Annotated in this window: 49 protein-coding genes (2 of these 49 running past the window's edge); 30 read left to right on the top strand and 19 right to left on the bottom strand. The window is 31.9% G+C overall.

The features are described from left to right. The 6 genes in view from ABD939_RS00815 to ABD939_RS00790 are tightly spaced (at most 30 nt apart) and all read left to right on the top strand, a layout consistent with a single transcriptional unit that may run on beyond the window. Positions 1–2,292: the 3' portion of an alpha-L-rhamnosidase-related protein gene (locus tag ABD939_RS00815; RefSeq protein WP_345163298.1), read on the top strand. 96 nt of this gene lie to the left of the window's left edge; 2,292 of the gene's 2,388 nt are visible here — the last part of the coding sequence; its start codon lies off the left edge, out of view; its stop codon occupies positions 2,290–2,292. 30 nt (positions 2,293–2,322) lie between these two features. Then, positions 2,323–3,963: a sulfatase-like hydrolase/transferase gene (locus tag ABD939_RS00810; protein WP_345163295.1), complete on the top strand. Its 1,641-nt coding sequence runs from the start codon at positions 2,323–2,325 to the stop codon at positions 3,961–3,963. A gap of 12 nt (positions 3,964–3,975) precedes the next feature. After that, entirely contained in the window at positions 3,976–5,466 is a 1,491-nt protein-coding gene (locus tag ABD939_RS00805) for a sulfatase family protein (protein ID WP_345163292.1), read from the top strand. A gap of 3 nt (positions 5,467–5,469) precedes the next feature. Then, on the top strand, positions 5,470–6,906 hold the full coding sequence (locus ABD939_RS00800) for a sulfatase (protein ID WP_345163289.1): 1,437 nt from the start codon (positions 5,470–5,472) through the stop codon (positions 6,904–6,906). Positions 6,907–6,917: 11 nt separating this feature from the next. Continuing rightward, positions 6,918–7,697, top strand: coding sequence for a DUF1961 family protein (locus tag ABD939_RS00795; protein ID WP_345163286.1), 780 nt, complete (start codon positions 6,918–6,920; stop codon positions 7,695–7,697). Then, a complete protein-coding gene (locus ABD939_RS00790; RefSeq protein WP_345163282.1) occupies positions 7,694–10,180 on the top strand; it encodes an endo-acting ulvan lysase-like protein in 2,487 nt (828 codons plus the stop codon). The genes ABD939_RS00795 and ABD939_RS00790 overlap by 4 nt, the downstream gene beginning before the upstream one ends. Before the next feature lie 4 nt (positions 10,181–10,184). On the opposite strand, the gene ABD939_RS00785 is transcribed toward ABD939_RS00790, so the two are convergent. The 3 genes from ABD939_RS00785 to fbp form a co-directional block, all read right to left on the bottom strand. Next, a complete protein-coding gene (locus tag ABD939_RS00785; RefSeq protein WP_345163279.1) occupies positions 10,185–11,231 on the bottom strand; it encodes a GntR family transcriptional regulator in 1,047 nt (348 codons plus the stop codon). A 116-nt stretch (positions 11,232–11,347) separates the two neighbouring features. Next, positions 11,348–12,394, bottom strand: coding sequence for a GntR family transcriptional regulator (locus ABD939_RS00780; RefSeq protein ID WP_345163275.1), 1,047 nt, complete (start codon positions 12,392–12,394; stop codon positions 11,348–11,350). Positions 12,395–12,434: 40 nt separating this feature from the next. After that, positions 12,435–13,454, bottom strand: coding sequence for a class 1 fructose-bisphosphatase (fbp, locus tag ABD939_RS00775; RefSeq protein ID WP_345163272.1), 1,020 nt, complete (start codon positions 13,452–13,454; stop codon positions 12,435–12,437). Positions 13,455–13,862: 408 nt separating this feature from the next. Here fbp and ABD939_RS00770 point away from each other — a divergent pair, with 408 nt between their 5' ends. The 14 genes from ABD939_RS00770 to xylE all read left to right on the top strand — a co-directional run bounded on the left by ABD939_RS00770 (position 13,863) and on the right by xylE (position 33,615). Next, entirely contained in the window at positions 13,863–15,968 is a 2,106-nt protein-coding gene (locus ABD939_RS00770; protein ID WP_345163268.1) for a bifunctional aldolase/short-chain dehydrogenase, read from the top strand. Between the two features lie 93 nt (positions 15,969–16,061). After that, positions 16,062–17,342, top strand: a complete 1,281-nt coding sequence (locus ABD939_RS00765) for a sugar isomerase (protein ID WP_345163264.1) — start codon at positions 16,062–16,064, stop codon at positions 17,340–17,342. Positions 17,343–17,352: 10 nt separating this feature from the next. Further along, entirely contained in the window at positions 17,353–18,726 is a 1,374-nt protein-coding gene (locus tag ABD939_RS00760) for an FGGY-family carbohydrate kinase (RefSeq protein WP_345163262.1), read from the top strand. Positions 18,727–18,790: 64 nt separating this feature from the next. After that, complete coding sequence (locus ABD939_RS00755; RefSeq protein ID WP_345163259.1) at positions 18,791–20,080, top strand: class II aldolase/adducin family protein; 1,290 nt, start codon at positions 18,791–18,793, stop codon at positions 20,078–20,080. Between the two features lie 14 nt (positions 20,081–20,094). After that, positions 20,095–21,243 carry an alpha-hydroxy acid oxidase gene (locus ABD939_RS00750; RefSeq protein WP_345163255.1) on the top strand — a complete coding sequence of 383 codons (1,149 nt, stop codon included), beginning with the start codon at positions 20,095–20,097 and terminating at the stop codon, positions 21,241–21,243. 73 nt (positions 21,244–21,316) lie between these two features. Beyond that, the gene (gene aldA / locus ABD939_RS00745; protein ID WP_345163251.1) at positions 21,317–22,756 is read left to right on the top strand and encodes an aldehyde dehydrogenase; all 1,440 of its coding nucleotides are present in this window, start codon (positions 21,317–21,319) and stop codon (positions 22,754–22,756) included. A 340-nt stretch (positions 22,757–23,096) separates the two neighbouring features. Then, positions 23,097–24,464: a 3-keto-disaccharide hydrolase gene (locus ABD939_RS00740; protein ID WP_345163248.1), complete on the top strand. Its 1,368-nt coding sequence runs from the start codon at positions 23,097–23,099 to the stop codon at positions 24,462–24,464. Between the two features lie 5 nt (positions 24,465–24,469). After that, positions 24,470–25,810, top strand: a complete 1,341-nt coding sequence (locus ABD939_RS00735) for a Gfo/Idh/MocA family protein (protein ID WP_345163245.1) — start codon at positions 24,470–24,472, stop codon at positions 25,808–25,810. Positions 25,811–25,815: 5 nt separating this feature from the next. Beyond that, positions 25,816–27,024 (top strand): Gfo/Idh/MocA family protein, encoded by a 1,209-nt coding sequence (locus ABD939_RS00730; protein ID WP_345163242.1) that lies wholly within the window; start codon positions 25,816–25,818, stop codon positions 27,022–27,024. Further along, positions 27,024–28,022: a Kelch repeat-containing protein gene (locus ABD939_RS00725; RefSeq protein ID WP_345163240.1), complete on the top strand. Its 999-nt coding sequence runs from the start codon at positions 27,024–27,026 to the stop codon at positions 28,020–28,022. Before ABD939_RS00730 ends, ABD939_RS00725 begins: the two co-directional genes overlap by 1 nt. Before the next feature lie 154 nt (positions 28,023–28,176). After that, complete coding sequence (locus ABD939_RS00720; protein ID WP_345163238.1) at positions 28,177–29,169, top strand: GntR family transcriptional regulator; 993 nt, start codon at positions 28,177–28,179, stop codon at positions 29,167–29,169. A gap of 1 nt (position 29,170) precedes the next feature. Then, on the top strand, positions 29,171–30,661 hold the full coding sequence (locus tag ABD939_RS00715; RefSeq protein ID WP_345163236.1) for a xylulokinase: 1,491 nt from the start codon (positions 29,171–29,173) through the stop codon (positions 30,659–30,661). 144 nt (positions 30,662–30,805) lie between these two features. Beyond that, the gene (gene xylA, locus ABD939_RS00710) at positions 30,806–32,122 is read left to right on the top strand and encodes a xylose isomerase (RefSeq protein ID WP_425550270.1); all 1,317 of its coding nucleotides are present in this window, start codon (positions 30,806–30,808) and stop codon (positions 32,120–32,122) included. Between the two features lie 68 nt (positions 32,123–32,190). Next, entirely contained in the window at positions 32,191–33,615 is a 1,425-nt protein-coding gene (xylE, locus tag ABD939_RS00705) for a D-xylose transporter XylE (RefSeq protein WP_345163234.1), read from the top strand. A 148-nt stretch (positions 33,616–33,763) separates the two neighbouring features. Here xylE and ABD939_RS00700 read toward each other — a convergent pair whose 3' ends face one another. The 5 genes from ABD939_RS00700 to ABD939_RS00680 all read right to left on the bottom strand — a co-directional run bounded on the left by ABD939_RS00700 (position 33,764) and on the right by ABD939_RS00680 (position 38,252). Continuing rightward, the gene (locus tag ABD939_RS00700) at positions 33,764–34,600 is read right to left on the bottom strand and encodes a GIN domain-containing protein (protein WP_345163231.1); all 837 of its coding nucleotides are present in this window, start codon (positions 34,598–34,600) and stop codon (positions 33,764–33,766) included. Between the two features lie 149 nt (positions 34,601–34,749). Then, positions 34,750–35,478 carry a head GIN domain-containing protein gene (locus ABD939_RS00695; RefSeq protein ID WP_345163228.1) on the bottom strand — a complete coding sequence of 243 codons (729 nt, stop codon included), beginning with the start codon at positions 35,476–35,478 and terminating at the stop codon, positions 34,750–34,752. Between the two features lie 101 nt (positions 35,479–35,579). Next, positions 35,580–37,397: a PspC domain-containing protein gene (locus ABD939_RS00690; protein ID WP_345163225.1), complete on the bottom strand. Its 1,818-nt coding sequence runs from the start codon at positions 37,395–37,397 to the stop codon at positions 35,580–35,582. Then, complete coding sequence (locus ABD939_RS00685) at positions 37,394–37,735, bottom strand: PadR family transcriptional regulator (RefSeq protein WP_345163222.1); 342 nt, start codon at positions 37,733–37,735, stop codon at positions 37,394–37,396. Before ABD939_RS00685 ends, ABD939_RS00690 begins: the two co-directional genes overlap by 4 nt. Before the next feature lie 70 nt (positions 37,736–37,805). Continuing rightward, positions 37,806–38,252: a DUF4870 domain-containing protein gene (locus tag ABD939_RS00680; protein WP_345163219.1), complete on the bottom strand. Its 447-nt coding sequence runs from the start codon at positions 38,250–38,252 to the stop codon at positions 37,806–37,808. Between the two features lie 157 nt (positions 38,253–38,409). Between ABD939_RS00680 and ABD939_RS00675 the strand changes: the two genes are divergently transcribed. From ABD939_RS00675 to ABD939_RS00665, 3 genes are all read left to right on the top strand, one after another. Continuing rightward, positions 38,410–38,865: a DUF4442 domain-containing protein gene (locus ABD939_RS00675; RefSeq protein WP_345163217.1), complete on the top strand. Its 456-nt coding sequence runs from the start codon at positions 38,410–38,412 to the stop codon at positions 38,863–38,865. A gap of 62 nt (positions 38,866–38,927) precedes the next feature. Then, positions 38,928–39,728 (top strand): TIGR00266 family protein, encoded by an 801-nt coding sequence (locus tag ABD939_RS00670; protein ID WP_345163214.1) that lies wholly within the window; start codon positions 38,928–38,930, stop codon positions 39,726–39,728. A 120-nt stretch (positions 39,729–39,848) separates the two neighbouring features. Next, positions 39,849–40,046: a hypothetical protein gene (locus ABD939_RS00665; RefSeq protein WP_345163211.1), complete on the top strand. Its 198-nt coding sequence runs from the start codon at positions 39,849–39,851 to the stop codon at positions 40,044–40,046. A gap of 36 nt (positions 40,047–40,082) precedes the next feature. On the opposite strand, the gene ABD939_RS00660 is transcribed toward ABD939_RS00665, so the two are convergent. The 8 genes from ABD939_RS00660 to ABD939_RS00625 all read right to left on the bottom strand — a co-directional run bounded on the left by ABD939_RS00660 (position 40,083) and on the right by ABD939_RS00625 (position 48,041). Continuing rightward, positions 40,083–41,021 (bottom strand): LysR family transcriptional regulator, encoded by a 939-nt coding sequence (locus ABD939_RS00660; RefSeq protein WP_345163208.1) that lies wholly within the window; start codon positions 41,019–41,021, stop codon positions 40,083–40,085. Between the two features lie 149 nt (positions 41,022–41,170). Beyond that, positions 41,171–41,593 (bottom strand): DUF2141 domain-containing protein, encoded by a 423-nt coding sequence (locus tag ABD939_RS00655; protein WP_345163205.1) that lies wholly within the window; start codon positions 41,591–41,593, stop codon positions 41,171–41,173. 138 nt (positions 41,594–41,731) lie between these two features. Continuing rightward, entirely contained in the window at positions 41,732–43,003 is a 1,272-nt protein-coding gene (locus tag ABD939_RS00650; protein ID WP_345163203.1) for a DUF58 domain-containing protein, read from the bottom strand. Positions 43,004–43,106: 103 nt separating this feature from the next. Next, a complete protein-coding gene (locus tag ABD939_RS00645) occupies positions 43,107–44,183 on the bottom strand; it encodes an AAA family ATPase (protein WP_345163200.1) in 1,077 nt (358 codons plus the stop codon). 2 nt (positions 44,184–44,185) lie between these two features. Beyond that, positions 44,186–45,382 carry a DUF4350 domain-containing protein gene (locus ABD939_RS00640; protein WP_345163197.1) on the bottom strand — a complete coding sequence of 399 codons (1,197 nt, stop codon included), beginning with the start codon at positions 45,380–45,382 and terminating at the stop codon, positions 44,186–44,188. Beyond that, positions 45,379–46,146 carry a DUF4129 domain-containing protein gene (locus tag ABD939_RS00635; protein ID WP_345163194.1) on the bottom strand — a complete coding sequence of 256 codons (768 nt, stop codon included), beginning with the start codon at positions 46,144–46,146 and terminating at the stop codon, positions 45,379–45,381. Before ABD939_RS00635 ends, ABD939_RS00640 begins: the two co-directional genes overlap by 4 nt. Further along, positions 46,139–47,077: a hypothetical protein gene (locus tag ABD939_RS00630; protein ID WP_345163191.1), complete on the bottom strand. Its 939-nt coding sequence runs from the start codon at positions 47,075–47,077 to the stop codon at positions 46,139–46,141. The genes ABD939_RS00635 and ABD939_RS00630 overlap by 8 nt, the downstream gene beginning before the upstream one ends. Then, a complete protein-coding gene (locus ABD939_RS00625; protein ID WP_345163189.1) occupies positions 47,064–48,041 on the bottom strand; it encodes a stage II sporulation protein M in 978 nt (325 codons plus the stop codon). Before ABD939_RS00625 ends, ABD939_RS00630 begins: the two co-directional genes overlap by 14 nt. 23 nt (positions 48,042–48,064) lie before the next feature. On the opposite strand from ABD939_RS00625, the gene ABD939_RS00620 reads away from it, so the two are divergent. Together ABD939_RS00620 and ABD939_RS00615 are read left to right on the top strand one after the other, a co-directional pair. Then, the gene (locus ABD939_RS00620) at positions 48,065–48,811 is read left to right on the top strand and encodes an RDD family protein (protein WP_345163186.1); all 747 of its coding nucleotides are present in this window, start codon (positions 48,065–48,067) and stop codon (positions 48,809–48,811) included. Then, positions 48,811–49,422 carry a trimeric intracellular cation channel family protein gene (locus ABD939_RS00615; RefSeq protein WP_345163183.1) on the top strand — a complete coding sequence of 204 codons (612 nt, stop codon included), beginning with the start codon at positions 48,811–48,813 and terminating at the stop codon, positions 49,420–49,422. The genes ABD939_RS00620 and ABD939_RS00615 overlap by 1 nt, the downstream gene beginning before the upstream one ends. A 1-nt stretch (position 49,423) precedes the next feature. Here ABD939_RS00615 and ABD939_RS00610 read toward each other — a convergent pair whose 3' ends face one another. After that, entirely contained in the window at positions 49,424–50,128 is a 705-nt protein-coding gene (locus ABD939_RS00610; protein ID WP_345163180.1) for a peptidylprolyl isomerase, read from the bottom strand. A gap of 4 nt (positions 50,129–50,132) precedes the next feature. On the opposite strand from ABD939_RS00610, the gene ABD939_RS00605 reads away from it, so the two are divergent. The 4 genes from ABD939_RS00605 to ABD939_RS00590 all read left to right on the top strand — a co-directional run bounded on the left by ABD939_RS00605 (position 50,133) and on the right by ABD939_RS00590 (position 54,578). Further along, positions 50,133–50,771, top strand: a complete 639-nt coding sequence (locus tag ABD939_RS00605) for an NUDIX hydrolase (protein ID WP_345163177.1) — start codon at positions 50,133–50,135, stop codon at positions 50,769–50,771. 53 nt (positions 50,772–50,824) lie between these two features. After that, entirely contained in the window at positions 50,825–51,622 is a 798-nt protein-coding gene (locus tag ABD939_RS00600; protein ID WP_345163174.1) for a lysophospholipid acyltransferase family protein, read from the top strand. A gap of 84 nt (positions 51,623–51,706) precedes the next feature. Next, positions 51,707–54,004 (top strand): type IA DNA topoisomerase, encoded by a 2,298-nt coding sequence (locus tag ABD939_RS00595; RefSeq protein ID WP_345163171.1) that lies wholly within the window; start codon positions 51,707–51,709, stop codon positions 54,002–54,004. Next, a complete protein-coding gene (locus tag ABD939_RS00590) occupies positions 53,991–54,578 on the top strand; it encodes a pseudouridine synthase (protein WP_345163168.1) in 588 nt (195 codons plus the stop codon). Before ABD939_RS00595 ends, ABD939_RS00590 begins: the two co-directional genes overlap by 14 nt. Here the strand turns inward: ABD939_RS00590 and ABD939_RS00585 are convergent. Both ABD939_RS00585 and ABD939_RS00580 read right to left on the bottom strand, forming a co-directional pair. Further along, a complete protein-coding gene (locus tag ABD939_RS00585; protein WP_345163165.1) occupies positions 54,575–55,210 on the bottom strand; it encodes a hypothetical protein in 636 nt (211 codons plus the stop codon). The genes ABD939_RS00590 and ABD939_RS00585 overlap by 4 nt on opposite strands. A 4-nt stretch (positions 55,211–55,214) precedes the next feature. Further along, positions 55,215–55,709 (bottom strand): RNA polymerase sigma factor, encoded by a 495-nt coding sequence (locus ABD939_RS00580; RefSeq protein ID WP_345163162.1) that lies wholly within the window; start codon positions 55,707–55,709, stop codon positions 55,215–55,217. Positions 55,710–56,233: 524 nt separating this feature from the next. Here ABD939_RS00580 and ABD939_RS00575 point away from each other — a divergent pair. Further along, positions 56,234–57,671 carry the 5' portion of a TonB-dependent receptor gene (locus ABD939_RS00575; RefSeq protein WP_345163159.1) on the top strand. 716 nt of this gene lie beyond the right edge of the window, so only the first 1,438 of its 2,154 coding nucleotides appear in the window; the start codon lies at positions 56,234–56,236; its stop codon lies beyond the right edge, outside the window.

Raw genomic sequence — 57,671 nt, 5'->3', positions numbered from 1 at the left:
TTGTGGTCGGCAAAGTGGATAACACATCCTGATATAGCAGGTGATGAAACGGGGGTGTATTTGTTTAAAAAAGTCTTGCCTTTTAAAACGGTACCTCAAGATTATGTGATAAATATTTCAGCAGACAATCGTTATGTATTGTACATTAATGGAAAAGTGGTCACTCGTGGTCCAGCTCGTGGCGATTTAAACCGTTGGCTATTTGATACGGTAGATATTGCACCCTATCTTAAAGCTGGTGAAAACCATATAGCCACAAAAGTATGGAATATGGCACAGCTTAAACCAGTCGCTCAAATGTCGCTTGAAACAGGTTTAATCATTCAAGGAAACACAGAACAAGAACAGGAAATCAATACAAATAACACTTGGAGTGTAGTTATTGATGAGGCCTATTCATTTTATAAAATTAAGGATCTTAGACGCTTCTATGCTAGCGGACCAGGAGAAAAATTTAATGGCGATTTACATCCATGGCTATGGAAAACATCAGATAATTCAATAGCTTGGAAAAAAGTTAAAGAAGGTAATAATGGGACGCCGATGAATTATTATAATATTACAGGAAAAACAGATAAGCGCCTGTTGTGTCCGCGTTCCATTCCAATGATGGAAGCCAAAATGCAGAATTTCGCTGAGGTACGCAGAATGGAAGGCGTAAAAAATGCCAAGGATTTGATAACTGGCAACAAACCTGTTAAAATTCCTGCAAATAGTACAGCTGTTGTTTTATTAGATCAAGGGCATTTAACCAATGCATATCCGCAACTAAAATATAGCAAAGGCGCTAATAGTCATATTAAAATCACCTATGCTGAGAGCCTTTTTATACCAAAAGATGGTAAGCCTACTTTTGATAAAGGCAATCGTAACGACGTTGAAGGTAAAGTCATGTGGGGGAATTATGATACCATTGAAGTAGATGGCGGTGATGATAGACTTTTTGAACCGCTTTGGTGGCGCAGTTTCCGTTATGTAGAATTAGAAATTACAACAGGTGAAGAGCCTTTACTACTTGAAGGGTTTAATAGTGAGTTTACGGGATATCCATTCAAGCTAAAGTCTAGTTTTGAGAGTGAAGATGCTCGTATGAGCGATATTTTTGATGTGGCTTGGAGAACGCAACGTTTATGTGCAGGAGAACTGTTTTTTGATTGCCCGTACTACGAACAACTACAATATACGGGTGATACGCGCATACAAGGACTCAACACTGCCTATGCTTCTGGTGACACGCGATTGTGGAAAGATGCTATTCAAGATTATTATGATTCTCGATTGCCTTTCGGATTAACCCAGTCGCGCTATCCAAGTAGTACACAGCAAATAATTGCACCTTTTTCATTGGTTTGGATTACCATGGTAAATGACTATATGATGCATTGTGAAGATGATCAATTTATAGAGAAGATGGTTCCAGCCATCCTTGATATTCTTAATTGGTACGATGCACGCGTAGCGGATAATGGCATGCTTGGTAAATTGGAAAGTTGGCTTTTTGTAGATTGGGTAGATGAGTGGAAAACGGGATACCCACCATCAACTAAAGAGAAACAATACTCTGCTGTTATTGGGATGCAATATGTTTATACCATTCAAAAAGCGATGGAAATATTTGAAGCTTATGGCATGTCTGGACTCAGAGATAAATGGGCTCAAAAAGCAGAAGTTACTCAAAAATCCATACTAGAACATTGTTGGGATGAGGATAAACAATTGTTAGCCGATACCCCAGAGAAAACCACTTTTAGTCAACATGCTAATGTCTTAGCGATATTAAGTAACGCTTTTGATGGAACTCAAGAAAAGGATTTAATGCAACGTGTTTTTAATAATAAGGATATGGCGCAAACTTCATTTTACTTTGATTTTTACAAGATAGCAGCCTTGAAAAAGGTAGGTTTAGGCGATATGTATATATCAACCTTAGATACTTTAAGTGACTTAATTGATAAAGGACTTACTACATTTCCCGAGAAAGCGGATCCAACACGTTCTGATTGTCATGCTTGGAGTGCATCACCATTATATTATTATTTGTCTCTAGTATGCGGCATAGAGCCAGATGCTCCAGAGTTCAATTCAGTTAAAATAGAGCCTCATATGGGAGATTTAGAATGGGTTAAAGGTTCTATGCCTCATAGATTTGGTGAGATTAAAGTAAACCTAAAGAAAACCAAAAAGAAGGGGATTATAGGAAGTGTTTTTCTTCCAGAGGGACTTACAGGAACCTACATTCAAAATGGAAAAGAGATAATTTTGAAAAGCGGGGAAAATCAAATTAATAATTAAGTTTAATAACATTTTAGTAATTAAATTAATATGAGAATATTTTCTAAGGTTGCACTAATTCTATTTTTACTACTAGCTTTACAAGTTGTTTCGCAATCAAAAAAAGACTCAAACCAAAAACCAAACATAGTATTAATTTTTGCTGACGATTTGGGTTGGACAGATGTAAGTACTGGTAATACTAATGAAGGCAGAGGTTCTAAAATATACGAAACTCCAGAAATTGATAAATTGGCATCTCAAGGGATGTCATTTACACACGCTTATACTAATCAAAACTGTGCGCCGTCAAGAGCGTCGTTGATTAGCGGTCAATATCCAACAGGTGCAGATAATCAAGTGTATAATGTAAGCTCTTTAAGCAGGCAAGATAAAAGAACAAAAGGATTCCCAGATCTTCCTATAAAACCTTTTCAACAAAAAAAAGTAATTGCTGAGGATGGCATTAACATCTTTGACGTCCTTAAAACTCAAGGTTATAAAACGGCTTTTGTAGGTAAAAGTCATGGTACACCGCATCCTTTAGTGGGTGATTTTGGTATTGATTTGCCAGCCGATATTCACCATATTATCGCAGCACCTGTAGATGGGAAGCGTACAAAATCGTATTATATGGCCTTGCAATCCGATCGTAAAGGTTGGACTTTCAAGTCCAAATACGTCGATAAATATGCAACACCTTATAATCAAAATTATATCAATACCATTCTAAAGCCGTTTATCACAAGAAGTGAAGTATCACTTATAGACGGTACACCAAAACACCTCACCGATGCTATTGGCGATTTTTCAGTAGATTATATTAAAGACCATGCAAATGGCGATAAACCCTTCTTTTTATATGTGCCTTTTCATGCAGTACATTCTAAAGTTGTAGGTCGAAAAGATTTAACCGAAAAATATAGAAAGCGCGGTTTAAATGAGCGTTTGGCAGAATATGCGTCTATGATTGAGTTGTTGGATCAAAATATAGGCAAGATTAACCGTGCAATAAAAGACCCGAATGGCGATGGCGATGTCTCGGATGACATTACCAACAATACAATTTTTATCGTTTATTCAGATAATGGCGGTTTAAAAGACAATAAACCACTAACAGGAAAAAAAGGAACGTTAACAGAAGGCGGTATTAGAGTACCTTTAATTTTTCGATACCCAGGCGTTATCAAAGCAAACACGATAACAAATCAATCGGTACACTGTATTGATTTTTTACCCACACTAGCAGAATTAACAGGAGTAAACCTTTCAACATTAAAAAAATCCGATGGTAGTATACCACAATACGACGGGGTTTCTTTTGCCAAAATTCTTAAAGACGAAAAACAATGGTTGTCTAGAGAAAATTTATTTTGGCACTTACCAGGTTATATGGATGAACGATTTTCACCTTCAACACTTATTCAAACTCGAGTTGGAACGGATTATTACAAGTTATTTTATTTTTATGAAACACAAACGTTTACTATGTATCATTTAAATAGTGATATTTCCGAAAAAAATAATCTTTTAAAAAAACCAACAAAAAAGCAATTAAAAATAGCTTTACAAATGAATGCAGATATGTTGGCATGGTTAAAAACTAACAAAGCACCAACAGGAACCTGGGTGAAAAATGGAGAAAATGTCTCTTACCCATTAAAAAGAGATGTTAAAAAATATAAAAATTAAGAATAAAAAGAAATGAATAAAAAATATCTAGCAATAATTTTATTAGGTTTTTTAGTTTTTACATCGTGTGTTGGTAATAAGCATGCTGATTCAAAACAAATGGATTTGGCTCAAATTGAAAGCGAAACACAGCCCACAACGAAACCAAATCTAATTTTTTATTTAGCCGATGATCAAGATGTTTACGATTATGGTTGTTACGGCAATGACAAAGTGAATACAGCAGCAGTAGACCGTCTAGCAAAAGAAGGTTTGCTTTTTAACAATGCTTTTACAGCTCAAGCCATTTGTGCACCTAGTAGATCGCAACTTTTTACAGGAAATTATCCTGTTAAAAATGGTTGTTTTGCCAACCATACAGCTACAAGACCCAATATTGAAAGTGTTACTTCTAGAATGAAAAAATTAGGTTATGAGGTGGTTTTAGCTGGAAAAAGTCACGTAAAACCTGCAACTGTATATCAATGGGATAAAGAATGGGAACCTGTTCCTAAAAAAGATGTGCCAAGAGATTACATTCCTTTAGACAGTATTGAAAATTATATGAAAACTGCAAAAAAGCCTTTTTGTATGTTCATCACCTCAAAATATCCGCACGGAAAATATTTTGATGTTAAAAACCCAGTTGTTAACGACCTAAAGTTTTATCCTTTTAATGAAGATAAAAAGAATAATAAAGCATACATAAAAAGTAGATCAGGTTATTACAGAAGTATTGAAGAAGATAATACACAGATTGAAAAAGTATTGGAATTTGTTGATGCTCATTTAGATGAAAATACTTTGTTTATTTATAGTGCAGATCATGGAGTTTCAGGAAAGTTTACGGTAAAGGATATTGGTTTAAAAGTGCCTTTTGTAGTGCGTTGGCCTAAAGTGATTAAACCAGGAACAACATCAAATCAGTTGATACATTATACAGATGTGTTACCAACATTTATGAATATTGCAGGAGGTGAGTCTGCAGAAGATATGGATGGGAATAGTTTCTTACCAATATTACAAGGTAATAATGTAGAAGTAAACCAATATGTGTACGGTGTAAGAACAAATCAAAATATTTTGAATTCTGAAGTGTTTCCTTCAAGAATGATCAGAGATAAGCGTTATAAATACATCCGAAATTTTAATTCGTTGGAAGTGGTGGATCAAAATTTAACAGGGAAACCACATGTAGATTATTTCATCAAAAGAGGTGCGAATAAATATAAAAGCGAACCTTTTGAAGAGTTATATGATTTGTTGAATGACCCTTTTGAGGAACATAATTTAGCTCAAAATCCAGAATTACAATCTGTGAAAGAAAAATTGAAACAAGATTTATTTAGTTGGATGAAGTCTCAAGGAGATATTTTGGATGAAACTCCGGGTAATATGCCGATCATAACTCCTAAAGGAAAAAAAGGATTTAAGCTGGACCAAGACACTCCAACTCGAAAGATAGCAGATTCTCTAAAGAATACTTTAACTAAAGACGATTATACAGTCATAAAACACTGGTAGAAAATGAATATAAATAAGAAATCACTTTTAAGTTTTTTAATACTTATCCTTCTTTTTATATCCTGTAAAAAAGAAAAAAAAGAAGAGATAGTAGTTGAGGAAAAAAAGCCAATGAACATTCTGTTTATAGCTGTAGATGATTTACGGCCCGAACTTAATTTTTATGGCGCTCACCATATTCAGTCACCCAATCTCGATAAATTAGCTAAGGAAAGTTTAGTGTTTAATCGTGCTTATTGTAACATACCAGTTTGTGGTGCTTCAAGAGCTAGTTTGTTAACAGGAATAAGACCAACTAGACATAGATTTTTAAATTATTCTACAAGAGCAGATGTTGATGCTGCTCATGTAACATCCTTACCAAAACTTCTCAAAGAAAATGGTTACACGACAATTTCAAACGGTAAAATTTACCATAAAAATAATGATGATAGTTTAGCTTGGGATAATAGATGGTTTCCCAAAGGTAATATTCGAAATTACAAATTAGAAAAAAATATAATAGAAAATGGCAGCGCCAATTTAGCTATGGGTGGTGCCAGTTCACATGAAATGGCTGAGGTAGATGATTCCGCTTACTTTGATGGAGAAATTGCTCAAAAGGGAATAGAGGATTTAAAAATGCTGAAAAACAAAAATCAACCTTTCTTTTTAGCTTTAGGTTTTATGAAGCCACATTTACCATTTAATGCGCCAAAAAAATATTGGGATTTGTATAATAGAAATGATATTGAACTTCCAGAAAGTTATGTGAGACCAAAATCGACACCCAAGCAAGCATTTCATAACTACGGAGAATTACGTAACTATGGTAATATCCCAAAGAAAGGCGATTTACCAAAAGATTTAGCAAAAGAACTTATTCATGGTTATTATGCTTGTGTAAGTTATGTTGATGCACAAATTGGTTTGGTTTTAGATGAATTAAAACGTTTGGAATTAGAAGATGATACTATCGTAATTTTATGGGGAGATCATGGGTGGAATTTAGGTGACCATAAATTATGGTCGAAGCATGTTACTTTTGAAACGGCATTAAGAACGCCAATGATTATTAAAGTGCCTGGAAAAACAAAAGGACAAAAAACAGATGCTATTGTTGAGTATATAGATATTTATCCTAGTTTAACAGAACTTGTTGGTATTGTAACACCAAATAAAGTTGAAGGTCAAAGTTTTGTGCCGATTTTAGAAGGGTATAAGCCAGAAAAAGATTGGGCAGTAAGTAAATTTAAAGACGCTGTAACTTTAATTAAAGGTGATTTGTTTTATACAGAATGGACTAAAGATGATGGTATTGCTTACGCTCGAATGTTATTTGATCATAAAACAGATCCTTTAGAATTAGATAATTTAGCAGAGAAACCTGAGTACCAAGAAACTGTAAATCAACTAGCTAAAGATTTAAGAATAAAATGGGGTAAAGATTTCCTAAAATAAAAACGATAACAATGCATCGATTATGTCTTCTTATATTGGTTTGTTACATAACTTCATGTGCTCAAAGCAATAAGTCTGACTTTGATAATATTAAACACCAAGACGATTGGGATTTAGTTTTAGAAGACAGTTGTACAGAAAATTGGACAAATCAATGGACTTTAGATGGTTTAATTGCTAAGGTTAAGACTTCTGAAGAAGGGATGCATTTTATAGCTGGGTCAGAATATAAAAATGATGCACATCATGCCGTGCTTTGGACAAAAGAATCATTTTCTGGAGATATCAAGATTGAATATGATTATACTAGAACTGATAGTGCAACCAAATGTGTAAATATTTTATATATTCAAGCTACGGGAGATGAAGAAAGCGTTTATGAAAAAGATATTTCTAATTGGAAAAATCTTCGTGAAGTTCCTTCTATGAGAGCATATTTCGAAAATATGAATTTGTTTCATATTAGTTATTCAGCATTTGGTAATAGTGACAATTCCTTTCATTATGTTCGTGCAAGAAGATACCCGAAACCGGATGATAAACCTTTTAAAGTAACACAAATAGAACCATCTTATGATAGGCAAGGGTTTTTTAAAACAGGACAAACGTATCATATTACTGCCATAAAAACTAAGAATGATTTGTTTTTTAAGATGGAAAGTGAAGATGGTGTTGAGTTGTTCCATTGGGATATTTCAAATGTCAGTCCAATAAAAGAAGGCAGGGTAGGTTTACGCCAAATGTATACCCGTTCTTCTTTATACAAGAATTTTAAAATTTATACGAAATGAAAATAAAGAATCTCTTATTGTTTTTAATTCTACTTACTGTTACTCAAATATATAGTCAAGACAGAAAGCGTCCTTTCATTTTGGTGAAATCTAGTGAGCGAAACCAAATCCTTGAAAAAATAAATACCCAAGAATGGGCCAACGAAATCTATATAGATTTAAAGCTCAAGGCAAATTTACAAGTTAAACAATTTTACAAGAATCCAAAATCTTATATCAAACAATTACCCTTCAATTGGGATGAAAATAAGAATAATACCTTCCCACCTTTTTTTAAAACAACACATATGAGGAATGGTGTTCAAGAAAATCTGGATAATGCCACAGATGAAGAATGGAGACCTGCCGAACTTTTAATTACACATTTACAAGTTGCACTAGATTGTGGTACTATGTACTACCTAACCCAAGACGAGAAATATGCTCATGTTGCAAGTACCATTTTATATTCATTTTTAAAATCTGTACAAAAATCCGAAGTTTCTGATTGGCATGGTAGAGGCGGTTGGTTGTTTCCGTATGATGGTTTTCGTGAAGTACGTGTAATAGGCTATAGACTGCCATTAATTTATGATTTCATTCATCCTTATTTAAAAAAAGAGGGTAAGGCTTTTGATATCATTAAAAACAAAAAAGTGAATTTTCCTTTTGAAGAAGCTCAAAAGGTATTTAAAACCTATGGAAATATTACGGTAAATTATGGGCAAACAGGTTCTAACCATTGTGCATTAGAAGCGCCTAGTTTAGTGTTTAATGCCTTAGCTATGGATGATGAAAATGAGCGAGAAAAGTGGTTGTCCTATTTTTTAACAGAAAGCACAGATAATCAAGATGCGTTAAATATTATGGTTAAAAATTATAAAAATGAAGGTGATATCTGGCCAGAAACCTCTCAATATTTAAACCATACAACATCAATTTTAGCACGATTAATGTTAGTTGTTAATAAATACAATCCATCATTAAAATTAGGAGAAAAGTACCCTAATGTTCTACATGCCTTACCTCGGTTAGACTATTTCATATATCCTAATAACGAAATTGTGCGCTGGGGCGATGGACATAGGTCTGCTCATGCACCTTATGAAGCTTATGATAATGCGTATGCGTTGGCAAAAGCAGATGGGTTAACGGCAATTCAAAATAAATTTGCACCACTTATTAATAAGGCAATTAACAATGGTAAATATAAACGACAAGGAACTGAGGCTTTATTTTGGTATGATGATAGTTTTGATAACGAATCTACAACTGTTGACTTATCAAGGACTGATAGAGTGTATCACGCCGGCATAGTTTTACAACGTAATTTAAGTAGTACAGATAATCCAAAAGATGGTTTAATGTGTTTTGTTGGTGGTGCACACATGGTACATGGACATGCGGGTGGTATGGATATGGAGTTATACGGTGAAGGACAAGTTCTAGGTGTAGATAATGGCAGAAAACGCTATGGTGTAGACCTTCATGAAAACTATTCAAGAATTTTCGCAGCACACAATACGGTAATCGTAAACGGGAGTTCGCAAGGAGAAGGCGGATGGGTTAATTTAGGTATGAATAGTGTACAACTTATTGCTATGGAACCTCAGGTTGGTAAAGAAGGTGTGTCGCCATACCATTCCTTCAGTCAAACAAGTTTTGAAGATGATAGAGGTGATAAAGCTGAAGCAAATCAAGAGCGCACATTAGCATTAATTAGAACATCGCCAACTACAGGATATTATGTAGATGTATTTCGTTCAAAATCTAAACTTCCAAACGAGTATCATGATTATCTATATCATAATATTGGAGACAAACTGGTTTTTGAAAATTCTGATATGGATTTCAAAAAAACACCTGAAAGGTACATGGAAAATGCAAATGATACATGGAAGCGTAATAAACTATACAGAAATCCAGGGTGGCATTTTTTCAAAGATGTAAAAACTTCAAAAATTTACGATAAAGACGTTAAAGCTACATTTTATACCAAAAGATTACCTCAAGACGATGTTTTTATGCAGTTACATATTCCAAGTTTTCAAAATAGAGAATATACCAAAGTAAAAGCACCCACAACTTTTGAAGCACCAAAACCTTATGATAATTTGCCAACACCAACATTAGTAATACGTAATAAAGGTGAAGCATGGAAAAATCCTTTTGTGTTAGTATATGAACCATATAATGAAAAAGAAAAACCAAGTATTCAGTCAGTTACAAAAATTCTGCAGAATGGTGTTTATAAAGGCTTAAAAATAGTTAGTAAGACTCCAGAAACTAAAATGATTCAATATATCTTAACACAATCTAAAGGACAAGTATTTAAAAGCGAAGCTCTAAATATAACCTTCTCTGGTACTTTTGCAGTAATTACTTTAGATGAAGAAGAGAAGTTAAGCAGTATATATATTGGGGAAGGAGAAAAGTTACAGTTTAAAGAAATATTGGTAACAACAAATACTGAAAACTCTTTTTACAAAGACTTTAAAAACTGATTTATTAAAGGGAATCTCTCTCAATAAAATTAAAAGGTACTTTTATTTTTCCTTTTGATTTGTTCAATATCATTTGCGCAGCAGTTTCTCCCATAACTTTAAAATCAGTAGACATTACAGTAATTCCTAACAATTCTTTTAAAGGAGTATCATTATAAGATATTATGCCGATTTCTTCACCTAATTCAAATTCATCTTCTCTTACCTGCTTTACAAGGTTTACTAAATCGGCTTCTTCAATGGTAATAAACAAATCGCCTTTTTTTAAAATCATGTCATCATAAACCTTTTCTAGAATTTCAAAATCTAATTTAAACTCAACACAAAATTTTCTAAAACCATGTAAAATCCTTCTAGGGTATGGGTATACTGCTTTTTCAGGATATATCAACATGATTTTTTCGTATTTTTTTATTTTATCTAAACCTTCTTTAAGAGCAAAATAGATATCGTTTTCAAAATCTTGATAAATTTCTACTGTATGATTACCAAAAACAGGTTTACTATTATCCAAAAGAATAAGCTTTTCTTGAGGTATATTATTTATGGCATTAAGTACTTTATCACTAAAACTCTGATGTTTTAAGTCATCTGTTTTAAAATGTGGCATAACAATATAATAATCATAAGCTGATTTGTTTTTGTCTAATAAATTTAAAAACAAAGTTTCATCACAATGGTATATATGTAAATCAGTATGAGAATTAGCTCCAATTGCGTTTATAAAATGATTATAGGTCCTCAATTTATATGAACTCAATTTATTTATAAGAAATAATATATTAACCTTAGATATTAGTTGTGTTCTAGAAATGTAAAAGCCTTTTCCTCTAATAGATTTAATAATGTTTCGTTCTTTAAGGATACTGTATGCTTTTTCAACGGTATCTCTAGATAAATAAAACTCTTCACTAAACATGTTTATGGAAGGAATTTTTTGATCTATGGTTAAATTTCCTGAAGAAATATTATGAATAATAGAATCTATAATTTGTTGGTATTTGGGAACCCTAGAATTTTCGTCAATCTTAATATGTTTGATTAGATCCATTTTAATTTTTTTGAAAAGTATAACTTTTTCTTTTAAAAAGTGAAATAATACAATAAATCTAATAAAACACTTTTAAAACACAATACGGCTTAGTGTTTTTCTTAAAAAAATAAAATTTATAGAGATTCTCTGTCTATAAAATAGAATGGTACTTTAAACTTCCCCTTTTGATTATTTAAAATCATTTCAGATGTTTTCTTTCCCATTATTTTAAAATCTGTAGATATAACTGTTATACCAAGAAGTGCTTTTAGTGGAGTGTCATTATAAGAAATAATGCCTAAATCTTCTCCTAAAACTAACTCTTTCTCTATTATTTGTTCCATTAAGCTTATCAAATCGTCTTCTTCAATGGTAATAAATAAATCTCCTTTTAGAAGTACCATATCATTATAAACCTTATCCAATATTTCAAAGTCTAAGTTGTGCTTAGAACAAAATTTAATAAACCCTTTTTTAATGCGTTTAGGGTATGGGTAAATTGTTTTTTTAGGGTATATAAGAATTATTTTTTTGTACTTAGAAATTTTACTAATTCCTTCGTTTAGCGCACCAAAAATATCTTTTTCATAATCTTCATAAACTGTAATAATATTATTCCTTATTGGAATTTTCATATTATCCATAATGATAAGCTTGTTTTTTGGTATTTTATTTAAAGCTTGAGTTACTGCAGTAGTAGTGCTGGTGTGTTGGTTGTCTTTATTTTTAAAATGCGGCATAATAGCATAATAATCGTAAGCCTTTTTATGTTTATTTAAGATGTTTAAAAACAAAGATTCATCGCAATGATAAATATTAAGATCTATGTATGCGTTAGTTCCAATACTATTTATAAAGGCATGGTAGATTTCCATTTTATACCAGCTCAATTTATTTATAAGGAATAAAATATTTAATTTCTTAATAAGTTTAGTTCGCGAAATATAAAAACCTTTACCTCTTATAGAAATTATAATGTTACGTTCTTTAAGAATTTTATATGCTTTTTCAACCGTATCTCTGGATAGATTAACTTCTTCACTTAGGCGATTAATTGATGGAATTTTTTGATCTATTTTAAAATTTCCAATTGAAATATTATCAATAATAGAGTTGACAATTTGTTGGTATTTTGGGATTCTTGAATCTTCATCTATTTTTAAAAATTTATGTATTTCCATCAATTGAATTTTTTAAATGAGAAGAAGTCTTTTTATTGAATTATTTATTGCTAGTATATTTTTTCATAAAGGACTCTGCTTTTTCTACCATTTTAGTGCTTCCGCAAAAAATAGGAGATCTTTCATGTAGTTCTTTAGGTTTAATATCCATAATTCTTATATGTCCATCAGTTGCTTTACCTCCAGCCTGTTCTGTTAAAAAAGCCATAGGATTACATTCGTACAGTAATCGTAATTTTCCATTGGGTGCTTTAGAGCTTGTTGGGTAAATATAAATACCTCCTTTAACCATGTTTCTATGAAAATCTGAAACCATAGACCCTATATATCTATAGGTATAAGGCCTGTTATCTTTTTCTTCTTGACCATATTTTATGTAATCCTTAACACCTTGCGGAAAATGTGCATAATTACCTTGATTAATGGAGAAGATGTTTCCTTCTTCTGGAAACTTCATGTCTGGATGGGAGAGATAAAAGCTACCTATGGCTGGGTTAAGCGTAAAACCATTAACACCATGTCCAGTGGTGTAAACTAACATAGTTGATGTGCCATAAACAATATATCCCGCAGCTACTTGCTTATTGCCTTCTTGTAAAAAATCTTCTTTTCTTACAGGCATACCTGGTGGTGTTATTCTTCTGTAAACTGAGAAAATGGTACCTACAGATACATTCACGTCAACATTAGAAGAGCCATCTAGTGGGTCAATAAGTAATACATATTTATTGTCGTGGGCATTGTATTTCCCTTGTATGGTTATAAAATCGTCTTCTTCTTCACTTGTAATACCACAAACAATTTCTCTGTTAATTAAAGCAGACTTAAATATCTCATTGGCATAAACATCAAGTTTTTGTTGATCTTCGCCTTGAATATTAGTTTCGCCAACTGCTCCAAGAATATCAACTAATCCAGCTTTATTTACCTCATGATTAACAATTTTTGCAGCTAATTTAATTGAGGTAAGTAATCGCGAAAGTTCTCCTGAAGAATATTTAAAATCATGCTGATTATTAATGATAAACTCACCTAAGGTACTGTAATTTTTATCCCCCATAAAAATAGTATACTGTTATTAAGATTTTAAACTCGAGTAATCATTAAATTCTCATTGCTTAATATCAAAACTAACTTTTCAAAATGGGTAAAGTATCCTGCGTTATCCTGTAATTGTTTTTTTAAGTTAGATTATTATTTAATGTTGTTGGGGAATTGCTTATTCATTTTTAATATCTTAATACTTTTAAAATCATTAATAATTTAATGGTGCTACGATTTTATAAAGTGTAAAATTGACAATAATTAAATTATTAAATAAGCATAACACATCCTGTTATTTTACTTCTTGTAAACTATGAAACTATGTTTCTTATAGTAAATATTTATCCTTGCGGTACAGTACAGGATACAAAAGTTTATTTTGAAATATATTTTTGGTGTATTATTATTTATCTTAACAATTAACATGGAAGAAATTACTAAAAGTTTTAAATACGTTGATTATTTGTGGGACGAAGCAAAAGCGGCTTCATTTGGTGACAACCAAGTAGATTTGTTTTTGTACCGTTCTAATATTTTAGGAGCAGATTTAAGAATCACTAATTATGGTGGTGGAAATACAAGTTGCAGAACCATTGAAAAGGACCCACTTACTAACGAAGATGTAGAGGTGATGTGGATTAAAGGATCAGGTGGAGATATAGGTACTTTAAATAGAAGTGGTATTGCAGGTATTTATACCAAGAGACTAAGAGACTTAAAAAATGTTTACGGAGGTTTAGAGGATGAAGATAGAATGGTGGGCTTATTTAATCACTGTATTTATGATTTAGATAGTAAAGCTCCATCTATTGATACACCGCTTCATGGTTTATTACCATTTGCCCACATAGATCATTTACATCCAGACGCTTTAATTGCAGTAGCAGCTGCAAAAGATAGTCAGCAAGTAACCAAAGAGATTTGGGGAGATACAATGGGTTGGGTGCCTTGGCAACGACCAGGTTTTGATTTAGGACTACAAATAGAAAAATGTTTAGCAGACAACCCAGGTATTCGTGGAATTGTATTAGGAAGCCATGGTTTATTTACATGGGGAGATACCTCGTATGAATGTTATATGAATAGTTTAGAAGTTATTGAAATGGCTTCTGAATTTATTGCTAAGAAAATAAAAGAAAAAGGAAGTGTTTTTGGAGGGCAAAAAATACAAAGCTTACCAAAAGAAGAGCGTTTAGAAAAAGCAGCTCAAATCATGCCTTTATTAAGAGGTTTATGTTCTTCAGAAAATAGAATGATAGGTCATTTTTCTGACACTGATGTGGTAATGGAGTATATAAACAGTAATGATTTAGAACGATTGGCTCCTATGGGAACCTCTTGTCCAGATCACTTCTTGAGAACAAAAATTCAGCCTTTAGTTTTAACTTTAGATAAAAATGAAGATTTATCAGATGCTGATGCTATACTCAAAAAGTTAGAGCCAGCTTTTGAAGCATACAGGCAAGAATATGCAGATTACTATAATACTTGTAAAAAAGCTAATAGTCCTGCAATGCGTGATGCAAACCCAGTAATTATTATTTATCCGGGTGTTGGTATGTTCAGTTTTGCAAAAAACAAACAAACAACTCGTGTAGCAAATGAGTTTTACATCAATGCTATTAACGTAATGCGAGGCGCAGAAGCTATTACAGAGTACACATCTTTACCAAGACAAGAAGCTTTCGATATTGAGTACTGGTTATTAGAAGAAGCAAAGTTACAACGTATGCCAAAAGAGCAGCCGTTATCTCGTAAAGTAGCTTTAATTACCGGTGCTGGAGGTGGAATAGGTAAAGCCATAGCAGATAAATTAGCTGCAGAAGGAGCTAATGTAGTTTTAACAGATATAAATGAAGAAAGCTTAAAAGAAGCTCATGCAACATATAAAAGAGATGTTTCAACTTATGCGGTTTGTGATGTAACTAATACTGACTCTATAGCAAATGCTTACAAAAAAGCATGTATTGAATTTGGAGGAGTAGATATTATAGTTCACAGTGCAGGATTAGCTATTTCTAAGCCTCTATTGGAAACAACAGATAAAGATTGGAATATTTTACAAGGTATTTTAGTTAAAGGTCAGTTTGACTTAGCGAAGCAATTCTCTGCTATAACACGTAAGCAGGGTCTTGGTGGTGATTATATTGCTATAGCAAGTAAAAATGGTTTAGTGGCAGGACCTAATAATGTAGCTTATGGTACTGCAAAAGCAGCGCAGCAACATATGGTACGATTATTAGCGGCTGAATTAGCAAAAGATAAAGTAAGAGTAAATACCGTAAACCCTGATGGCGTAATTGTAGGAAGCAAGATATGGGAAGGTGCTTGGGCAGAAGGAAGAGCAAAAGCAAATGGTATTACTGTAGAAGAATTGCCAGCATTTTATGCTAAAAGAAATCTATTAAATGAAATCATCACACCAGATGATATTGCGAATGGCGTATTCTCTCTAGTAGGAATACTAGACAAGTCTACGGGAAACATTATTAATGTTGATGGTGGAATGGCAAATGCATTTGTTAGATAAATATATAAGAAATTAGTTAGTTGTTTAGTTTTTAAAAACTTCCATAAATTCTAAATTGAAGTTATGGAGGTTTTTTTATAAGAAGTTAAAGTCATGAAAATACAAAAAGATCAAATTTTAGATTACAACAAAAAAGGATTAGAAAATCACAACGAGAGTTTTGATTTTTTAGCAAATAAATTGACAAAAAACGGACATAATATTGACGATATTGTTTCAAAATTAGTGTCATTTCAAGTTGCAATACCAAGTTGGGCGTTAGGAGCTGGTGGTACTCGCTTTGGACGTTTTTCTTTTTATGGAGAACCTTCTAATCTAGAACAAAAAATAGACGATATTGGTGTTTTACACAATTTAACTCAAACAGCTGGAGCGGTATCATTACATATTCCTTGGGATATTCCTTCGGATTATGCAGCTGTAAAAGAACAAGCAGATGCTTTAAATATAAAATTTGATGCTGTAAACTCTAACACATTTCAAGACCAAAAAGATGCTTCTGAAAGTTATAAATACGGTTCGTTGAGTAATACGAGTCAGGCAGTAAGAGAACAGGCCATACAACATAATCTAGATGTAATTGAAATAGGAAACAAACTAGGTTCAAAAGCGTTAACTGTTTGGTTGGCAGATGGGTCTTGTTTTCCTGGACAGAATAATTTTCAAACAGCTTTTCAAAATACACAAGACAGCTTAATAGATATTTACAAAGGTTTGCCAGACGATTGGAAGATGTTGGTAGAATACAAACCTTACGAGCCAAACTTTTATAGTACAGTTATCCAAGATTGGGGTGCTTCTTTAATGTTAGCAAATGGTTGTGGAGATAAAGCTTATACACTTGTAGATTTAGGACATCACTTACCAAATTCAAACATCGAACAAATTGTATCGATTTTACAACTAAAAGGAAAATTAGGTGGTTTTCACTTTAATGATAGCAAATATGGTGATGACGATTTAACTGTTGGTAGTATAAAACCTTATGCATTATTCTTAATCTTTAACGAATTAGTATATGGTATGCAAAATAATCCGCAGAATCCAGATTTAGCTTGGATGATAGATGCCAGTCATAATGTTAAAGATCCATTAGAAGATTTAATACAATCATTAGAGGCAATACAAGAAGCATATGCTAAGGCTATGCTAATTGATCAAGCTGCACTTAAAGCTGCACAAATAGATAATGATGTTGTAAAATGTCAAGAAATTTTACAAGGTGCTTACAGAACAGATGTAAGGCCATTACTTGAAAAAGCACGCTTAAATGCTGGCGGTGTATTAAACCCAATTAATGCTTATAGAGCATTAGATGTTAGAGGAAATCTTATTAAAGAGAGAGGTAAGAATACTGTTGCTACAGGACTTTAATTTTTAAAGTATGAAAAAGGTAACTGCAGTTTTTGATATTGGTAAAACCAATAAAAAGTTTTATTTATTCGATAAGAATTTTAAAGAAGTTCATAAGGAGTATATTTCTTTTGACGAAATAGAGGATGAAGATGGGCATCCAACTGAAAACCTTCCAGCATTGAAAGAATGGCTTAAAACCGTATTTAATCAAATACTAAAAACGAATAAGTACGAGGTTAAAGCGATAAATTTTTCAACCTATGGAGCCAGTTTTGTTCATATAGATAAATACGGTAATCCATTAACGCCACTTTATAACTATACTAAACCATTACCTGAAAGTATTGTAAATGAGTTTTTTGAAACATATGGTCCAAGAGAAGAGTTTTTAAAAAATACAGGATGTGCCGATTTAAGTATGCTAAATTCTGGTTTACAACTGTATTGGTTGAAAAAACAAAAGCCTGAAGTTTTCAAAAAAATTCAATACTCCTTACACTTACCACAATACCTTAGTTATATTTTTACAGGTATTCCTTTAAGTGAATACACAAGTATAGGTTGTCATACTGCACTATGGGATTACGGAAAGAAAGACTACCATAGTTGGGTTTATAATGAAGGTATCAATAAAATTTTACCTACTATAGTTTCAACCGAAACAAGTATTAATATGAATTATAATGGAAACCGAATTAAAATAGGCGTAGGTATTCATGATAGTTCTGCTGCATTGCTTCCGTATGTAAGAAGCCTTAAGAAAAAATTTGTTTTAGTGTCAACTGGAACATGGAGTATCGTATTCAATCCATTTACTGAAAAACCTATTTCAGATGATGTTAATGATAAAGATGCTATTAATTACATGCGTATTAATGGAAAGCCAGTAAAAGCTACCCGCATGTTTTTAGGTAATGAATATAAAGTTCAGGTTGCCAAACTTGATAAACAATTTGGTGTTGAAGAAGATTACCATCGTACCGTTAAGTTTGATTATGATACATATTTTGAAATCATTAAAGACTTCAAACATTGTTATAAATGGGAGAGTATAATAGATGAGGATATGCCTGAAAAAACGCAAATATCTTATCATAAGTACGAACACGCTTACCATCAATTAATGGCAGAGCTTGTTCTCATACAAATCAAATGTATCAAAGAGGCATTAGGAGATGATCATATTGCTAGAATATATGTAGATGGTGGCTTTAGCAATAATGATATTTATATTAAGTTATTATCTCATTATTTCAGAGATAAAAAAATTAGTACTACTGATGCATCACTTGGTTCTGCATTAGGAGCAGCAATTTCTATATCAGACAATAAATTAAATTCAAAATTCTTAAAAGAGAATTATGCTCTAAAAAAGCATGTCCCGTTCATAGTTAGTGGATAATAATTTCAATTAGTAAATAACAGTTTAATAAAACACATTTCTTTTCAATTCCAAATCATTCAAAATGTCAAAAAATATAGAACTAGTTCACCCACGAAATCAAATTACAGAAATTATAAGTAGAGTTTATAAAAGAGGAATGACAACCACTTCAGGAGGTAATATTTCTATTATAGATGATGAAGGGAATATTTGGGTGACACCTTCAGCAATAGATAAAGGCTCTTTAAGAGCATCAGATATTATTTGTGTAAAAAAAGACGGTACTATTATTGGTAAGCATAAACCGTCCTCAGAGTTTCCATTTCATAAAGCTATTTATGAAGCAAGGCCAGATATTAAATCTGTAATCCATGCGCATCCACCAGCTTTGGTGTCATTTAGTATTGTTCGTCAAATTCCAAATACAAATATCATTTCGCAAGCAAAACACATTTGTGGTCCCATAGGATACGCAAAATATAGATTACCTGGTAGTGAAGATTTAGGTGAAGTAATTGCAGATGAATTTAAAAAAGGATACAAAGCTGTTATCATGGAAAATCACGGAACTGTTTTAGGTGGAAGTGATTTAACAGATGCTTATGAACGTTTTGAAGCTTTAGAGTTCTGTGCAAGTACAATACTGTATGGATCTCAAATAGGTGCTCCTAAATACTTAACAGATGAACAGATTGATGAATTTGAATCTCAGGCTACAGGAGTTCTTCCAGAAATGCAAAGTACAAGTTACACCTCTGAAGAAGTAGAAAAACGATTAGAAATATGTAAAATAGTTCAACGCTCTTGTGAACAAGGTCTAATGATAAGTTCTTATGGAACAGTGTCTATGCGTTGGAAAGACAACGACTTTTTAATAACTCCAACTGGAGCTAATAGATGGGATTTAGATTTAGAAGATATCGTTCAAATAAAGGACGGTAAGCGAGAAGCTGGAAAAACACCGAGTAGAGCAACTTGGATTCATCAAGAAATTTACAATAAAAATCCTGATGTGAATTCAATTATAATGACGCAATCACCTTATTTAATGGCTTTTGGTGTAACAGGTACTCATTTAAATGTAAGAACAATTCCTGAAAGCTGGATTTTCTTGCAAGACATAAACTTTTTGAAATATGGAGATCATTTCAGAAAAAATAATAACTCGGAAATGGTTGAAGATTGTGCAACTGCATTAATTATAGAGAATGATTCGGTGATTGTGACTGGAGACAAATTATTACAAACATTTGATTATCTTGAAGTTGCAGAATTTAGTGCTAAATCTATTGTTCTAGGCCATTCTTTGGGAGAAATGGTGCCAATAAATGATGAACAGGTTGAGGATTTAAGAAAAAAGTTTTTATCATAAAACAATAAATAGTCATGGAAATAAAAATTGACACCAGATACCCGTCTATTGATGATTTAAGATCTAGGGCGAAAGAAAAAATACCAAAGTTTGCTTTTGAGTATTTAGACGGAGGGTGTAATGAAGATGTAAATTTATATCGTAATACATCAGAGCTTAGAGAGGTTCAATTAAAACCAAACTATTTAAGACAGCATCACGGATCGTCTCAAAAAACTAATCTATTTGGGATTGAATATGATGCGCCATTTGGTATTGCGCCAGTAGGGCTTCAAGGGTTAATGTGGCCAAATTCACCAGAAATTTTAGCTAAAGCTGCTTTTGAACACAATATTCCATTTATTCTTAGCACGGTTACAACTACAAGTATTGAACGCGCTGCAGAATTAACAGAAGGTAAAGCATGGTTTCAATTGTATCATCCTACAGAAGATAGCTTGCGAGATGATATTATTAAAAGAGCAGAATCTGCTGAATGTCCAGTTTTAGTTATCCTTTGTGATGTGCCTAGTTTTGGATTTAGGCCTCGCGATATAAGAAACGGTTTGGCTATGCCACCCAAGATGAACTTAAGTAATATATTGCAAGCTTTTGGTAGACCGCATTGGAGTTTACAGACTCTAAAACATGGTATACCTAACTTTGCAAACTTACTGCCTTATATGCCTAAAAACTTAGATTTAAAACAGTTAGGTAAATTCATGGACCAAACTTTCTCAGGAAGGTTGAATGAGGAAAAAATTAAACCTATCCGAGATATGTGGAAAGGTAAACTTGTTTTAAAAGGTGTAGCTTCAGAATATGATGCGGAACAGGCAATCAGACTGGGATTAGACGGTATAATAGTTTCAAATCATGGTGGACGCCAACTAGATGCAGGGCAATCTACAATTAAGCCATTAGCGACTATCGCTGAAAAATATGGAGACCAAATAGAGGTTATGATGGATAGTGGTATTCGTTCAGGACCAGATGTTGCTAGAGCCATGGCTAGTGGTGCTAAGTTTACCTTTATGGGACGCTCATTTATGTATGGTGTTTCAGCTTTAGGGAAAAAAGGAGGGAACCATACTATATCATTGTTAAAAACAGAATTACAACAAGTTATGGAACAATTGTGTTGTGAGAAAACAACAGATTTTCCTAATCATTTAATAAAATAGTACTTATAAATTGTATGTAAAAATGAATTATTAACCAAATTCTTTTAATGCATAATTAATCCAACTAAAACTTATGAAACATTATAAACAATACATTAATGGACAATTTGTAGACTCAAAAGCTACATCTGTTATTGAAATATTAAATCCATGTACTGAAGAAGTAATTAGCACTATTTCTTCAGGAACTGTAGATGATGCCAATAATGCCTTAGAGGCTGCCCAAGCTGCACAACCAGCATGGGAAGCACTTCCGGCTATTCAAAGAGCTAGTTTTTTACATAAGATGGCTGACGTTATTAGAGAAAACAGAGTTTTTTTAGCAGAAACACTTTCTAAAGAACAAGCTAAAGTTATTGGTTTAGCACAAGTTGAAATAGATGTAACTGCAGATTACTTTGATTATAATGCAGGTTGGGCCCGCAGAATAGAAGGAGAGATAATTCAAAGTGATAGAGAAAAAGAACATATTTATCTTCACAAAGTTCCTATTGGAGTAGCTGTGGGTATCTGTCCTTGGAACTTTCCATTTTTTGTAATGGCTCGTAAAGTAGCAGCATCCTTAATAACGGGTAATACCTGTGTTATTAAGCCAAGTTCTGAGGCTCCTAATACTGTAATGGAGTTTGCAGACTTTATTCAAAAGATAAATTTACCAGCAGGTGTTTTAAATTTTGTTTGTGGATCAGGTAGAACGGTAGGTAATGCGCTTTCAAAAAGCCCTATTACGGGTATTATTAGTTTAACAGGAAGTGTTGGTGCTGGTCAAAAAATTATAGCTGCAGCGGCTGAAAATATTACAAAAGTATCATTAGAGTTAGGAGGAAAAGCTCCAGCCATTGTTTGTGCTGATGCTAATATGGAATTAGCATTAAATTCTATAGTATCATCAAAAGTGATTTTTAGCGGACAAGTTTGTAATTGTGCTGAGCGCGTTTATGTTGAAGATAGTATTTATGATGAGTTTGTTGATAAACTTACTAAAAAAATGAGTCAAGTTACTGTTGAAGATGCTCTAACAGGAACAAATGCAGATATGAGTAGTTTGGTTTCTAAGTCGCAGATTGACAAGATTTCTGAAATGGTTGAATTTGCCAAAAAAGAAGGAGCAGAAGTATTAGTTGGCGGTAAGCGACCAGATAAATTTGATAGAGGTTATTTTTATGAGCCAACTGTTTTAACAAATTGTAGTCAGGATAGTCAAATTATTCAAGAGGAAGTTTTTGGACCTGTTTTGCCTGTCATGAAATTTAATACTTTAGATGAAGCCATTGCAATGTCTAATGACTCAGAATTTGGATTAACATCTTCAATATTTTCAGAAAACTTTAATAACATTATGAGAGCTACAAATGGTCTGCATTTTGGAGAGACTTATGTAAATAGAGAACATTTTGAGGCAATTCAAGGTTTTCATGCTGGTTGGAAAAAATCAGGAGTAGGTGGTGCAGATGGTAAATATGGTATGGAAGAATATTTACATACTCGAGTTGTATATGCTAAATATTATTAAAATATTTTCAAAAAAAAATTAAAAAACTCAGCTGTTTAGGCTGAGTTTTTTATTTCTAATATTTAAGAACGTTAAACTATTTTCGAGAATATTTTTTTAGTATATTTTGTCTTTATTCAATGTAATAATCTTTAACAAAACTGACCCAGTTTTTATGTGGTATTTTGTTTTTAGATTTGAATTAATGTCATAAATCAATAATATATTTTCAATATTAGAACTGCTTAAAAGCTTTATTTTTAAACAGTTTTTATTTAAAGAAAAACCTCATAGTACAGGATGGAATACTTCATGAATAAATTTACTTTGGTGCAAATAAGATTAATATAAAATTATAAAAATGACTAAAATTTTAAATTTGACTGTAATTGTTTTTACAATCATTTGTTTTACAAGCTGTTCACAAACAAAAAAAGACGACACACCTTGGCAGTTATTAATAAAAGGCGACACTTTAGATGGCTGGAATATTAAGGGCGGAAATGCTACATATGTTGTTGAGGATGGTGTGGTAACTGGTACAACAGTAAAGAATACCCCTAATACTTTTTTAACAACAAATACCTATTATGATGATTTTATATTGGAGTTAGATTTCTTGGTAGATCCTAGTATGAACTCAGGTATTCAAATAAGATCAAATAGTTTTCCTTATTATAGAGATGGTATTGTACATGGTTATCAGATTGAAATTGATCCATCAAAGCGCGCTTGGAGTGCAGGTATTTATGATGAGAAAAGAAGAAAATGGTTAAATCCTTTAACTGATAATCCTGAAGCTCAAAAAGCATTCAAACAAAACGAATGGAATCATTACAGAGTTGAGGCTATTGGAGACACAATTAAAACTTGGATAAATAATGTACCAGCAGCTTATTTGATAGATGATAAAACAGCATCAGGTTTTATTGGATTACAAGTACATAGTATTCACGGTGATAAGAAAGAAGGAACTACTATCTCATGGAAAAATGTAAAAATTCTAACTGAAAATTTAGATAAATATTCACAAAAATCACCATTAAAACCAATTATAACAAAAAATCAATTAACTATAGATGAGAAGAAACAAGGTTGGAAAATGCTTTGGGACGGTGAGACTACAAATGGATGGCGTGGAGCAAAATTAGATGCTTTTCCAGAACAAGGATGGGAAATTAAAGATGGTGAATTAATTGTATTATCATCAGGCGGAGCAGAATCTGCAGCAGGTGGCGATATAGTTACAGAAGAATTGTATGGGGATTTTGAATTACAAGTAGATTTTAAATTAACTGCTGGAGCTAATAGTGGTATTAAATATTATGTAGATACTAATCTTAATAAAGGACCCGGTTCTTCTATTGGTTTAGAGTATCAAATTTTAGATGATGCGTTGCACCCAGATGCAAAACTTGGGAGTCACGAAGGTAGTAGAACAGTTTGCTCATTATATGATTTAATTCAAGCGAATCCAGAAAAACCTATGAATGCTATTGGAGAATGGAATAGCGCTTACATTATTTCAAAAAATAAACATGTTGAACATTGGCTTAATGGCATGAAAGTCTTAGAATACGAACGCGGTAGCGAAGCATTCTTAAAACTAGTTTCAGAAAGTAAATATGACAAATGGCCAGGTTTTGGTTTATTAGAAAAAGGGCAAATCTTACTGCAAGATCATGGAGATAGAGTTGCTTTTAAAAATATTAAAATTAAATCACTTTAAATATTATGACATCAAGAAGAAACTTTATAAAGAAAACAACATTAGCAGGAGCTGCAGTAACTATAGGGAATTCTGCTATGGCCATGTCAGCTAAAAGTTATAATAATATTATTGGGTCTAACGAACGCTTAAATGTTGCTATAGCAGGATTAGGACGAAGAATGGGGGCTTTTAAACAACCAATTGCACTAAAAGAAAGCAACGTGAAATTATTGTATCTATGTGATGTTATGGAAAGTCAGCGTTTAAAGGGACTAGAAGCTTTTAGAGAGCACATAAATTACAAACCAAAATTAGAAAACGATATACGAAAAGTGTTGGATGATAAAAATGTTGATGTTTTAATAAATGCAACACCAGACCATTGGCATACACCAGGTTCTATTATGGCAATGAAAGCAGGGAAACATGTTTACGTAGAGAAGCCATGTAGTCATAATATGTATGAAAATGAGCAACTTGTTAAAGCTTCAAAGCATTTTAATAAAGTGGTTCAAATGGGAAATCAGCAACGTTCATCAGGACATACTATAGAAATTATTAACGAAATCCATAACGGAGTAATTGGAAAACCATACAAAGCAGTAGCTTTTTATAATAACAGACGTGGAAGAGTACCTTTACAGAAAAGCGCAGCCATACCAGAAGGTTTAGATTGGGATTTATGGCAAGGTCCAGCACCAAGAAGAGATTATACATCAGAAACTTGGAATTATAACTGGCATTGGTACGGTTGGAGTTATGGAACTGCTGAAGCAGGAAATAATGGAACACATGAGTTGGATGTTGCAAGATGGGCATTAAAGGTAGATTTTCCACAGAGTGTTTATGTAGAAGCAGAGAAGCGTCATTTTTCAGATGATGGATGGGAAATGTATGATGATATGGAGGCTACCTTTAAATTCGAAGACAATAAGGTTATTAAATGGGACGGAAAGTCAAGAAATAGTTACAGTACTTATGGATCAGGACGCGGAACTGTTATTTATGGAACAGAAGGTTCTGTATTTGTAAACAGGAATAAATATATTTTATATGACCGCAAAGGTATGTTAGTTAAAGAATTTGACTCAGCATCTAAAGAAGCCGGAACAGCACTAGGTGGTGGTGGAGACACCTCAACTAAACATGTTCAAAATATGTTTGATACTATTCGTGGGAAGGCTAAATTAACTGCGCCAATTGATGATGCTAGTAAAAGTATGGCTATGGTGCATTATGCAAACATATCTTATAGAGTGAACAAAGGTTTTGATATTGATGACAAAACAGGTAAAATGTTCGATAGAGATGCTATGAAACTGTGGTCTCGTACATATGAGTCTGGCTGGGATCCAGTATTTTAAAAACAATGGATAGACGTAAATTTTTAATAAAAGGAGGTGCAGCAACTGCGGCTTTAATAACCAGTACATCAGTACTTGCCAATATTGGCAATCCATATAATTCAAAAAAAATTAATATTGGAATAATTGGTACCGGCCAACGAGGAGCTGGGTTAATTCCATTTATAAATGAAATAGAAAATTTAAATGTTTATGCATGTTGTGATACGATTCCTTTTCGCTTAGAAAAAGGGTTAGCAAGAACAAATGGTTCTGCAATAGGTTACAATAATTATAAAGATTTATTAAATGATAAAGATGTAGACGCTGTTTTAGTTGCTACACCATTTAACGCACATTCTCAAATAGCTATTGATGCTGTTGATGCTGGCAAACACGTGTATTGTGAGAAAACACTAGCTAAAGGATATGATGGTATTAGAAATTTGGTTGCCAAAGTAAAAACTTCTGAAGTAATATTTCAAACAGGTCATCAATACCACAGTTCAAGGTTATACACACATGTTGTAAAACTTATAAAAGAAGGTAAAGTTGGAAATATTTCTGCTTTTGAATGCCAATGGAATAGGCATGGAAATTGGAGACGACCAGTACCTGATCCAAGTTTAGAAAAAGCTATAAACTGGAGAATGTATAAAGAGTTTTCAGGAGGTCTTGTAGCAGAATTATGCTCACATCAAATAGATTTTGTTAATACCATTTTAGAAGAAAATCCTCTACAAGTGATGGGTACTGGAGGTGTTGATTATTGGAAAGACGGACGCGAAACTTATGACAATATTCATTTAATATACAACTATCCAAATGGTGTTGAAGCTAAATTCACTTGTTTAACGACTAATGCTAAAGAAGGTTATCAAATTAAGGTAATCGGAGATAAAGGTACCATGATAATCACTACAAACTCAGCTAAGTTTTATCCAGAAGGGATTAAAAATAGAAAAGTAAAAGCAAAAAAACAGCAAGATGTAGATGGGGTTTCTGGAGCAACATGGCAAAAAGATGATGAAGGTTATGGTGAGCCAATTCAGATAAAACACGACAACCCAAGCAAGCAAGCGCTTTTAGATTTCAGAGACAGTATTTTAGATTCAAAGGAGCCTGTTTCTAATGTAGTTACAGGTGCTAAAGCAGCTGTTTGTGTTCAAATGGGATTAGATGCTATGTATAATAATAAAATTATTGAATGGGATTCTAAATTTGAAGTTGAATAATGAATTCGCAAAGAATATTATTTATTTTTAACTTGTTTCTATTATCATGTTTGTCATTTTCACAAGTCATTGAATCAAAAGGAGTATGGCAAACCTTAGAAACAATAAATAGCCCTGTAGCACGTCATGAAAATAGCTTTGTTCGTGTTAAAAATAAGTTTTATTTACTCGGTGGTCGCGGTATAAAACCAATTTCAATTTATAATGTAAAGACGAATACTTGGAGTCAAGGAGCAAAACCACCTGTAGAGATTCATCATTTTCAAGCTGTTACCTATAAAGGAAATATTTACATATTTGGAGCTATGACTGGTAAGTACCCATACGAAACGCCATTACCCAATATTCTAATTTATAATCCTAAAAAAGATATTTGGGTTGAAGGCGCTGAAATCCCAAAAGAAAGACGTCGTGGTTCTGCGGGTGTCGTTATTCAAAAAAACAATGCATATATAGTTAGTGGTATTGTAGATGGACATAATAGTACACATGTACCTTGGGTAGATGTTTATGATTTTAAAACCAAAATATGGAAAATTTTAAAAGATGCCCCCAGACCAAGAGATCATTTTCATGCTGCAATTAACGATGGTAAAATTTATGCTGTTGGTGGTAGAAATTCTTCTTACGCTACGAAGCAAACATTTCAATTAACCATTCCAGAAGTAGACGTTTATGATATTGATACAAATAATTGGACGACTTTAGGTAAGGAAAATAATATTAACGTTCAACGTGCTGGAGCATCTTGTGTATTCTTAGGAGATGATTTGGTATTAATAGGAGGAGAAAGTATATCTCAAAAAGAGGCACATCAAGATGTTGATGCATATAATATAAAAACAAAAACTTGGAGAAAGCTTAATAATTTAAAAAGAGGCAGACATGGTTCTCAGGCCATAGTTTATAAAAAAGAGATTTATATAGTTGCAGGAAGTGGTAATAGAGGTGGTAAACCCGAGTTATATTCTATGGAAAAATTCACAAAAAATAAATAATTACGATTTGCAAAAATTTATTAGACATAGTGTTTGTTTCTTACAAAATTATACCGCTTAACATATTCTATTTTTAATATAAAAAAGCAGTAAATTAATTTAGAGAAACAATTTTATATTATATTTGCAAACCAGAACAGAACAGAACGGTTTAATGAGTATAAATCTAACCATTAATAGTAATAGTGAAGTACCAAAATATCAGCAATTGGTAAACGCTATAAATAACGAACTTGCAAATAACAAGTTAAAAAGTGGTGATGCATTACCTTCTGTTAATTATATATGTAATACTTATCAATTATCCAGAGATACTGTATTTAAATCTTATTCTATTCTCAAGGAACAAGGCGTTATAGAGTCAGTTCCCAATAAAGGGTATTACATTGCAAATGATACGCGAAAAGTACTATTGGTGTTAGATACTTTTAAAGCTTATAAAGAAGTAGTTTATCATTCTTTTGTAAATAATTTACCCGATAATATTATTACAGATGTTCAATTTCATCATTATAATATTGACAACTTCAAAACTATTTTGAATAACAGTAAGGGGAAGTATTATAAGTATATTGTTATGACGTTTAATCATGATGATGTCCCTTCGGTGCTTTCAGATATTGACAACGAGAAGTTGTTGCTTATAGATTGGAGCATACACTCTAATGAAGATAGTAATTATGTGTTTCAAGATTTTGGTAAAGCTTTTTTTGAAGCCTTAAAGCCAGCTAATAGTATTTTTAAAAAATATAAGAAACTAATTTTTCTTTATCCAACATTTACGTTTCACCCAGAGGAAACTATTGATTATTTTAAAAAATATTGCAAATTATTTCAATTTGACTATGAGATAATATCAAACCCAAAATTATTTGAGGTAAAAAAGAATGTAGCATATATCTCAACTAGCGATAGAATGTTAGGGCAATTTTTAGAACAATGTAAAACAAATAATTTAGAACCTGGTGTAGATGTAGGCTTTCTATCCTATAACGAAACACCAACTAAAAAATTTATTTATAAAGGCATTTCGGTTATTTCAACAGATTTTAAAGCATTAGGAACCAAAGCAGCAGAATTTGTAACTCAAGATAAACCGATGCAACATTATGTACCAACAAAATTAATAATTAGAGACTCATTATAAAATGAATTATTACTTAGGATTAGACATAGGAAGTTCATCTATTAAAGCCGCTTTAGTAGAAGTAGAATCAGGTAAAAGTTTAGGTGTAGTGCAAGAACCAAAAGAAGAAATGGGAATGTACGCCGCAAAAAACGGATGGGCAGAACAAAGTCCAAACGATTGGTGGAAACACATTTGCAACGCTATTACACAATTAAAAAAGAAGTATAACGTAAGCAAAACCCAAATTAAAGGTATAGGTATTTCTTATCAAATGCATGGGCTTGTCGTAATAGACAAAGAAGGTAACCCTCTTCGTAAAAGTATTATTTGGTGTGATAGTAGAGCAGTTGAAACAGGTAATACAGCTTTTAATGAGATTGGAAACGATACCTGTGCTACAAACCTTTTAAATTCTCCTGCAAACTTTACTGCTTCAAAATTAAAATGGGTAAAAGATAACGAACCAGACATTTATAATAAGATTTATAAATTCATGCTCCCAGGAGATTATGTAGCATATAAATTTTCCAATACAATAAATACGACTATTTCAGGATTGTCAGAAGGTATCTTTTGGAATTTCAAAGAAGACAATGTAGCTGATTTTTTATTAGAACATTATGGTATAGATAAAGCCTTAGTTCCAGATATTGTTGAAACATTTGGAGTACAATCTACAGTTGATGAGAAAGGAGAAGCAGAAAGTGGTATTGCCGCTGGAACGCCTATTTTTTACAGAGCAGGAGATCAACCAAACAACGCTTTGTCATTAAACGTTTTCAATCCCGGCGAAGTAGCAGCAACAGGAGGGACTTCAGGTGTGGTTTATGCAGTAACTGATAGTTTATCTGCCAAAGAAAGTTCAAGGGTAAATAACTTTGCCCATGTCAATTATCAAAAAGGTGCAGATCCAAGAATTGGTAAGTTACTATGCGTAAATGGCGCAGGTATTCAGTACCGCTGGTTACTTAATAATTTAGCAGTAAGCTCTTATGAAGAGATGAATACGTTGGCATCAGAAATTCCAGTAGGATCGGATGGCGTTTGTTTAATTCCTTTCGGAAATGGCGCAGAACGTATGCTAAATAACAAAGAAATAGGTACGCGTATCGTCAACATGAATTTAAACAATCATCACAAAGGGCATATGTGTAGAGCAGCCCTAGAAGGGATTGCGTTTTCATTTGTATACGGTATGGAAATCATGACATCAGACGGTATAAAACCAAGCGTAATTCGTGCTGGAAACGATAATCTATTCCGCTCAGAAATTTTCGCAAATACAGTAGCCACTTTAATTGAGCAGGAAATAGAAATTTACAATACAACTGGTGCTATAGGAGCAGCCCGAGCAGCAAATTTACACAATGGTGATTTTGAAGCCTTCGGAAAGGCTATTATGGATAACGACCATGTTATGACGTTTATGCCATTTAAAGACAAGAAACCTTATCTAGAAGCTTATAATAATTGGAAAAATGAATTAGAACTTATAATAAATAAAAAATAGTTGGGCGTTACCCAAGGGTCGGGCTTTACGTTGCAAGTCCTCGCTCGTACCTCGCTGTGGGCTTTCCACTGTAATCCCTAACGCAATATAGAACAAGAATTAAGCAAAGACATAAATATAAAAACACAAATAAATATTTTAATTATGGCAAATACAGAGTATTTTAAAGGAATAGACAAAATTAAATTTGAGGGGAAAGATTCAGATAACCCATTAGCATTTAAATACTACAATCCGGATCAAGTTGTAGCAGGAAAATCAATGAAAGATTGGTTTAAATTCTCAATAGCTTATTGGCATACGTTCTGTGGTCAAGGTTCAGATCCATTTGGTCCAGGAACACAAAACTTCGCATGGGACCAATCATCAGATCCTATTCAAGCAGCAAAGGACAAAGCAGATGCCGCTTTTGAATTTATAGGTAAAATGGGCTTTGATTATTTCTGTTTTCACGATTTCGATTTAATCCAAGAAGGAGCAACCTTTGCAGAATCAGAACAAAGATTAGCAACCATTACAGATTATATCAAAGACAAACAAGCCGCTAGTGGTGTTAAATTATTATGGGGAACAGCAAACTGTTTTTCAAACCCACGCTACATGAATGGTGCTTCCACAAATCCAGATTTCGATGTAGTAGCCAGAGCAGGAGGGCAGATTAAATTAGCACTAGATGCAACCATAAAATTAGGTGGTGAAAACTACGTATTCTGGGGTGGTAGAGAAGGTTATATGTCTTTGTTAAATACAGATATGGGACGTGAGCTAGACCACATGGGGCAGTTTTTAGGTATGGCAAGAGACTATGCACGTAGTCAAGGTTTTAAAGGGAATTTCTTTATTGAGCCAAAACCTATGGAACCATCAAAACACCAGTACGATTTTGATACAGCAACAGCTATCGGGTTCTTAAAGGAATACGGATTAGATAAAGATTTCAAAATAAATATAGAAGTAAATCACGCTACTTTAGCACAACATACATTCCAACACGAAATTGAAACAGCTGCAAAAGCAGGTATGTTGGGAAGTTTAGATGCTAACAGAGGTGATTATCAAAATGGATGGGATACAGACCAGTTCCCTAATAACATTCAAGAAACCACAGAGGCTATGTTGGTTTTCCTTAAAGCAGGAGGCTTACAAGGTGGTGGTGTTAATTTTGATGCTAAAATCAGAAGAAACTCTACAGATTTAGACGATGTATTTCACGCACACATTGGTGGTGCAGATACTTTTGCTCGTGCTTTATTAATTGCAGATAAAATCATAACTTCATCGCCTTATGAAAAATTAAGAAAAGAGCGTTACAGTTCTTTCGATTCAGGTAAAGGAAAAGATTTTGAAAATGGTAAATTAAGTTTACTAGATTTATACAAAATCGCGCAAGAAAACGGCGAACTACAATTGAAAAGTGGTAAACAAGAGTTGTTTGAGAATATTATTAATCAATACATATAATAACCAAAAGATGTTTCAGGTTTTAAAACCTGAAACATCTTTAAATATTAATTAACTAAATATAAATTATGGGAACATCAAAAAATTCAGGGTATTTAATAAAACTAACCCTTGTAGCAACACTAGGAGGGCTCTTATTTGGGTATGATACTGGAGTAATTTCAGGAACCGTAGGTTCTTTAGATAGCTTTTTTGTAGAACCTAAAGGTTTATCAGAAGCAGCAGCAAATGCATTTAAGGGATTTCTGGTGGCAAGTGCTTTAATTGGTTGTATTATTGGTGGTATTTTTGGCGGACTTGTAAGTAAAAAGTTGGGTAGAAAAAAAGGATTAATTCTCGCTGCGATATTATTTTTAATCTCTGCTTTGGGATCTGCAATGCCTGAAATGGGTCTTGCACCAATTGGAGAATTAGATCATACGTTTTCCACAATTTTTATATGTTATAGAATTATAGGTGGTATCGGTGTTGGTTTAGCATCTATGTTATCTCCTCTTTATATTGCAGAAATTGCACCTGCAGATAGTAGAGGTAAACTGGTGTCTTTTAATCAGCTGGCAATTGTTGGTGGTTTTATGGTTGTTTATTTTGTAAACTATTTTATTTCTAGAGGCGGTGGATCAGATGCATGGTTAAATGAAGTAGGTTGGAGATGGATGTTTGCTTCAGAAGTTATTCCTGCAGGATTGTTTTTAGGCTTATTGTTTTTCGTACCAGATACACCACGTTCGTTAATGCTTAAAAATAAACCAGAAGAAGCATTAGATGTTCTTAAAAAAGTAAATGGAGAGGAAGAAGGAAACAGAATTTTAGCTGAAATTAAAAGATCAGTTACAGAAACTCAAAGTTCTGGAAAATTATTATCATATGGCTGGGGTATTATACTTATTGGTATTGCACTCTCTGTATTTCAACAATTTGTGGGCATAAATGTGGTATTATATTATGCGCCAGAGATATTTAAATCTATTGATCCTAATACAGATGGCGCTTTACTATTAACCATTATTGTGGGTATTGTAAACTTTTTATTCACAATTATAGCAGTTAAAACAGTTGATAAGCGTGGTAGAAAACCGTTAATGCTTATCGGTGCATTAGGTATGGCAGTAGCTATGCTAGCTTTAGGATTTGTGTTTTTCTCAGGAGCAACAGGATATTTAGCTTTAGGATGTATGATGCTTTATGTTGCAAGTTTTGCATTAAGTTGGGGACCTGTAGTTTGGGTTTTACTTTCAGAAATATTCCCTAATAAAATTAGAGGAAAAGCTATGGCAGTTGCAGTTGCAGCTCAATGGATTTCTAATTATTTAGTATCGTTAACGTTCCCAATGATGAATGATAATACAGCTTTAACCGAACAATTTAATCATGGTTTTGCATATTGGGTTTACGGTATTATGTCTTTATTGGCTATGTGGTTTGTTTGGAAATTTGTGCCTGAAACAAAAGGTAAAACTTTAGAAGAGATGGAGAGCCTTTGGAAGAAATAAATCAAAAATGATTTCTTTGAGGTAAAAAAGATAGAATCCCGTTTTTACGGGATTTTATCTTTTTAAGATATTAATAATCTTCTCTTTAATTTTTGTTGCTTAACTTACAGAGTAGTTACGTCTTTTTAAAATCGCTTTAAAAACAATATTATTTTACTTTCTTTTGAAGTTTTGTAGTATCAGTTAGCTTGTTTATAATAATTTTAGGATTCCCATAAAGATTAATACTACTAGAGCCTGTGGCGTCAATAGTAATATTGTCTAAAACTTCCAGATGAGCATCACTATTAATTTCGCAAACTACTTCACAAGAATTGATTGTAAAGTTTTTTCCTCCAAAAAGTGTATTATTGTCTAATTCTAATTTTGCTGTTTCACTTGTACCTTCAATATTTACAGAGGCACGTTGGTATAATATTGCAGTGATATCCGTGGTATTAACAAGAGCTTCTAGTTTACTATTTCCACTTAGACTAAGGTTACAATTCTCTGAGGTTAAGTTTAGTTTTATTTTAGATTTATCATCACTATTTAAATCAAAATTATCTGATTTTATAGTTAATCCAGCTTTTGATGAGCCTCTGGTTTTTAATGTTGCATTCTCTAAATCCATAGTGGCTAAAGATAATATTTCAGCATTATCAGAGGTTTCAATATGTTTTAAAGCATTATTATAAGTAACTTTAATACTCAATCTCTTTTTTGAAGTTATTCTGATGGTTTTATTGAAAGTTAGCACGCTATCAATAACCTGAAACTCTATAAATTCGTGTAGATTTTCATCGGTTTCAATTTCTACGTAAGGATTTTTATCATATATAATTTCAACTTCAAAGTCTTCATCTAGGGCTATGGTGTGATAGGGTTCAATGCTAGTTTGAAGTTTAGTAACGTTTCTATTACCCTTTATTTTTTCTGAAGTTTGTGCTTTGCAAAAGGAAAATGATAATAAGCTAAAAAAAACAAATGTTAAGATTTTTTTCATTGTTTAATGGATTAATTTCAAATATTATTAGATATGACACGAGAGATACACTATAGTCACTAACAAATGTAAAGCAAAAACCATCCCGAACGTAGTTTACGTTTGAAATGGTTTGAAAAATAGTTGGTTATAGTTTGCTTGGTTGTTGTCTATCGTTTTCTAATACTTCCAGAAACACCACCGTTTTTTTCAACGGTTTCTGGGTCTCCGTAATATTTTATATCGCCACCGCTTGTTGCTTTTGCTGTAAGTTTTTTTGAAGTATTTACGGTAATATCTGCTCCGCTAGTAGCTTTTACTTTACTAGAAACCGCATTTAAATTACCAGCTTTAATATCGCTACCACTTGTAGCTTCTGCAATTAATTCATTTGTTGTTCCAGATAATTTTAAATCGCTGCCACTTGTAGATTTACAATCTAGAATTGTTGTATTTACTTCTAATTTCATATCACTACCACTGGTTGTTTTTAATTTTAAGTTATCGGAAGTTATGGTATTTGTTGAGTAAACATCGCTACCACTTGTAGACGTAATGCTAGAAATATCTTTAAAGCTTACCATGACTTTTTTTGATTTACTTCTTCCGATATTTTCTTTTGTATGAATTTTTAAAACTCCTTCATCAACTTCTACTATTATAAGTTCTTGTAAATTCTCATCGGCTTCTACGCTAATACTTTCATTATCACTTTGAGTTAAATAAACATTTAAACCTTCGGATGCTTTAATGGCAGTAAATGAATCGTTGATAGTTCGTTCTTCTGTAGTAACATTCCCATTTCCTTTTACACCAGGGTTATAACTAATGTCGAAATTGCAGGAAAATAGACTTAAGCTTAAAAGCGTAGCTACAATAATTTTAGTAAGTGTTGTCATAATTGTTTGTTTTTTGATTGATTTTATTTTTCAAATATCTAGCAAAACGATTTTAATAAGTATTTTAAATATCTGAATTGTTATTTTATAATGATGAATTGTTAGTTTTTAGATTGAATATCAATACCGCTAGAATCTATTTTTACTTTAATATCATCAGTTTTTGCTTTCAACGTTTTTTTGCTGATTTTTAAGCTATTATCTTCTGATTTTATTTCAACACCATTATCATCAATTTTTAAACCAGGAGTATTAACTGTTACATCAAATTCATCTTCTTCTTCTAATGGGCAGTCTAAACATTCTGTGTCATCTTCTAATACCTTTAAATAGTGGTTTGTATCATTTCTAGAAACAATGTTTCCAGTATATTTTCTGTAATACAGATAAGATTCAGTATTGTTATTTAAGTTTAAAATAGTGTTTTCTGGTAAATATAATATTACATCAACTTCTTGATCGCTAAACTTATTTTCAGGGTCTGTTGTTAAATAAGAATCTAAGAATAACGTATTATTTTTAAGTTCATAGTTGTAATTTATATTTTTAGAACGCTCTATAGCTTTGTCGTAGTTTCTGCCATCTGCACTTTTATCTATGGCTATAGTTGCAACTGAATCTGTAGTCGATTTTATAATAATATCAATATCTGATGAGTAAAGAATTTTGTTACCTTGATCATCATGTGCTAATTTAAAACCATTATGTCTATAAAAGTTTGATCTATAATTATCGTTATTTACCATTTTTATATTTAAGGTGTCATTTGCGATAATAGGTAACTCTGTTTTTTCAATATAGTTTTCATTATATGCATGTTCACTTGCTTCTCTAACGCCAATTATAATTAATCCAATAATAGACATTAACCAGAGACCAAGTAATGTGAATTTAGCAACATTACCAATAGATTTTAAGTTATTAATTAGAATTTTTAATCCTAAATAGAACAGAAAAAAGAAAGGTATGCCTACTAAGAAAAAGGTTAATAAAGAAGCTAACCAAATAGGTGTATTTCCAGAATTAACAATTTCAGCCGTGTCTAGCCAAGGGATATGTATAATATCTGCAACGCCTATAGAAAATAGCCCTACAATAAGCCCTATTAAAGTAGATGCGCCTATTATAAGCAATAAAACACCAATGAATTTTGCAAAAACTTTAAAGAAGAACATGAAAATTTCTCCAATGGTATCAAAAAATGTTTTTGATGATGATTTTATTTTATTTCCTTGCTTTTGGAAGTCTACTTTTTTTGCAGCATCCGTTACATTTTTAGCAGCGCCAGAAACAGAATCACCAACATTTTTTGCTACATCTGTTACAGTATCTGAAACGTTTTCAAATCCGTCTTTAATTTTTTTTTCAATGTTACTAATGTTAACAGGTTCGCCTGTCATCATTATTTTTTCAGCAGTAGTGTTTGCCTCTGGTACTAATATCCACAGTAATATATATAGTAATATTCCTGTACCTGCTCCAAAAACTAGCAATATCCAAGCCAAACGAATCCATATGGTGTCTATTCCAAAATAGTGAGCTAAACCAGATGATACGCCACCTATATAAGAATTATCAGTGTCTCTAAATAGCTTTCTAGATGGTGATGATTTTCTTTTGTAAGTATGTTGTGGTTCGTCTTCAAATATTTCGTCATCTACTAAGTAATCTTCAGGTTGACCCATAATTGAGATTACTTCGTCTACTTCTTTAAGTCGTATAACTTGTTTGTCGTTTTGTACGCGCTCACTAAAAAGTTCTGATATTCGAGCTTCTATATCTGCGATAATTTCAGAACGACCTTGAGAGTCTGTAAATGAACGTTTTATAGCCTCAAGATAGCGTTGCAATTTTAAGTACGCATCTTCATCTATATGAAAAAATATACCTGCTAAATTTATGTTGACTGTTTTATTCATTTTTTTGTTGTTTTTTGGCTTGTTACTATTGTTACTGCATTGTGTAATTCACTCCAAGTAGTGTTTAGTTCTTTTAAAAACAGTTTACCAGTTTCTGTTAAACCGTAATATTTTCTTGGTGGTCCAGATGTAGATTCTTCCCATCTGTAATTTAAAAGTCCAGCATTTTTTAGTCTTGTTAATAGTGGGTATATAGTGCCCTCTACTACAAGCAATCTTGCGTCTTTTAATGTGCCTAAAATTTCTGCAACGTATGCATCATCGTCTTTTAAGACTGATAGTATGCAGAATTCTAACACACCTTTACGCATTTGTGCTTTTGTGTTTTCTATCTTCATATTCTAAAGCGTTTTAATATTATGAAACTGTTCATTTTTTGATTGATTATGATTGATTATTTTGATGAAATTATTTTAAAAAATTAATGGTTAATGGGTATTTGTAGTATTCGCCATCACGTGCTTTTAAACTAGCTACAACTATTAAAGCAAGTTCTGCAATAAAACCTATTACTGCTAAAAAACCTAAACCGCCACCTATGTATAATAGTGGTGATGGTTTACCTAGTTTCATATGAAAATCACTAGACCAATTAAAGTCTATAAAATCAACTCCACTAAATAAATTAAATATGAAAAAGGGTATGGTTATACTACCAATAATAATAGCATAAAGCAAAATGCTAATTTGAAAGTTAATAGCTTGTTTTCCGTGGCTATCTACAAACTCAGATTTATCTTTGTTCGCTACCCAAAGTATTATAGGACCAATAAAGTTTCCAAACGGAATTATAAACCTACTAAAGGTTGATAAATGAATAAATGTGGCAATGTTTTTTTGATGACTATCTAACATAATTATTTTGATTGATTAAAACATATAATAGTTTCTTATGCAAATATATGTCTAAAAAAAGGTATTATGTTACGCATAGTACTAAAAATTAACAAAATTTTAACATTTATTAATAGCTTATAATTTCATAACTTAGTGAAAAATTAAAATATATATAATGACGTTAACACCAAGAAAATTAAATACTTACACCATGTTTAAGCTACCAGCAGCTTACATGTGTGGTGTAAGAACAAAGCATATAGATAATGAAAAATGCATTGTAGGTGTTAAATTTAAATGGATAAACCAAAACCCTTTTAAATCTATGTTTTGGGCAGTACAAGGTATGGCAGCAGAGTTTTCAACTGGTGCTTTAATGATAAGTAAAATTCAAGAATCCGGTAAACGAATATCAATGTTAGTAACATCCAACAAAGCTACATTTACCAAAAAAGCTACAGGGAAAATTAGATTTACTTGTAATGATGGAAAGGCTATTGATGAAATTATTGAAAAAGCTATTGCAACAGGGGAAGGACAAACCCTTTGGATGCAGTCTGTTGGTGTTAATGAAGAAGGTGTAGTTGTTTCAACTTTTGATTTTGAATGGAGCGTTAAGGTTAAAAGTTAAAAATCTTGTAACATTATTAAAAGGAAATCAACATATAAACAAATCAATAAAAAACAATAAAAATGACAGCACACGAAATTGACTTTCGCATCTACGGCGAAGAAATGCAATACGTAGAAATTGAATTAGACCCACAAGAAGGAGTTATCGCTGAAGCAGGTAGTTTTATGATGATGGACGATGGCATAAAAATGGAAACCATTTTTGGAGACGGTTCTCAAAAAGATTCTGGCTTTTTTGGTAAAATTTTAGGAGCCGGAAAAAGAATACTTACCGGTGAAAGCTTGTTTATGACGGCTTTTTACAACGATTTGGTTGGAAAAAGGAATGTGTCATTTGCATCTCCATATCCAGGTAAAATTATTCCTATTGATTTAACAGAATTTGGCGGTAAATTTATCTGTCAAAAAGATGCTTTTTTATGTGCGGCCAAAGGTGTGAGTGTTGGTATTGAGTTTTCAAAAAAATTAGGTCGCGGGCTTTTTGGGGGAGAAGGTTTTATTATGCAAAAATTAGAAGGTGATGGTATGGCATTTGTTCATGCAGGTGGTACTATGGCTAGAAAAGAGTTACTCGCAGGAGAATCTTTAAGAGTAGATACAGGTTGTATAGTTGGTTTTGATCAAACAGTAGATTATGATATCGAATTTGTAGGTGGTATTAAAAATACCGTATTTGGAGGAGAGGGTCTGTTTTTTGCCAAATTACAAGGTCCAGGTACAGTTTATGTTCAATCTTTACCTTTTAGTAGATTGGCAGGAAGAGTGCTAGCTTCAGCTCCCAGAGGAGGCGGTAAAGATAAAGGGGAAGGCAGTATTCTTGGTGGTTTAGGAGATTTACTTGATGGTGATAACAGATTTTAAATGTTAATTTTGCTTTAAAATGTTTTCTGCATTTAATTTTTCACTAACTTTATAAATATAAAAAAAGAGCTTATTCCAAATTCTACTATTAATATAATTACAAACCCTAACCTTAAAAAGATGGCAAGAGCGATGTTGGATTACACCAAAACTATACTTAATAAAGTAAGTTTTGACACTACGTTGTTTTGCAAAGAAGTGCAAAAAGCAATTGAAAGATTATTGCCTTATGAGATTGAAGAGCTTAAAATTTTTATTCATTCTCTTGTACAGCAAAACCCGGAATTAAATCAATGTTTAATTTATTTAAAACCATAAAAAAAAGCGACCCAAGGGTCGCTTTTTTTGAATATACTATTTAGGCAAAGGGCTTATAATTTTTACATTTTGAAATGCAATTGCACCTCTTATAATTCCTGAAATGACATCTTGCAAAGCTTCAATAATTTGCATTTTTAACTCACTTTTGTGGTAAATAATACTTACTTCTCTTGCAGGAGATGGTTCATTAAAATAATGTAAATTTTCTTTTTCTTTATCATTAATATCTAATGTATGTAAATATGGTAAAAGCGTCATACCCAACCCTTCGTTAGATAGTTTAATTAGGGTCTCAATACTACCACTTTCTAATTGGAATTTGTCGTCAACATGATTTTTAAATACTTTACATAGGTTAATTACACCGTCTCTAAAACAATGCCCATCTTCCAGTAAAAGCATATCATCAATATCTAAATCAGATACATTTATTTTTTTATTTACATGTAGCCTGTGGCCTTTAGGAATATAACTTACAAAAGGTTCAAAATATAAAACACGCTCTTTAATGCTTTCGTCTTCAAGAGGTGTGGCGGCAATAGCAGCATCTAAATGTCCCTCTTTAATTTTGGTTATGATATCTTCAGTAGTTAATTCCTCAATTTTAAGCTTAACTTTTGGATGTTTTTTTATGAAATTTTTTAAAAACATTGGGAGTAAAGTGGGCATGATTGTAGGGATGATACCTAACTTGAATTCGCCACCAATAAATCCTTTTTGTTGGTCTACAATATCTTGTATTCTGTAAGATTCATTAACTATATTTCTGGCTTGAGTAACTATCTTTTTACCTACCTCAGTAAGTTCAATAGGTTTTTTGCTTCTGTCAAAAATTTGAATATCTAATTGATCTTCAAGTTTTTGAATTTGCATACTTAATGTAGGCTGAGTTACAAAACATTTTTCTGCTGCCTTAGTGAAATTTTGATTTTCAGCAACAGCTAAAACGTAATATAATTGAGTGATTGTCATGTTTGTTGAATTTGACTATAAAAGTATAAAAACTATCAATAAAATTGATAGTTGTAACTGTTAATTATAAGGTTAATTTAGTGAAACCCAGAAATAGAAGAGCAACCAGTTTTGGTTGCTCTTCTCAATATATATTTTATGGTTATTTATTAAAGTATAATTTTCATTTCTAAATCTTCATCATCAACATCAAATTTAGCCATTGAAAATTGTGGTGGACCAAAACTCATAGAGTTATTCGAAGCTCCAAAAGATTCCTTAGGCATTCCGTTAGGTTCAAAATCCATTTGGTTGTTGTCGTTTGCATCATGCAGTACTAAAATAGCGTAAGTTCCTTCTTCAACATTTTCAAATGTTACAGATACTTTACCGTCTACAATTTTGCTTTTTTTGTCTACAATTCCGTTGCCTTTCATAAAAGTATTTTCTGTATGAAGCGATATTAATACATGTCCGGAATTACTTTGTAATTTATCTATATTTACTGTAATAGATTTGCCTTTTTCTGCTTCTTGTGCGTTAGTAAAAGTTACTGTTAATAATAGAGCGATAATTAATGATAATGTTTTCATGATGTATGGTTTTATTTGTTTTACAAGTCAAATATCTAATAGTATTAAGACCTACAGTAATTCTTTTTACCGAACTGTAGTTTTTAAATGATGAATTGTTTGAAACGCTTTTTTAATTAGAAAAAAGAGATAAAAAGACTATAACAACCCTCTTGCTTTAATTTCTAGATATTTATTAATCGTATCTATTGTAAGGTTTTCTGGAGTAGTAAGAATTGAGTAGATACCATACTTTTTAAGCTCATTAACAATAAGGCGCTTTTCAAATGCAAACTTTTCGGCAATAACTTTATCATAAGCTTGTTGAACAGTTTCAGCTTTTTCGGTAATTAAACTATTAAGCTCAGTATTCTTAAAGAAAATAACAACCAATAAATGACTTTTAGCTATACCTTTTAAATAGGGCATTTGCCGGTGTAAACCGTCAAGGGTTTCAAAATTTGTATAAAGTAAAATTAGACTACGTTGTGTCACATTTCGTTTAATGTTGCCGTATAATCTCCCAAAATCACTTTCAAAAAAATCAGTATTCACATTATATAGTGCCTCTAAAATTAAATTCATTTGTGAGGTACGACGTTCTGCAACTACTCGATTTTCTACTTTTTTTGAAAAAGAAAAAATACCAGCCTTATCTTGTTTTTTTAGCGCTACATTTGAAATTACTAGTGAAGCATTTATAGCGTAATCAAGCAATGTTAAGCCATCAAATGGCATTTTCATAACTCGACCTTTGTCAATAACAGAATATACGGGTTGCGATTTTTCATCCTGAAATTGATTAACCATTAATTGACTCCTTTTAGCCGTTGCTTTCCAATTAATGGTTCTTAAATCATCGCCTAAAACATAGTCTTTTATTTGTTCGAACTCCATAGTATGCCCCAAGCGACGAACTTTTTTAATTCCATACTGATTTAAATTATTACTTATAGCCAATAAATTGTATTTACGTAATTGGATAAAGCTTGGGTAAGTAGGAATCATAGCTTTGTCGTCAAAGCTAAAACGCCTCGCAATTAAGCCAAAAACAGATGTAATATAAATATTAAGCTTTCCAAAATGATATTCGCCACGGTCTGTTGGGCGCAATTTATATTGTAATTCTGTTTTGCTAGAAGCACTTAGTTTTCTATCTATTTTAAAATGTCGTGCTTGGAATTGTTCAGGAATTTCATCAATTATTCTAGCGTTAACAGGGAACGTGTAAAAATTTTCTATAGTTAGTTGAATAGGGTTTTGATCACCATTGGAGAATTTTTCAGGTAAGTTTCTAGAACCTTTTAAACCTCTTTTTGTTGAAAAGAGAATTAAAGTGTCTAAAAAAGTAAGAGCCAATAAACATAATAATAAAAGTTTTACAATGTTAAACCATTTGGGTAATACAAAACTAATTATAAATAAAACCATGATTGCAATGCAAGCATAAAAGAAGCGGTTTTGTATATAAAATGGTTTTAAACGTTTCACTATTTTAGTTAAAAGTTAAAAGTTAAAAGTTAAAAGTTAAAAGTTATCTCGGTATCTCAACAGCCTCAATTATTTGCTTTATAATTTGTTTTGTGGTAACGCCTTCCATTTCGCGTTCTGGTGTAACAATAACACGATGTTGTAAAACAGGAATTGCAGCTTGTTTAATATCTTCAGGTGTTACAAAATCTCGTCCATTCATTGCTGCAAAAGCTTTACTTGCTTTTAAAATGGCAATTGAAGCTCTAGGTGAAGCACCCAAATATAAAAACGGATTACTTCTAGTATTTACAATAATATCTGCAATGTATTTTACTAAATGTGATTCTATAATTATTTGATTTACTAAACCTTGAAATTTAGAAATTTGTTCTTTGCTTAAATGCGCAGTGATTTTATCAGTTTTTTTATCACCTTGTAAATTTTGTTCACGGTTTATTATCTCTATTTCTTCTTCTAAATTAGGGTAGTCTATATCTATTTTAAAAAGGAATCTATCTAATTGCGCTTCAGGTAAACGGTACGTACCTTCTTGTTCAACTGGGTTTTGTGTAGCTAAAACTATAAAAGGTAAATCCATTGGGAATTTATTTCCATCAATGGTTATTTGGCGTTCTTCCATAACTTCAAACAAAGCAGCTTGTGTTTTTGCAGGTGCCCTGTTTATTTCATCAATTAAAATCATATTTGAGAAAATAGGACCTTTTTTAAATTCAAATTCTGATGATTTCATATCAAAAACAGAGGTTCCTAAAATATCACTTGGCATTAAGTCTGGTGTGAATTGAATTCTACTAAAACCTATATCTAAAGACTTTGCAAGTAATTTTGCTGAAATTGTTTTTGCAACTCCAGGTACACCTTCAATTAGCGAATGCCCATTGGCTAAAATAGATGCAATAAGCATATCTATCATGCCTTTTTGTCCAACAATAACTTTACTAATTTCATTTTTAATGAGTGCAATACCATCTTGTAGTTCACTTAAGTCTATCCTGTTTTTGAAATCTAGATTTTCTTGAGTCTCAGTATCGTCTCCAGCAAGTGTTTTTTCAAAATCTTGCTGTTCTTCATTATTGTTAATATTGTCGTTGTTTTGCTCTTTGTTTTTATCCTCCATAATTATTTGGTATAAAAAGCTTCAATGGCTTTGTTTAATCTTAATAAATCGGCTTCTTCACAATTGCGTTTTGCTTTTAATTGTAAAATTAAATTAATTAATCGTTTTATATCTTCTTGTTTTTTATTGGATTTTAAACTTAAGTTTTTTATGAATTTATCATCTAAAAGTTGTGTATCTATGTAAAAAGTTCGTCTTAAATATTCCAAGAAATAGGTTATTTTTTTCTCAATAATGGTATTATGGTCTTTAGTTTCATAATACAAATTACCAATGGTTTTTGTAAATACTACCGTTGTGTTTTCGTTGGGTTTTATTATTTTTACAATACGTTGTTTGCGTTTTGCATTAAAAATAATGAAGCAAAATAAGGTTAGTAAAGCTAAATACCAAGCCCAGCGTAAAGCAGGTGTTTTAAGTATAAAACGTAATGGCGAACGTCCTAATTCTTCACCAATTTTATTTTTTGAATCATAGTGAATAGTGTCGTTTTTTAAATAAGATAATACAGTTTCAGAGTATTTTTTATTGTTGTTTTTAAGTAAATTATAATTTGTAAAAACAACTGGTTGAAGGTGTAAAAAGAAATTACCATCTCCATATTTTACTTTAACAAAATTAATACGCGGAATGGAATCGAATTTTTGATATCCTAAAACAGTGGTATTTAATGAGTCTAACTCATCAAAATAATAGTTTCCTAAACCTTTTTCAATGGTTATTGAATCATTCTTAAACTTACGGTTGGCAAAACTAAAATCTGCTTTACCGCTAAAACTATAATCGTTTTTTATATGGATACCTAAAGAGTCTTGTATGTTTCTTGTAGGGTAATTGGTAGCCATAAACACATCATTACCATAAGAGACAAAATCTAATAATTCTTGTGCCGATACATCATCTAAACCAGAATAATCACTAATTGTTATGTATGTGCCAGATGTGTCGTAAATACTGTCTTCCCAATTGTATAGCGCATCAAAGTATTCATAGGGGGTAGTTCGAATATTTTTCACTTCACTTTCAGGAAATAGTTTTTTAAACTGATCATATAGAATATAGGTACCATAAGGGATTTTATCCGTTTCGTTATACGTTTGCGACCAATTTATAGGTTTTGGTCTAGAAAACTCAATAGCAGCAACTCCAATGAAAATAAGGATTAATAAAACGATGTATATTTTTACGGTTTTGCTCAAGCTTTTATGTCTTTTAAAAAGTTAATAAAAGCACTTTTTGCTTTATTGAATTGCTTATCATCTACATCAAACTCACCGTACCATATATAATTATATAAGTAGGAGGTATAGTTAAATTTTTCTTTTACATCGGTTTGCGTTATTTCGTTTTGGTAATCACTATTTGTTTTTTCAACATCATAATCGATAATTTCAGCATTTGCTAAATTTTTTAGAATCCATAAATAATAATATCTAACAGCAAGTCTATAGTTATTTTCTTTTTCAGCAGAATTTATAAGCGCCTTAAAATCTGTAGCTTGAATATTTGCTTCAATATCGGTAACTGGAATTATACTTTTATCTGATGATTTCCCAAAAACCCAAGTTCCCTCATCATTTATAACAGCCTTAAAAATGAAATAAATGACTAATAGGAATATAATGACTCCAGCAATTTTTATTGCAATATCTGTTAGGTTTGAGGCTTGTCCTTTATTTTTTAAATTAAAAAGGTCCATAAACCAGTCGTTTATCCATTGTTTAAAACGAGCCCACCAACCAGAACTTTCAACAGTTCTCTCATATATATAGTCTTCACCGGTGTAAGTATCTTTTAAATTGTCGAAATGGCGTTTTTCAATTGAAGATGTGTCAATTTGTAAACTGTCTTTTTCAACTAAAACAACTTCAAAATTATTTGGGTTTACAGATGCTGAAGATTCAGAAATAAATAGAAATCCGATGCACAAAAAAATGATATGTAACCAAGTGCTTTTATTCACCCGATCCTATTTGGTCTATAATACTTTTGGTATTTATATTTTCATTTTTCTCTTTCAAACTATAGAAAACGATACCTTGATTGAGCTGAACAATATTTCCTAAAATTGCTCCCAATAAAAAAGATAGAAAGAAAACGAATAGCATAACAATCATCATGGTATTTCCTATATCTTCTTGATTTGGATTTTCAATGTTGGTAAAAATACTAGCCATACCAAACATATAAGGAATTATAGTTATAATATTTTGTATTACGTAGCTCATTAAATAAAATAGCCCAACACTACCAACTGCAGCCCAAAATTTGGAGGTTAATAATTTCCAAGAATAACCAAAACTGGACCAAATGTCTTTTTTGTTTTCTAGGTATTCCATTAAGGTCATGCTATAAAACAACATAAATGCGCCAAGTAATAATGGTATTAGTAGAATACCAACAATGGTAATCATGAGCACGAAACCACAAATTGCAAAAACGAAAAGTAAAGGAATTGCGATGATAATACTGCAAATAACAAAAATTAAAAGTTTGCCAATATTTGTCTTATAGGTATTTATAATGTCTTTTGTTGTAAAATTATTGCTTCCCTTTTCTGTATAGAGTTTTAAATAAATAGCAGGAAAAGCGTAAGAAACAACACCTGCAATTAAAGCAATAATTATAAAAATGAATAAGATAATTACAAATACGCCAAGGTTTTGATCAATATATTCATCTATAACAGTACCACCATTGTTACCATTTAAAATACCTCCAAAAATAATTTCTGTATAAAATTTTGAAAAAAAATACCCAACAATTGCAAGTAGTAGTAAAAAGATACCGTTTATAATGAAATACGCTGCAAAAAAATGTTTTCCGTTTAGTTTTAAAAACAAAAAGGTGTCTTGAAAAAATTCGCTAAAACCTCTAGATTTATATAATTCCATGTAATTTTTTAAGTTTTTTATTAAGTATAAATGGGTATACTAAATAGTAAAATGATATAATGCTTAGTGTAATTAAAATAATACCTACCGACAACCAATTAGGCATTGTATTAGAATAACGAGTTACGAAACCCTCCAAAAATCCAGCAGCAATTGTAAACGGAAAAGTGCTAATTAAAATTTTAACACCACTTTTCATACCTATTTTAAAAGAGTTCATTCTAGAAAATGTTTTAGGAAATAAAATACTCGCCCCTAAAATTAAACCAGCTGCACCTTCTATTACAATAGCGAAAATTTCCATGGCACCATGTATCCAAATACCTCGAACACTTTCCCAAAGCACATCATGTTTTTGAAACATAAATTGAAAAGCACCTAGCATAATACCGTTTACTAATAAAACGTATCCTGTGCCTAAGCCTCCAAAAACACCAAAAATGAACGATTTAATGCCCACGTATAAATTGTTTAACGTAATACCTATAAAACTTCCCCAATTACTTCCACTTTTGTAAACCGCAACAGGGTCGCCTTTTTCAATATTTTCCAGAGTCATATTAACATAATGGTTTCCTAAAATAAGGCGAACAAAAGAGTCATCATAAGCAGCAGATAATACACCAATACCAACAAAACTTAAAAAAAGTACAAAAGCATAAAGTACATATCGACGATATTCATAAACTATTAAAGGAACTTCTATCTTCCAGAAATGCACAAAACGATTAGTGTCTTCGCGCTTAGTTTTATAAATTTTTTGAAAAGCTTTGGCGGCTAGGTTGTTTAAATAAAGAATTGTTTTACTTTTGGGATAATAGGTTTGCGCATAAGAGAGGTCGTTTACCAAATGAATATAAAGTGATGCTAGTTCATCAGGATTTTTTAAAGTTTTCCCAAAAATAGCCTTTTCAAAATCTAGCCATTTTTCTTTGTTTTGTTTAATAAAAGCAACTTCTCTCATTTGTAATCAAATTAAAACAATTCATGGTAGAGTTACAAATAAATACTACTCAAAATGTAAATATTAATTTTACAGCGGCTAGTGTTGGCGAACGTATTTTAGCTTACGCTATAGATTGGATTATTAAAATAGCATATGGTATAGTAGTTTATCAATTACTATTCAATCTTTTCGAGATTGATGATATGATACGCGATATGGATACGTGGTCGCAAATAGCCATCATTCTTATGTTTTATTTGCCAGTAATATTATATAGTTTGATTTTTGAAACATTGCTGGATGGTCAAACTCCAGGGAAACGTATTTTGAAAATTAAAGTGGTTAAAATTGATGGTTACCAAGCATCATTAGCAGATTTTTTAATTAGATGGTTTTTTAGAATTGTTGATATAAATATGATGACGGGAGTTGTAGCTTTAATAGCTATAATAACTAGTAATAAAAATCAAAGACTTGGAGATATGACTGCAGGAACATCGGTTATAGCGCTCAAAAATAAAGTGAATATTAGCCATACAATTCTAGAGAATTTAAAGCAAGATTACAAACCAACGTATCCAAATGTTATTAAGTTGTCTGATAATGATGCAAGAATTATAAAAGATACTTTTACTACTGCTAGAGCATCAAAGGATTATCAAACATTAATAAAACTAAGAAAAAAGTTAATTGAAGTTGTTGAAATAAAAGAAATGAAACAGAAAACAGATATCGAATTTATTGATGTTATCTTAAAAGACTACAATTATTATACACAAAACATGTAATGTTTTATACAATTGATATTTTAGGAACAATTGCTTTTGCTATTTCTGGTGTTTTAGTTGCCATTAGTAAAAAAATGGATTTGTTTGGAGTTCTAATTATAGCATTTGTTACAGCAGTTGGAGGCGGTACTTTAAGAGACTTACTTATAGGCAATACACCTGTAAGTTGGATGAAAGATATAACCTTTACTTATGTAATTTTAGGATCTGCAGTATTTGCCATACTTTTTAAAAGTAAGATTAACTATTTAAGAACATCTTTGTTTTTATTTGATACTATTGGTTTATATACGTTAGTTGGTATTGAAAAAGGAATTAATGCAGATTTACACCCCATAATTTGCATTGCTTTAGGTACTATAACTGCCAGTTTTGGCGGTGTAATAAGAGATATTTTGTGTAATGAAATTCCTGTTATTTTCAGGAAAGAGATATATGCAACGGCATGTATTTTAGGAGGTGTTACCTATTTTTTATTAAGTGAATTACCCATTAAAGATGATTTTGTATTTATAATCGCTGGTGTTGTAGTAATTATAATTCGTTTGTTAGCAGTTAAATTTAAAATAGCATTACCAACGATTTATTCAAATACAAAAGAGGTCAATTAAATTACTCAATAATTTCTACATTTTTGATGTAAATATTTCTCAGAGGCCAGTCGGCATCATCTGTTTTTACACTAGCAATTTTATCAACTACATCCATTCCCTTAATTACTTTACCAAAAATAGTATAATCGCCATCTAAAAAATGAGAACCTCCCTCTTGTTGTACTATGAAAAACTCATATGGCGATGCGAGTTTATATGGGTTGTCAATTTCGCTACTCGGCATAGACACAGCTCCTCTGTGATGTTTAAAACCACGTTTTGTGTCTGGGGGTAATAAGTATTTACCTATTTTAGATCGTTTTCTTGCTGTTTTCCTATCGTCACTATTGCCAGCTTGTACCATAAAATTATCGATTACTCTATAGAATTGAGTGTTGTTAAAATATTTTTGTTTGGTTAAAAAGATAAAATTAGCCCTATGGTATCGGGTTTCTTCAAAAAGTAAAATATCAATAGAACCAAAATCTGTAGTTATTCGCACTTTGTTCTCTTTATGCTTTTTGTCATAATCCTGAAAAAAAAACATGGCATTCTTAGAGTCAAGTTTTTTAAATTCAGGTTCATTTGAGACTAGAGACTCTTTTTTAATTTCCTTTTCTTCAGATTTTGTAATGGTATTTTCTGGCTTTATTTTTTTCTTAGATTGTTTATCTTCACAATTTAGAAACAACAAGAAAACGCTTAAAAGCAATACAATACGCATATTTATGAATTTTGATGAATTTTTAAAATCGCTATCAAAAATAAAAAATATACCGCTTCCAGCCGAAACATCTCAGTTTAAAATGGCCCCACCATTTAGAAAAGAGCTTTTAGAAGAGACGAAAAATAATATTAAAACCGCAAAACAGGCAGGGGTGCTGGCTTTGTTTTATCCAAATTCTAATAACATAACAACATTAGTTTTAATTCTAAGAAAAGTTTATAAAGGTTTTCATTCTGCTCAAGTTGCTTTTCCAGGAGGAAAATTAGAGACGAGCGACAAATCATTAAAGGATGCCGCCGTTAGAGAAACTTATGAAGAAGTAGGATTGCCAATAGAATCAATAGAAATAGTAAAAGAATTATCTCAAGTTTATATACCACCAAGTAATTTTTATGTACAACCGTATTTAGGTATTACAAGAACTTTACCAAAGTTTGTTAAACAAGATAGCGAGGTTGAGGCTATTATAGAAGTGCCTTTGCCTCATTTTTTAGATGAAAATATAGTAGTAAATAAAACAGTAAAAACATCTTATAGTATTGAAGTTGAAGTACCTGCGTTTAAATTAAACGGACATGTAGTTTGGGGTGCTACAGCTATGATGCTTAGTGAAATTAAAGACTTGTTAAAACAACTCTAGTAGTTTGCTAGATTTATTACATTTGTAATCTAACCAATTTTGACGCGTGATTTATGGGATTGTTCAAAAAGAATCCATTCGGACATATACTTATTGTAAAAAAATGGCTCATTAGAATTTTGGGTGCCATGACTCATAGGAGATTTCGTGGGTTTAATGAATTGCAGATAGAAGGCTCAGAAATAATAAAAAATCTTCCCGATACCAATGTGCTTTTCATATCAAACCATCAAACCTATTTCGCAGATGTTGTATCTATGTTTCATGTTTTTAATGCTAGTTTAAGTGGGAGAGAGGATTCTATAAAAAATGTAGGTTATCTCTGGAACCCTAAACTTAATATTTATTATGTGGCAGCCAAAGAAACTATGAAGGCAGGTTTATTGCCAAAAATATTAGCCTATGTAGGCTCTATTAGTATAGAGCGTACATGGCGTTCTGAAGGACAAGATGTAAATCGCCAAGTTAGAATGAGTGATATTTCTAACATAGGAAAAGCATTAGACGATGGTTGGGTAATTACTTTTCCACAAGGTACTACAACACCTTTTAAACCTATTAGAAAAGGAACTGCGCATATAATTAAACGATATAAGCCAATTGTAATTCCTATTGTAATAGATGGTTTTAGGCGCTCTTTTGATAAAAAGGGCTTGCGTATAAAGAAGAAAAATATTCTTCAATCTATGGAGATTAAACCGCCATTAGAGATTGATTATGATAATGAAACCACAGAAGAAATCGTAAAAAAAATAGAATATGCTATAGAACAGCATCCTTCATTTTTAAAAGTTATTCCTCAAAAAGAACTTGAAGAACAAGAGGCACTCAATAAACTTCGAAAATGGTAATTAATAGTTAATAACTCCTAACAACTCCCTTTTTAAACATTTACTAAAATTTCTATTTTGCGTTACTATTTTTAAGAAACGTAAATGAAAGTTTGTATTGCCGAAAAACCAAGCGTTGCACGCGAAATAGCTTCTGTATTAGGAGCTACTACAAAACGCGAAGGCTATTTTGAAGGTAATGGTTATGCAGTAACTTATACATTTGGTCATTTATGTACCTTAAAAGAGCCTGTTGATTACAAGCCTTATTGGAAAAGTTGGGATTTAAATAACTTACCCATGTTGCCAGAAAAATTTGAAGTTAAAGTATCTTCAAATTCTGGAATTAAAAAACAATTCAATATCGTAAAAAGTCTATTTGATAAGGCAGATGTTATTATAAATTGCGGGGATGCTGGTCAAGAAGGGGAACTTATTCAGCGATGGGTAATTAACGAAGCTAATTACAAAGGTGAAGTACAACGATTATGGATTTCTTCTTTAACTACAGAGGCTATAAAAGAAGGTTTTAAAAACTTAAAACCCTCAAAGGATTACGACAATCTTTACTATGCTGGTTTTTCTAGATCTATTGGAGACTGGTTGTTAGGTATTAATGCAACAAGACTTTATACTGTAAAACACGGTGGTTATAAGCAAGTATTGTCTGTTGGTCGTGTGCAAACGCCAACATTAGCTATGGTAGTCAATCGTTTTAAGGATATTGAAAATTTTAAACCACAACCGTATTGGGAATTGCAAACACTTTACAGAGATGTTTTGTTTAGTTATGAAGAAGGAAGATTTCTTAAAAAGGAAGATGGAGAGGCTTTGGCTAATAAAGTAAAGGAAAGCGATTTTGAAATTGAATCAATTACAAAAAAGAAAGGTAAAGAGTATGCACCAAAGCTTTTTGATTTAACAGGCTTACAAGTGTATTGTAATACGAAATTTGGTTTTTCGGCAGATGAAACGTTGAAAATAGTTCAGGCATTATATGAACGTAAAGTGGTTACCTATCCTAGAGTTGATACCACGTTTTTGCCAAATGATGTTTATCCCAAAATTTCAGGTATTCTTAAACAGCTGACTAATTATTCCAATTTAACAGAGCCGCTCTTGGGTAAAAAGATTAAGAAAACTACCAGAGTTTTCAATGATAAAAAAGTAACCGATCATCATGCCATTATTCCAACAGGTATGCAAACCAATTTGCAATATAATCAGCAACAGGTTTACGATATTATTGTCAATCGTTTCATTGCTGTTTTTTATGATGATTGCATAGTGTCTAATACAACCGTTTTAGGAAACGCCGCAAAAGTAATTTTTAAAACCACAGGAAAAGAAATTCTAGAAAAAGGCTGGCGTATTGTTTTTGAAAATCCAGAAAAAGAGCAAAAAGTAAGTGGTATTTTACCGGCCTTTGAGAAAGGTGAAAAAGGACTGCATGAACCTTCATTTTTAGAAAAGGAAACGAAACCCCCCAATCAGTTCACTGAAGCTTCTTTATTGCGTGCCATGGAAACTGCTGGAAAACAAGTTGATGATGAAGAATTGCGAGATTTGATGAAAGAAAACGGAATTGGGCGTCCGTCTACAAGAGCTAATATTATAGAAACTCTTTTCAGACGTAAATATATAAAACGAAATAAAAAACAAGTATTACCAACAGTAACAGGTATTCAGCTTATTGATACAATTCAAAATGATTTATTAAAATCTGCCGAGTTAACAGGTTCTTGGGAAAAGCAATTAAAAGATATTGAAAGAGGAGAATATAGCGCAGGTGCTTTTATAAAAAACATGAAACGTATGGTTGATGCATTGGTTTACGAGGTTAGGAGTGAAACCAAACGTGCCAATATATCGCATACTGCTACTCTAAAAAAACGAACGGCTAAGATGGAAGCTAAAAAGAATTTGGGGATTTCTATTGAGAGTTGCCCAAAATGCAAGCAAGGGCATATTATTAAAGGAAAATCGGCTTATGGTTGCAGTCAATATAAAGCAGGTTGTAGTTTTGTAATGCCCTTTAGCTTTTCTGGAAAAAAAATATCTGAAAAGCAATTTATTAGACTACTAAAAAAAGGATCTACGGTTAATTTGAAAGGTTTTAAAACTGATTCTGGTCAACTTGAAGGTTTGCTTCGATTTGATAATAATTTTAAGTTGAAATTAGAACCGAAAAAAGTGGCTACTCAAATTAAATCTAATTCAAATGAATTGCCATGTCCTAAATGTGAAAGTGGAACAGTTATAAAAGGGAAAACAGCCTATGGTTGTAGTAATTATAAATCGGGTTGCGACTTTAAAGTAACATTTGATACTGTTAGATTTAAAATAAACGGAAAACAGCCAACAAAAGAGCTTGTACATAGTATTTTGAATGGAAGTATATAAAACTGGTCATAGACATTTTATAATTTTTAAACCTTATGGGTATTTGAGTCAGTTTGCAAGTAATGACTCGAAGCAACAATCAAAAAAATTCCTAGGAAGCTTATATGATTTCCCAAAGGGTATTATGGCTATTGGTCGTTTAGATGAAGCCTCTGAAGGGTTGTTGTTGCTAACTACTAATGGGAAGATTAGTGCTCATGTAAACAGCCAAAAAATTGAAAAAGAATACTATGCTCAAGTTGATGGTATTATTTCAGAAGTGGCTATTAATCAATTAAAAGCGGGTTTAGAAATTACAGTAGATGGCAATAAATATAAAACGAAGCCCTGTAAGGCTTTTAAATTAGACAGCCTACCTTGTTTACCAAAACGCTCTAAAAAGATTAGGGACGATAGGCATGGGCCCACGTCTTGGGTTTCAATTACTTTAAAAGAAGGTAAATTTAGACAGGTTAGAAAAATGACCTCTGCAGTTGGTTTCCCAACATTACGATTGGTTCGTGTAAGGATAGGTGAAATAAAAATAAAAAATATGCAAGCTGCTGATGCTATTGAAGTTGATAAAATATTTTAAATTTCAAGCTTCTTTAATTCAGTATAATTTTTATTAAGTCGTTTCAATAGAAAGCCATAAATAAGCTTGTAAAATAACCAAATAACTAAGATAAAAATAGCTGCAAAAACAATCATTATTGCATAAATAAACGCTAACTGTTTGCTGCTGAAATTAGCTATATCTACAGATATATTTGGGTCGTTATGTAATGCATAATAAAAACCGATTACTATAGATAATCCTCCCATTATTAAATTATAGAGTACATAATATTTAATAACTTTTCTGGTTTTTAAAATACTCTCCATTAACCTTTTTGCGCTATCGGTAACAGATATGGATTTATATGATCTGTAGAGTAAGTAAATGAATAAAAGTATAACGGCATAACTAAATACGGTAAGTGCAGGTAAAATATGCTCGTTAGTATATATGGTTTCAAGTTTTTGTCTGTAAGATTCAGAGTAAAGATAAGGAAGAGAGTTAATCAGAATCCAAAAAACAAGTTCGGCAATACTTATATAGAATAAAGTTTTTACTATAGAAGATGACTTCTTTTGTAACATCGGGTATATGTCCTTTACCGATAGTTTTTTGTGTTCAGAACTGGTGTTATTCCAGTCCTTTTTTAAAATATCTAATTCATCCATAACTTTACGGATTTAATATGGTTCTAAGTTTAGTTTTAATCCTATTCATTTTAACTCTAGCATTTACTTCACTTATTCCCAAAGTTTCACTAATTTCTTTATAATCTTTGTCTTCTAAATACAAGAAAACAAGTGCTTTTTCAATGTCATTTAATTGATGTACCGCTTTGTATAAAACTTTTAATTGTTGCTCTTGGGTGTCATCATAATCTTCAGCTTTTATTTTAAATTCTACACCTTCAAACTTTTGGGTAGAAATAGTTCTTTTGGATTTTCTGTAAAGTGTGATTGCGGTATTTAAAGCAACTCTATACATCCAAGTACTAAACTTTGCATCTCCCCTGAATTTTGGGTAGGCTTTCCAAAGTTGAATTGTAATTTCTTGAAATAAATCATTATGAGCATCATAATTATTGGTGTACAAACGGCAAACTTTGTGCACAATATTTTGATGCTTTTCAAGTAACTCTACAAAACTGTTTTCTAGTTCTTTGTTCAAGGCGATGGTTTAGTTATAATGTAAGTAGCTCAAAAATTTAAAACGTTACAAATATGAAAAAAATATATTTTTAATATTACTATAGCAATTCTTTTATAATAGTCTTAAAGATCTATAATAGACCTTTTAGTTGCTTTTTTAGAGTAATTATAATTTATTAAATAAAAAGTTTAAGTAATTTGTTTAATATATTGGATTATAGTTAAATAATAGTGATGTATAGATAAAATCTATTAAGCTTTTTAAAGACTAAAAAAGGAATTTATTCTTGTTTTTGAGCAATACAATATATGAAAAATATATTATGATATTTAATTTTAAAAAAGAGTAAAATTTACGTTTTCTCATTAAGTTTATTTTTATGCCAGTTGCAAAATAGAGCATAGTAATATGTTATTATTTAGCAATGTATTTTCAGTTCATCATCCATATTTTACAGTTCGGTTATTTAGAATTTTCATTTTGATTATGCTATCGCAAATTTGCTTCATCAACAAAAAATGAACAGTAGAATAATTTAAATTATGAAAAATCTAATCATCATTATTATCGCACTAATTTGTACTAATTTAAATAGTCAAACCATAATCAATGGTAACGTTTTAAATTCTAAGAAAGAACCAATAATAGGGGCTAATATTTATTTGGAAGGAACTTATGATGGAACTACTTCTGATGAAAAAGGAAACTTCTCTTTTACAACTTCAGAAACAGGAAGTCTAGCGCTGGTTGTGTCTTATTTGTCTTATGAAACATTTACAATGTTAGGAGATGTATCTTATATGAAAGATTTAACCATTAAACTAAAAGATGATGTTAACGCTCTTGATGCTGTTGTACTTTCCGCTGGAACTTTTAATGCTGGAGATAATAGCAAAGTAAATGTTTTAAATCCCTTAGATGTAGTTACTACAGCAAGTGCTTTAGGAGATTTTGTAGGGGCTTTACAAACCTTACCAGGAACTACTACAGTTGCTGAAGATGGACGTTTATTTGTTCGAGGAGGTGATGCTAACGAAACTCAGATATTTATAGACGGTATTCGTGTATTTACACCTTATTCACCAACAACTAATAATGCGCCTACTCGTGGGCGTTATTCTCCGTTCCTGTTTGATGGTATTACTTTTTCTACTGGAGGGTATTCGGCGGAATATGGGCAAGCCTTATCAAGTGTTTTATTGTTAAATACAATTGATGAACCAGATCAAGAAAAAACAGATATCGGTATTATGAGTCTTGGTGCTACCCTAGGAAATACTCAAAAATGGGAGAAGAGTTCAATAAGTGTAAATGCATCATATGTTAATTTAGCACCTTATAATGCTATTTTTCCGAATAGAAATAATTTTATTAAACCTTTTGAAACGGCTTCAGGTGAAGCCGTTTATAGAAGAAAAACAGATTCTGGATTATTTAAGCTTTATGGAGCTTTTGATACGAGTAGTTTTGAGTTGACTCAAGAGGATATTAATCTTCCTGAAAGTCAGTACATCAAATTAAAGAATAATAACTTTTATTTAAATGGCTCCTACAGCGGTGTTTTAAGTGATACTTGGAGTATGCAAACAGGATTTAGTTTCACGAATGCCAATAATAAAATATACTTAGGCGATAGAGATATAAAAGATTCTGAGAAATCTATACACTCAAAAGTAAAGTTTAAAAACCGTATAAGCAATCGCTTTAAATTATACTTCGGTGCAGAATATTTTAAAACTGATTTTGAAGAGCAGTATAATGATGAGTTTGTTGATAATGTCAGATATGGTTTTAACAACAATATTGCTGCAGCATTTGCCGAAGCTGATATATTCATCTCTAAGAACTTAGCGTTTAAAACGGGTTTGAGAGGAGAATATAGTGAGTTATTTGACAGTTTTACTCTAGCGCCTAGAGCAACTATGGCTTATAAAATTTCAAGTAAAAGCCAGCTATCATTGGCTTATGGTGATTTTTATC

Source organism: Algibacter aquimarinus (assembly GCF_039543265.1).
Classification (GTDB): domain Bacteria; phylum Bacteroidota; class Bacteroidia; order Flavobacteriales; family Flavobacteriaceae; genus Algibacter_B; species Algibacter_B aquimarinus.
Note: the sequence above shows the minus strand (reverse complement) of the source record. Positions and strands in the feature narration are given on the sequence as shown.

Excerpts from the sequence above, each read along its gene's own strand:
- ABD939_RS00810 (WP_345163295.1), top strand. The coding sequence starts at position 2,323 with ATGAGAATATTTTCTAAGGTTGCACTAATTCTATTTTTACTACTAGCT.
- ABD939_RS00805 (WP_345163292.1), top strand. The coding sequence starts at position 3,976 with ATGAATAAAAAATATCTAGCAATAATTTTATTAGGTTTTTTAGTTTTT.
- ABD939_RS00800 (WP_345163289.1), top strand. The coding sequence starts at position 5,470 with ATGAATATAAATAAGAAATCACTTTTAAGTTTTTTAATACTTATCCTT.
- ABD939_RS00795 (WP_345163286.1), top strand. The coding sequence starts at position 6,918 with ATGCATCGATTATGTCTTCTTATATTGGTTTGTTACATAACTTCATGT.
- ABD939_RS00790 (WP_345163282.1), top strand. The coding sequence starts at position 7,694 with ATGAAAATAAAGAATCTCTTATTGTTTTTAATTCTACTTACTGTTACT.
- ABD939_RS00785 (WP_345163279.1), bottom strand. The coding sequence starts at position 11,231 with ATGGATCTAATCAAACATATTAAGATTGACGAAAATTCTAGGGTTCCC.
- ABD939_RS00780 (WP_345163275.1), bottom strand. The coding sequence starts at position 12,394 with ATGGAAATACATAAATTTTTAAAAATAGATGAAGATTCAAGAATCCCA.
- fbp (WP_345163272.1), bottom strand. The coding sequence starts at position 13,454 with ATGGGGGATAAAAATTACAGTACCTTAGGTGAGTTTATCATTAATAAT.
- ABD939_RS00770 (WP_345163268.1), top strand. The coding sequence starts at position 13,863 with ATGGAAGAAATTACTAAAAGTTTTAAATACGTTGATTATTTGTGGGAC.
- ABD939_RS00765 (WP_345163264.1), top strand. The coding sequence starts at position 16,062 with ATGAAAATACAAAAAGATCAAATTTTAGATTACAACAAAAAAGGATTA.
- ABD939_RS00760 (WP_345163262.1), top strand. The coding sequence starts at position 17,353 with ATGAAAAAGGTAACTGCAGTTTTTGATATTGGTAAAACCAATAAAAAG.
- ABD939_RS00755 (WP_345163259.1), top strand. The coding sequence starts at position 18,791 with ATGTCAAAAAATATAGAACTAGTTCACCCACGAAATCAAATTACAGAA.
- ABD939_RS00750 (WP_345163255.1), top strand. The coding sequence starts at position 20,095 with ATGGAAATAAAAATTGACACCAGATACCCGTCTATTGATGATTTAAGA.
- aldA (WP_345163251.1), top strand. The coding sequence starts at position 21,317 with ATGAAACATTATAAACAATACATTAATGGACAATTTGTAGACTCAAAA.
- ABD939_RS00740 (WP_345163248.1), top strand. The coding sequence starts at position 23,097 with ATGACTAAAATTTTAAATTTGACTGTAATTGTTTTTACAATCATTTGT.
- ABD939_RS00735 (WP_345163245.1), top strand. The coding sequence starts at position 24,470 with ATGACATCAAGAAGAAACTTTATAAAGAAAACAACATTAGCAGGAGCT.
- ABD939_RS00730 (WP_345163242.1), top strand. The coding sequence starts at position 25,816 with ATGGATAGACGTAAATTTTTAATAAAAGGAGGTGCAGCAACTGCGGCT.
- ABD939_RS00725 (WP_345163240.1), top strand. The coding sequence starts at position 27,024 with ATGAATTCGCAAAGAATATTATTTATTTTTAACTTGTTTCTATTATCA.
- ABD939_RS00720 (WP_345163238.1), top strand. The coding sequence starts at position 28,177 with ATGAGTATAAATCTAACCATTAATAGTAATAGTGAAGTACCAAAATAT.
- ABD939_RS00715 (WP_345163236.1), top strand. The coding sequence starts at position 29,171 with ATGAATTATTACTTAGGATTAGACATAGGAAGTTCATCTATTAAAGCC.
- xylA (WP_425550270.1), top strand. The coding sequence starts at position 30,806 with ATGGCAAATACAGAGTATTTTAAAGGAATAGACAAAATTAAATTTGAG.
- xylE (WP_345163234.1), top strand. The coding sequence starts at position 32,191 with ATGGGAACATCAAAAAATTCAGGGTATTTAATAAAACTAACCCTTGTA.
- ABD939_RS00700 (WP_345163231.1), bottom strand. The coding sequence starts at position 34,600 with ATGAAAAAAATCTTAACATTTGTTTTTTTTAGCTTATTATCATTTTCC.
- ABD939_RS00695 (WP_345163228.1), bottom strand. The coding sequence starts at position 35,478 with ATGACAACACTTACTAAAATTATTGTAGCTACGCTTTTAAGCTTAAGT.
- ABD939_RS00690 (WP_345163225.1), bottom strand. The coding sequence starts at position 37,397 with ATGAATAAAACAGTCAACATAAATTTAGCAGGTATATTTTTTCATATA.
- ABD939_RS00685 (WP_345163222.1), bottom strand. The coding sequence starts at position 37,735 with ATGAAGATAGAAAACACAAAAGCACAAATGCGTAAAGGTGTGTTAGAA.
- ABD939_RS00680 (WP_345163219.1), bottom strand. The coding sequence starts at position 38,252 with ATGTTAGATAGTCATCAAAAAAACATTGCCACATTTATTCATTTATCA.
- ABD939_RS00675 (WP_345163217.1), top strand. The coding sequence starts at position 38,410 with ATGACGTTAACACCAAGAAAATTAAATACTTACACCATGTTTAAGCTA.
- ABD939_RS00670 (WP_345163214.1), top strand. The coding sequence starts at position 38,928 with ATGACAGCACACGAAATTGACTTTCGCATCTACGGCGAAGAAATGCAA.
- ABD939_RS00665 (WP_345163211.1), top strand. The coding sequence starts at position 39,849 with ATGGCAAGAGCGATGTTGGATTACACCAAAACTATACTTAATAAAGTA.
- ABD939_RS00660 (WP_345163208.1), bottom strand. The coding sequence starts at position 41,021 with ATGACAATCACTCAATTATATTACGTTTTAGCTGTTGCTGAAAATCAA.
- ABD939_RS00655 (WP_345163205.1), bottom strand. The coding sequence starts at position 41,593 with ATGAAAACATTATCATTAATTATCGCTCTATTATTAACAGTAACTTTT.
- ABD939_RS00650 (WP_345163203.1), bottom strand. The coding sequence starts at position 43,003 with ATGGTTTTATTTATAATTAGTTTTGTATTACCCAAATGGTTTAACATT.
- ABD939_RS00645 (WP_345163200.1), bottom strand. The coding sequence starts at position 44,183 with ATGGAGGATAAAAACAAAGAGCAAAACAACGACAATATTAACAATAAT.
- ABD939_RS00630 (WP_345163191.1), bottom strand. The coding sequence starts at position 47,077 with ATGGAATTATATAAATCTAGAGGTTTTAGCGAATTTTTTCAAGACACC.
- ABD939_RS00625 (WP_345163189.1), bottom strand. The coding sequence starts at position 48,041 with ATGAGAGAAGTTGCTTTTATTAAACAAAACAAAGAAAAATGGCTAGAT.
- ABD939_RS00620 (WP_345163186.1), top strand. The coding sequence starts at position 48,065 with ATGGTAGAGTTACAAATAAATACTACTCAAAATGTAAATATTAATTTT.
- ABD939_RS00615 (WP_345163183.1), top strand. The coding sequence starts at position 48,811 with ATGTTTTATACAATTGATATTTTAGGAACAATTGCTTTTGCTATTTCT.
- ABD939_RS00610 (WP_345163180.1), bottom strand. The coding sequence starts at position 50,128 with ATGCGTATTGTATTGCTTTTAAGCGTTTTCTTGTTGTTTCTAAATTGT.
- ABD939_RS00605 (WP_345163177.1), top strand. The coding sequence starts at position 50,133 with ATGAATTTTGATGAATTTTTAAAATCGCTATCAAAAATAAAAAATATA.
- ABD939_RS00600 (WP_345163174.1), top strand. The coding sequence starts at position 50,825 with ATGGGATTGTTCAAAAAGAATCCATTCGGACATATACTTATTGTAAAA.
- ABD939_RS00595 (WP_345163171.1), top strand. The coding sequence starts at position 51,707 with ATGAAAGTTTGTATTGCCGAAAAACCAAGCGTTGCACGCGAAATAGCT.
- ABD939_RS00590 (WP_345163168.1), top strand. The coding sequence starts at position 53,991 with ATGGAAGTATATAAAACTGGTCATAGACATTTTATAATTTTTAAACCT.
- ABD939_RS00585 (WP_345163165.1), bottom strand. The coding sequence starts at position 55,210 with ATGGATGAATTAGATATTTTAAAAAAGGACTGGAATAACACCAGTTCT.